Source organism: Vibrio mytili, assembly GCF_000830505.1.
Lineage (GTDB): Bacteria > Pseudomonadota > Gammaproteobacteria > Enterobacterales > Vibrionaceae > Vibrio > Vibrio mytili.
Genome location: NZ_JXOK01000037.1, coordinates 1 through 57,671 on the forward strand (window position 1 = coordinate 1; position 57,671 = coordinate 57,671).

Genomic DNA, 57,671 nt, shown 5'->3' on the forward strand with positions numbered 1-57,671 from the left:
CATTCTATAAATCCCTGACTCGTCAGGGGTTTTTCTTTATCTGGCATTAGGTAATAGAGCAGTGTAGGTCACACAAAAGGTCACACATGCTCAGTTCACAGCGATTAGCTAAACAAGATTCGCTTTACCTCCACAAGAACAGCAAATGGTGTTTGTTTCTTCCATTGGTCTATCCGTATTGACGGTAAGCACCACCAGCCTAGCCTAAAGACTCGTAGTTATCATGAAGCTGTTAAATCAGCACTTGAGTTGTTAAAGCAGTCCAATATCTAACTAGAAGATGTCTACAAGTCGGTAGCTATTTAAAACTCATTTGTCTTTATGTTGCTGTCGAGGTTTTATAGTAGTATCGATAGTATCCAACCAAGTTACTTGAAATAAACAGCACCTCCATCAAAACGGCCGTCGGTGAACCCACAACATAATTGTGTATCAACCATAAAGTAGTACCAACAATCATTAACTCTCTTAAACGGCGATCGTCCTTATTAAACGCCGCAGCCGTTTGAAAAAGAGAAGCAAAACAACTGAGAATACTGACTAATCCGGCATAGGTAACGACGGTCGAAAGCACCGAAGCTGAATAGAATAGATACTTAAGCTTTGATGATGTAGAAAATACGCTGGTTAAATATCGAATGGTAGCGATAATCATCAAACTTGCAGCTGTCCATTTTTCTAGCAAAATAAAATGACTGGAAATCAGCGTTCCTGCACAGAAAAGAGAAGCAACAATTTTTCGCCTATCTTTGAACTGAAAAGACATCAGGTCAAACCCAATGGCTATAGCAACAAGAACCTGAGATAAAACAAATGGTGTCATGAAAACCTCTTTTTATACCGCAGTGTTAAGTGGTTAATAACACGACGATTAAACCTATGCCATTGTTTTTTTGGAAGTTCTGCATATTTCATGTCAAACGACCCTAGTGATAGTAAAAAATATGGAATCATCCTTTGCTGCCATAGGCACCGTGCCGCTACGGTTATATTAGTTAGCTAGACTGGAAAACCGTTTACTCTTGATTGCTCAGCTCAGCTCAGCTCAGCTCAGCTCAGCTCAGGGCCAATGCCCGATGTGTCACCTAGTACGACATAAATTGTTTTTTCTGTTTTCATCATCTGTTTTCCTAATCTCGTTGCAATGGGGTCAGTATATTGATTGGGAAAGATTTGATAATTAAGGAATAATTGAATTAACCATTCAGGTTAGTCGAATAATTAAATTTGAGAAGAGTGTAGGAAAGTCTTCGGATATCACGCTATTTATTAGCATTGCGAAGAGTTCAGGGCAGGTTGCCGCTGTTAGATAGCTACATTTAGCACCAACACTGCGAACGGCAAGGTTGTCGTCGCTTGAAAGATCGTTATCGGTTAAAGCTGCTCAATCGCAATACGATGCTCATTTCGTTGTCGAACCGGGCACGCTGAAATGACCTTGGACAAAGCCTTGTCAACGAATTTTCTGAATTATCGTTCACAACCCTAATCATAACAGGGTGTTATCATTTAAATAAATAATGATAATTTTATTCACTTTCTCTATGCCATATACTCCTTCCGATCAAAACAAAGCTGAAACGTTAAAGGTATTGGGAGCAAATTATGAAAATGAACCACGTAGGTATCATGGTTGGTGATATGGACAAAGCGGTTGAGTTCTATACTAAAGCGCTAGGTCTGCGTGTTGTAATGAATAACACCAAAGTGATTGAAGAACGAGAGTCAGCGATTGGACGTATGTGCATTGCCGTATTTGGGGAAGGTTTTAAAGGCTTTAACATCGCTCATCTGGTAACAACAGATGGTATCGGTGTTGAACTGTTTGAGATGAAAGGGCGTCAAGAACGTCATGAAGTAAACTTCTCTCGCCTGGGTATCTTCCACTTCTGCTTACAGCTACCCAAAGAGCAGTTTGATGCAGCAATCAAGCGTGTTGAAGAGTATGGCGGTAAAGTTCGTATGGACATCATGCGTTATCATCCAGAAGACGAGCTAAAACAAGCACAAATGGTATATCTAGAAGACCCGTTTGGTAACCTGTTTGAGTTCTACTCACATTCTTACGAAGACACTTACGCTTCAGACTATGAATAAGTAAATACATAAAGCAAAAGGTTGGCTCTGATGCCAACCTTTTTATATTAATTCCTAGATCAGAGATAAGACCCAAAAGCCAATATCTTCTGAATAGTGGTTCTTAGCTTATATCAACCTGCATCAAAAGAGCTTTCGATAACTTTAATGATTTGTTCATAACGCTTAGCTAGTGGTGAATTCAGTTTACTAACCAAGTACACAGGCTCTTGTATCTCTGCGGTAATATTGAATATTTTTAGCTGTTCTTTGTCCGCGAACAAGTTGACGCACCATCGAGGAACGACCGTAAAACCGATCCCCTTGGCTATCGGAACCAATATTTGATGCACTTGATTAATGTAGCTTTGTGTCGAAACCTCCTCCAAATCGACCAAACGAAGCAAATCATTGTTCGCTTGATTAACATAAGTTTGGAAATAATGAGCTAAATCAGGATGACGCACGACACCCAACGCCATTAACAATTCATTTATAGGCAAACTTTCGTCAGCGGAAAGCGGTAGTACAAGCGCCAGACACTCAGCTCCAATAGTACAGCTAGCAAAATATTTAGGATTGGGTTCTTTTGTTACTAAACCAATATCCAATTTTCCCTGCAGTATCTGCTCAAATATACGTTGGTTTGGTGTTGCTTCTAACTCAATAGATAAGCCTGGATAACTCGCTTGCAACGAAAGTAATTCTGAATATATTAACCAAGCGAAAGTCCCCGAACAGCCAATAGTACAGCGACCTCGGAAAGGCTCGTCGTGGGCCAAATTCTGTAATAACTCAAACTCATCTTCAAAGTGTTTGACAGCATAGTCGTAAACTTTCTGCCCATAGATTGTTAACTCAAACTTCTTGTTGAACCTCTTTATCAGAGGATAACCGCAAGCCGCTTCTAGTTTATTTATGTGCTGGCTTACCCCAGGCTGCGTCATATGGAGTAATTCGGCCGTTTTAGTAAAGTGTCCGACATCGATCAATGTTTTAAAAGTGTTGAGCCAAATAGGATTGAGCATGATTAGAAACCAAAAATTATTAATAAATATATTTTCGATAATCGTAAATTATACTGAAAGCCGACCTTTTTGTCGCTATCGTTCAGAGATAACGACTGGTTCATGACGACCTTCAATCAGCTTACGTTGGACTGCTCTGGTCTCCAATGATGAGCTCTGGAAATACCAACCTTAATTATGGCTAGTCATCGTTGTTTAAAATACTCTCACTTTTACTCCCGAATCACCTTTTTCAAACGTGCAAATGTTTTCATTGATTCATTCGCGGGGATGGTTTGATAATCAGGGTTGTTCGCTTTCAACCAATATTGGCCTAGATCATCCTTTTGAACCACGCGTAAGAGATATTGATCATCGCCGGATTCATCTTGTATTTCGATAGCCATCGTAAGACCAGTAATGGAACCTGCCGATGTTGGCGTGACAAATTCGAGTAGCAGTAAATCACCGTCATAAATTGGCGATTTTCCTCCGTTCATGGAGTTGCCAGAAGCTCTCGCCAAAAAGTGCGTTTCAGCGCTAACGTTGTGCATATCGATTGGCATGAACTCAACATCATTACTTGAGCCAGTCTTAAAGTGACCACAGGCAATTTTTAGGTTGGGATAATAGGGCAGTAGAGTCTCATCATTGACGGCTTTCTGTATTGGTAGAGGCGTGGTTTTCTTTTGCTCCCTGTCTGTATATCTTGCGAGCTGTAAATCAACTAGCTCTTTCACGAAATCGTGAAAGAATGGAATCAGGGCAGGCGCAACCGTAAAGCTCGCTTCTAGCTTGCCATCTGTATTGTTAAACCAAGCATTCCCTTGCTTGGTATTACCACCGACAAAAGCATTAATTGGGTTGTTTAGCCAATATTTAAGCCAAGCGGAAGAATCTGCTGCTAAACGTTGATTCTGTTCTGAAAGATCAGCAGTTTTGAGCTGAGGGTACCGTGAGAGCACATGCCAACTTTTAGCTGATAATGCTTCAACTGTCGGTGGATGATTAAAACCATCAAGCTCTAAGTAGGCTTCTAGAAGGATGGCTTTGAAGCATTTGGTCATGCTCATTTTCTGGATAGCATTCAAAAAGAACGTTTTGTGCTCGTCGGCGAGTTGTTGGAAGTCTGCGTCGTTGCTCATTGTCGCAACCAGCTCTAACCAGCTACCGTGTTGTTTATTGACTTTGTTAAAGTCGTGTCCTGCTCGGTAAAATTCTACGGCTCTTGGTCGGTGTCCTAAGTGATTGGTAAGGTTTTCAAACTCTTCTTTGGCAGAGTAACGCAGTTGCTTACTGAGCTCTTGCCAAAAGCTGACGATTTGAGGATCGATATTGATAAAACAACCTTCGCCTAACTCAGGACTCGCGACCAGAGTGCCGTTATGTTTGGATAAAACGGCTGTCGATTTAATACCAAGCACTTCCTGCTTGTTTAAAAATGAACGATGATTCCCGATGAAATCCAATACGACCAAATGGGTTTTGTTTGTATGTCGTCGAAGACCGCGGCCCAACTGCTGGATAAAGATTATGTTGGACTCTGTTGGGCGCAGCATCAGTACAGTATCAATAGATGGTAAATCCGTGCCTTCGTTAAACAGATCAACTGAGAAAAGGACTTGAACTTCACCTTTGTCTAGCATGGTCAACGCTTCGTTGCGACGAACTGAGGACTCACTATGAACAGACAGTGCTTTTAAGCCTAGTGCTGCGTATGCGGTATTGAACTGTTGCGCCATAAAGTCGGCATGCTTTTTAGATACGCAAAATGCCAAAGTGCGAGATTGTTGATTGGCTTCCCAGTGCTTAAATATATGCTTCGCTCTTCGAGTCGTCGCAAACTGGGCATCAAGAGCCGCTGGATCGAACTTACCATTTCTCCAAGGAATTTCTTGGTAGTCAACCGAGTCATCCCAAATGCCATAGTAGTGGAATGGCACTAGAATCTCACTGTCAATGCCATGCACTAAGTTACGCTCAAAAACTAAATTATCGTGGCACAGTGATAGAATGTTGGCTTGATCAGTTCGTTCTGGTGTTGCGGTTAACCCTAATAAAAACGCCGGCTCAAAGTAATTGAGGATATTGAGATACGTTTTTGCGCTGGCATGGTGAAATTCATCCACCACAATGTAGTCGAAGTAATCCGCTGCAAAATGCTTGAGGTTTTCTTCTTTGCCCAAGCTTTGTACCGAGGCAAATAACATCTCTTTTTGCTTGTCTTTGGTCTTACCGTGATAGTAACCAGCTGACTTTTCCGGCCATAATTTGGCAAAGGTATTGAATGCTTGGGTTAAGATCTCTTCTCGATGAGCAACAAAAAGAACGCGTTTTGCTTGGAGTTGCTTGGCATCAAACGCAGACAACCATGTTTTCCCCATGCCAGTACCCATTACAACCAATCCACGGACGTTACCTTTATCTCGAGTATCATTGAGCGCTTCTAGAGCTTCCTGCTGTGCAGAGTTTGGTGTATACGCCTCATCATCGAGCAAGGTGGAATCACCAACAACAGAGAGCTTTGGTGGATTTCTCCGTTTGATATAGGCATCGATCCACTCATCTGTGAGTGGTGTAGCAGAGGGGTGAGAAAATAACTTGTTGAACTGCTCGCGAATATTGTGGAACTGCTTTGCTTGCTCTGAGTCGTCAGGTTGCTGATAGTCGAATCGAAGGCACCATTCGTGTGCGTCAGTCAGTGCCGTTTTACTTATGTTATTCGAGCCAACAAAGGCTGTGCCATTGAAGAAGGACTGTTCTTCATCGGTGCGTACAAAGATGTAGGATTTTAAGTGAAAACTACGACTTTGTGTTTCAAAGATCTTCACTTCGACGTCATCACCGTCTAGTTCCAGCAATGAACGCAGAGCAATGGGGTGAGTGATGTGAAGATAATCAGAGGTTAAAATTCTCAGTTTAAGTTGGCGATTGTGGCTAACCTTACGTTCGATCGCCTCATGAATGCTAGGTAGGAGTAAATCGAGCCCTGATGGTTGAATAAACGAAACCGCAATCTCAATCTCTGTCGCATGATTGATAGCATGGATGAGCTGAGGTAAAAGTGGGTCATCATCGCCCGTCGTCAGCAGGTTGTCTCGAATGGTTAACGATTGAGTCGGCATCTGTGTTCTTCCCTTACGCTCTTACCAAGATTGCATTTAACCATTGCTCGGTTTCTCGCCCAGGCCTTGCATCCGAACTCATCCAAGTTTCTACAACTTTGAGTTGGGTCGATGAAAGTGCGTCGCGAAGGGTTTGCTCATTCATGTCAGCAAAGAAACGACCGTTGCGTATTTGCTCTGTATTACCATATTTAAATGAGCAGTAGAAAACCCCCTTGGGCTTGAGTAACTCACTCAGACGCGAGAACGTTCGCGGAAGCTCTTTATTAGGAACATGAAGAAGTGAGGCGCATGCCCAAATAGCATCAAAGCTGTCTGGCTTTGCTTCAAAAGACTCAAACGTTGCGTGTGTGACGTGTTGACTTAAATACTCAGTCGCCAATTCAACAAGTGATTCGTTCGCATCAAATGCCACCACTTTGTAGCCTAAGTTTAGAAAGTTCTTACTATCTCGACCAGACCCACATCCAGCATCCAATATTTTTCCGTGATTTTCGATTCGAGGAAGAAAACGGTCGTAAAGTTTCTGAACATCAACGTTTACGGTTGTATCAAAAAAGCTTTGTGCGTTTTCATTATAATATCGGTTGGTAATGCTCATGATGCGGTTCTTTTAAGTCGAAAGGTCTAGTTTGCATCATCTTTTATTTGGCGTCTAGGAAGGAGCTAACTTGCTCTAGTACAAGATTCTCAAAATGAACAATACCTTACCGAGCGTTAGCTTACTTTCTTCTAAACAACATCATCCCCTTCCAACACACATCAACTTCTTATGAATTTGTCTTGTAGACATGTCTAGGTTTAAACGGTCTGACGGAAGGTAAAGTCTAATAAAATTAATGGATTAAACCTGTCTATATAAGTTGAGCCTGCTGCTCGATTGTGACAACACTGCAAACAAACCGACACATAATCTTCATCTTTACCCTGCAAAGTACCTTCTAACCAAACAAGACATGGCGAGCATAGAGGAGAGTTGCTTTTCGATTCCTCACGACATGTCTAGACATGTGTTCATTCGAGGGTTCGTGATGCCAGTTTACTTAGATATTGCTTCGGAATTAGAGCAAGAAGTTCGAGAACGCTACCTGCCTGGTGATTACTTACCGCCAGAGGGAAAGTTAGCGGAACGATTTGATGTTAACCGACATACCTTGCGCCGTGCCATTGATGAGTTGGTGAGTGGCGGCATGGTCCAGCGCCATCAAGGCAAAGGCAATATGGTGGTGCGTCAGCCGAGTGAGTATCACGTCCATTCTGGTGCTCACTTCACCAAAAACCTTTTGGAGCAAGGCGCACAGCCTCGTTGCGAAGTGATTCAACGTCGCTTGTTCGTTGCGCCGGCAGAAATCGCTACCCATGTTGGCGTGGAAGAGGGCGAAAAAGTCATTCACATCCGCACATTAAGAAAAACCGAAGAGTGTCCACAGACGATTATCGACCACTATTTCCCAAATACCGGCTGGTGGAACATTTTAAAGAATTTTCAAAATGGCTCTCTGCATGGGTTTATCAAACGAGGGTTAGATATCGAACTGGAGCGCAAAGAAACCAAAGTCGGCGCGAAGACACCCACGAGCGAGCAGTGCCGATTGCTGCACATCACGAACAACACCCCAATTCTAAGAGTTAGAACCAAGAACGTTATCAAAGGGACCAATATTGTGGCCGAGTTTTCCTGCTCCAATAGTCGTTCCGATGTCATTGAAATAGTAATGGAGCATTAAATGAGTGCTGTGACCGAAAGATCAAGCTGGATGTCGATATTGGCACAAAGTCAGCAGAGTGAATTAGAGCGCCTTTGGAGCGAAACCAAAATCGAGCAGAGTTATCAAGTCGTTCGCCAACCGGAGATTGGTTTGGCTCAAGTGCGTGCACGTATGGGCGGCACAGGGCGCGAATTTAATATGGGCGACGCAACCATCACGCGCGCGGTGATCAAACTAGACAGCGGAGAGATGGGGTTTAGCTACTTACGCGGTAGAAACAAGGCCCAAGCTGAATTATCGGCGGTCATTGACGCCTTACTGCAAACTCAAGTGCATCATGAGTTGTTGATGCGCAAGGTCATTGAGCCTTTAGCTGCGCTTAAGCAAGAGCAGCAACATCAGCGCGCCAAAGAAATCGCGACCAGTAAGGTAGACTTTTTCACTTTAGTTCGTGGGGAGGATTAGGTTCGTGGGGAAGATTAGGTTCGCGGGGAAGACTAGGTTCGGAGAGGATTAGAACACCATGACTACTATTACCACTGCATTTCAAGACGCTGTTCATGACAGTCAACACTGTTTTAGGCGATTACTTAAGGCGATGTCAGAACCCGGCCATATGGTCACATTACAAAGAAGTGAAGGCTTTGGGTCATTGCACAAAGCGACAACTCAGATTCTGCTCAGCATGAGCGACAATGCGACGCCGATTTGGCTGTCTCATACGCATCAACATGATGAGGTGATCAGCGACAATATTCGTTTTCACTGCGGTAGTGCGATTGCAGCAAATCAAAATGACGCGAGTTTTGCTGTCATTGCGAAGCAGGATCTCGCCACGTTCGATTGGGATGCGGCTGCATTTAACCTCGGCACAGACGAGTACCCAGACCAATCGGCCACCGTCATTGTTGAGCTAAGCGAGCTAAATGATGGCGAGCTAAGTGTCAGCAAGGCACGCGGCGGCGAACTGGGAAATGAAGGATTACGTGACGTTGTCTCGTCACAGAAATCAAATGACACCGTTACATTAACGCTCTCTGGCCCGGGGATTGAAACGCAATCGACGCTGACTTTGGGTCAACTGCCCGTCGGTTTTCAAGCATTTTTACAAACAAGGCAAGAGCAAGTGGCGTTCCCGAAAGGCCTTGATTTGATTTTAGTGAGCGATGACAAAATCGCTTGTCTACCACGCACAACTCATATCGAGGTGAATTCATGTACGTCGCAGTAAAAGGTGGTGAAAAAGCCATTCATAACGCGCATCAGTTGCAAGCGAAAAAGCGTCGTGGCGATACCACACTCGCTGAGCTCACGGTTGCGCAAATCAGCGAACAGTTAGCGGGTAGTGTTGACCGAGTGATGACTGAGGGCGGTATTTACGATCGCGAGTTAGCGGCATTAGCGGTGAAACAAGCCAATGGCGATTTGGTTGAAGCCATATTCTTGCTGCGTGCTTATCGGACGACATTGCCTCGTTTGTCCGTGTCTGAGCCGGTGAATACCAGCGAGATGAGAATTGAACGACGTATTTCTGCAACCTACAAAGATCTGCCGGGTGGGCAAGTGTTGGGTCCAACGTATGACTATACCCATCGATTGCTGGATTTTAGTTTGCTTGCCGAAGGTGAAACGCCGCAAGTGGAAACCACTGACACGGCAGAGATGGAAGCGTGTCCTCAAGTCATGGGTATCTTAGAGAGGTTGGATCTCGCCCAAGTCGAAGCGGATGATCAAAAAGTGCCAGAGGACATCACCATGAACCCGGTGAATTATCCCTGTGACCGCAGTGCCCGCCTGCAAAACTTAGTGCGTGGAGATGAAGGGTTTCTGCTTGCTTTGGGTTACTCAACACAGCGTGGCTATGGTCGCAATCACCCATTTGCGGGTGAAATTCGCATTGGCTTCTGTGATTTGAGCATTGTTCCGGAGGAGCTCGGCTTCTCAATTGATATTGGCGACATTGAATTGACCGAATGTCAGATGGTGAACGGATTTGTTGGTAGCAAAACGGAAAAAGCCAAACTGACGCGCGGTTATGGATTGACGTTTGGTTCCACCGAGCGCAAGGCGATGTCGATGGCGTTGGTTGACCGATCACTGCAAGCAGCAGAATACGATGAGGCGATTGATGGCCCGGCCCAAGACGAAGAGTTTGTGTTGTCGCACTCCGACAACGTCGAGGCTGCGGGTTTTGTTTCTCATTTGAAACTGCCTCACTACGTTGACTTCCAAGCAGAGCTAGAGCTGCTCCGCAAAATGCAAAAAGAATACGAAGAACTTGTTCAATCGCAAGGTGAACAACATCAGGAGAGCCAGTTATGAGTCAAACACAAACCATGCCTCATGCTCAAGGGGTGAGTGGCTATAACTACGGCTACTTGGATGAGCAAACCAAGCGAATGATCCGCCGAGCGCTGTTAAAAGCCGTGGCGATTCCTGGTTATCAGGTTCCATTTGGTGGCCGTGAAATGCCAATGCCGTACGGCTGGGGCACGGGTGGAGTACAGATCACCGCCGCGATCATCGGTGAAACCGACACGCTCAAAGTGATTGACCAAGGTGCGGATGACACCACCAATGCGGTGTCGATTCGTGAGTTCTTTAAGTCGGTTGCGAATGCGACAACGACTGAGAAAACCGTTGAAGCATCGATTATTCAGACGCGTCACCGTATCCCTGAGAATACGCTAGAGAAAGATCAAATCTTGGTGTATCAGGTGCCAATTCCGGAACCGCTGCGCTTTATCGAACCTCGTGAGTCTGAAACACGCAAAATGCATGCGCTAGAAGAGTACGGGATCATGCACGTCAAATTATATGAAGATATCGCGCGCTACGGTCATATTGCGACGGCGTACGCTTACCCTGTGCGTGTAAATAGTCGCTACATCATGGACCCTTCTCCAATTCCAAAATTCGACAACCCGAAAATGGACAATATGGCGGCACTACAACTGTTTGGGGCGGGGCGAGAAAAACGCATTTATGCCGTACCGCCGTACACTCGCGTTGAGAGCTTGGACTTTGAAGATCACCCGTTCGAGATTCAAAAGTGGGATGAGCCGTGTTCGATTTGTGGTTCGACCGACACCTTCCTCGATGAGGTCGTGATGGACGATGAAGGAAACCGTATGTTCGTCTGCTCTGATACTGATTACTGCGCTGAACAAGTGGCGAAAATGGAGGCAAACGCATGAGTATCATTACGTCAGATAATTACATTGCGTTAGACAATCAACAATTTTTAGACGGCAGTGAAGAACAACCACTGCTCTCCGTGCGAGGATTAACCAAACTGTATGCACCGGGCAAGGGGTTTTGCAATGTGTCGTTTGATCTTTTCCCTGGTGAGGTGTTGGGTATTGTCGGTGAATCTGGCTCAGGTAAGAGCACGTTACTTAAGTCGTTGTCTGGTCGACAAACACCGGATAGCGGTGAAGTGTTGTATGTGCGGGGGCGCGGCCAAGACCAAATCACTCAATTAGAAGACTTATACCAGATGGCGGAAAGCAGCGTCGTCAGCTACTTCGCACAGAGTGGGGTGTTGTGCACCAACACCCGATGGACGGATTACGAGCTCGGGTTTCTGCAGGGGGCAACATCGGCGAACGTTTGATGGCGGTAGGCGAGCGAAACTACGCCGCTATTCGCGAAAAATCAACCGAGTGGCTGACGGATGTGGAAATTCCGCAAGACCGTATTGACGACATGCCCACCACTTTTTCCGGCGGTATGCAACAGCGTCTCCAGATTGCTCGTAATCTAGTTACGCATCCAAAACTGATTTTTATGGATGAGCCAACAGGTGGTTTGGACGTGTCGGTACAGGCGAAATTACTCGACCTATTACGCCGACTTGTCACCGAGCTAGAGCTTGCTGTCGTAATCGTCACGCATGATTTGGCGGTCGCACGTTTGCTGGCACACCGACTGATGGTGATGCGCCGCAGTGAAGTGGTGGAAACGGGGCTAACGGATCAGGTACTTGATGATCCTCAGCACCCATATACCCAATTGCTGGTCTCTTCTGTTCTTCAGAACTGATGGCTCAATCTAGGAATTTTATCATGACATGTCATAACAACACTGACGTTTCCGAAACAAAAATTAACGTTTCAAACGTGAGCAAAACCTTTGTCCTGCATAACCAAAACGGCATTGAACTGGAGGTACTAAAGCAGGCAGATTTTACCGTCGCGAGCGGTGAGTGTGTGGTTTTAAATGGCCGTTCGGGGTCCGGTAAATCAACGTTACTGCGTGCACTGTATGCCAACTACACCGTCGATACAGGTGATATAGAAGTGGTGCACCAAGGCCGCTGGGTCAATATTGCTAAAGCGCAGCCTCGAGAAATCATCAACGTACGTAAACACACCATCGGTTGGGTAAGTCAGTTTCTGCGTGTGATTCCTCGCATTAGTGCGTTAGAAGTGGTGATGCAGCCGATGCTAGAAATGGGGGGCTGCCGCCGCGAAGCGGAACAAAAAGCGAAATCGCTACTGACTCGTCTTAATGTCCCAGAACACTTGTGGGATCTTGCGCCTGCCACCTTTTCTGGTGGTGAGCAGCAACGCGTTAATATCGCGCGCGGCTTTATTGTGGATTACCCCATTTTGCTGTTGGATGAGCCTACCGCTTCGCTTGATGCAACCAACAGTGGCGTTGTGGTCAGCCTTATTCAAGAAGCCAAACAGCGAGGTGCCGCGATAGTGGGTATTTTCCACGATGAGGCAACTCGCGATCAGGTCGCTGACCGATTGTACGACGTGAAAAAGAAGACCGAGCAAGCGAGTGCTCAGTCCGATTCAATTTCAGCATGCGCATAACGGGAGAACGCAGCATGATTATCACCAATGTTAATTTGGTTCTAGACAACGAAGTGGTAAAAGGCTCATTAGAGTTACGTGATGGCAAAATCGTGAGCATGTCAGATTCGCAAAGTCAGGTCGCAGGGGCTTATGATGGTGAAGGTGATTACCTCATGCCCGGGTTTATTGAACTGCATACCGATAATCTGGAGCAGTACTTCACCCCACGACCAAAAGTGGATTGGCCACCGTTTTCAGCTATGAGCGCGCACGATACTCAGTTAATCGGCTCGGGCATTACGACGGTGTTGGATGCGGTTTCGCTGGGGGACTTTCGCGACGAGAAACGTCATACCAACCTTGATCTGTTTATTAACACCGTTACAGATAGCCAAAAGCGAAATCTCACCCGTGCTCAGCATTTATTGCATCTGCGTTGTGAAGTACCACATGAAAGTACGGTCAGTATTTTTGAGCGATATGTCAATCGACCAGAAGTGAAGCTGGTGTCTTTGATGGATCATGCCCCAGGTCAACGCCAGTTTGTCGATCTAGAAAAGTACCGTACTTACTATCAAGGCAAACATAACTTATCAGACAGTGAGATGGCCGCTTATGAGAAGAAGCAAGTCGAGTTGTCTCTGCGTTGGTCAACGCAAAATCGCAATGAGATCTGTCGCCAATGTCGGGAGCATGGCATTCCCACCGCTAGCATGATGATGCGACTGCAGCTCACGTCGAAGAGTCGAAATCGCTTGGTATGGTTATCGCGGAGTTCCCTACCACGGTTGAAGCGGCCAGAAAGTCTCATGAAATCGGGCTTAAAGTATTGATGGGTGCGCCAAATGTGGTTCGTGGTGGTTCGCATTCAGGTAATGTCGCGGCACACGAGCTCGCTTCTCTCGGTGTGTTGGATATTCTCTCTTCTGACTATTACCCAATGAGCTTACTTGAGGGGATTTACACGCTCGCTTCGGATGAAAGAAACCGTCTCACGTTACCTCAGGCGGTTCAACTGGTCACTAAAAACCCAGCGGAAGCACTTAACTTGCAGGATCGAGGCACTATTGCAGAGGGCAAGCGAGCAGACCTTGTTTTGGCGAAGCAAGTCGATGGTCACCCTTTGGTGGCTCGTGTTTGGCGAGAAGGCAAAAAGGTGTTTTAGCCAATGATAAGCGATTCAACATTAGAAGCATCTTCGGATGCTTCTTTTTCATCGGTCCTTGATGGGCATCCTGAACCCAGCGCATGCAGCGACCTTAACCAATGCCACCATCGAATCAGTAACAATCGAATGGCGAAAATATATTATGTTATCGGTCCCTCCGGTGCGGGCAAAGATACCTTGCTAGATGCGATACGTTCGGCATATCCACAAGACATCATCGTGGCCCACCGTTACATCACGCGTCCTTTTGGAGCGGGTGGAGAAAACCACGTAGCGGTGAGTGAGTCGGAATACCTATCACGGCAACAAAAAGGCCTGTTCGCCATGAGTTGGCAAGCCCATGGTCTTTATTATGGGATAGGGGTTGAAGTGAACACATGGCTAGACAAAGGATTTTCGGTATTACTCAATGGTTCACGGGCAGAGCTCGCACAAGCGCAGCGATGCTTTGGGGAGAGCCTTGTCCCTGTGGTAGTGAATGTCAGGCTTGAGGTATTGCGCGCTCGCTTGCAGCAGCGTGGGCGTGAATCTGCGCAAGAGATCGAACGCCGGTTAAGAAGAGCAGTCGAGTATTCGTTAAGTGGTGATCCGTCCTACCATCAAATTGATAACAGCGGAGACATAAACAGCAGTGTCGCGCAATTTAGCCAGATACGATGTCAGGTTGAAGGAGTCCAACCATGAAACTAGTTATGCTCGGCACAGGCAATAGCGCGATGGTGCCAGTTTGGGGCTGTGAGTGTGAGATCTGCTCAGCGGCTCGATTGGATAAGCGTCTTCGCCGTGAAAAAAGCTCTGCTTATGTGGAGCATAATGGGCGCAAACTATTACTTGATGCGAATGCGCCTGATCTCCTTGCGCGGTTTCCTGCAGGTTCCTTCGATAGAATTTTATTAACCCATTACCACATGGATCATGTGCACAGTTTATTCGATCTTCGATGGGGCAAGGGGGAGCCCATCCCTGTCCATTCTCCTGAAGACGAACAAGGTTGTGATGATTTGTATAAATATCCGGGAGTGCTGGATTTTTCTTATCGTGCTCATGCGTTTGAGCCGTTCGAATGGCAAGGGATTACGATCACGCCTTTGCCTCTCAATCACTCCCGACCTTGCTTGGGCTATGCCTTTGAACTGGATGGTAAGTGTATCGCGTACCTCACCGACACCAATGGTCTCCCCGATCTAACCACACAATGGCTTGTGCAACGTGATGTGAACTGGGTAGTGACGGACTGCAGTTTTCCACCCATTGAATGTGAGCAAGCAAGACTGAGTAAGAATCACAATGATATTCACCAAGTGGTCAAAATCGCCAAAGAAAGCCAAGTCGCAAACATCGGCATGATGCATTTGGGACATGATGTGTTGCTGTGGGCGAAGCAGAATCCACACTGCTTTTCTCCAAGTTTTCAGCTTCTATATGATGGACAAGAGATTGAGCTTTAAGTGAGTCTCTATTTTCACTGACGTTTCAGATGGTCGGTTTCTATTTGTGTCTTTAAGCTTGAAACAAAACTGCCAAGCCAGTGTAAAAACGCAACCGTATTGTCACAATTGCCTGTATCAAGTCGAGATAATAACTGATTGAAAGTTAATTCTATTTTTAAGGTGTGTTTAATTGTTGTACAGGTGGTCTGTTCATGAATTCGTCATAAAAATATACAAAAGACGTAAAGAATTAACGTTCTAATAGGCAACATATAAATACCAAGATGGAAATGAAAACTATGGTCTCGACCATGCCAGAATTGTCGGTTGTCTCTGATGTGAGTGAAATGAATTCGCCGCAATTAGGACGAAAAGTTCTTGAAACCCGATCGCTAACCAAGTCATATCAAGAAGGAAAAGTGGTACTCGATGGCATTAGTGTCGAGCTACACGCTGGAGAGTTTGTTGCGGTTGTTGGCCGTTCCGGTGCTGGCAAGTCAACGTTCCTTCATACGTTAAATGGAACGATTCCCGCCACCAGCGGTGAGATCCTAAACGTTCATAAAGATCTGTCTACTGATAACGTACTGTCGATGTCGCGCAAGGAGCTTCGTGAATGGCGTAGCCACTGCGGCATGATTTTCCAAGATTTTTGTTTGGTACCACGATTGGATGTCATTTCAAATGTATTGCTTGGCAGATTGAGCCATACCTCGACACTGAAATCATTGCTCAAAGTATTCAATGATGAAGACAAAGCGCAGGCCATCCAACTTCTCAAGTGGTTGAATATGTTGCCGCACGCTCTCCAACGAGCAGAAAACTTGTCTGGTGGTCAGCAGCAACGCGTTGCGATTTGTCGCGCAATGATGCAGAACCCGAAAATACTGTTGGCGGACGAACCCGTCGCGTCACTTGACCCGAAAAATACCGTTCGAATCATGGAAGCACTGCAAAAAGTGAGTCGTGATGGGGTAGCGGTGATGGTCAACCTTCACTCTATCGAATTGGTTCAGGAATACTGTTCTCGTGTCATTGGCCTAGCAAAAGGCAAAGTGATTTACGACGGGCATCCTTCTGGCTCGATGAACATGTTTTGCATCGCCTTTATGGTGATGAGATAGACCAAATCAATTAATTCCAATCTTAATCATACAACTGAAGTTAAACATTTAAGGACTCGTGATGAACAAGCTTTTATACGTTGGTATGGCAGTGGCAGCTGCAATCACTTTTAACGCGAATGCAGCAGCACCAAAAGAAATCAACCTAGGCATTTTGGGTGGTCAAAATGCGGCCGATCAAATTGGTGACAACCAGTGTGTTTCTGATTTCCTTAACGCTGAACTCGGCGTAGAAACTAAGATTCGTAACTCCAGTGATTACAACGCGGTTATCCAAGGTTTGCTTGGTGAGAAAATTGATCTTGTTGTGAATATGTCTCCAAAGTCTTATGCAGAGGTTTACCTCAACGACCCTAAAGCGGTGGATATTGTTGGTATCACGGTGGATAACACCGACAATTCTCGCGGGTATCACTCGGTCATCTTGGTTAAAGAAGATAGCCCATATCAATCCATCGAAGATTTGAAAGGCAAAGTCTTTTCGTTTGCCGATCCTAACTCAACATCAGGCTTTCTTATTCCAAACAACCAGTTGACGAAAAAACTAGGCGGCAATATGGACAACCAATTTGATGGCTTCTTTAAGTCGGTTGGTTTCTCTGGTGGTCATGAACAAGATATCGTTGGTGTGCTTAACGGTCAGTTTGATGCGGCCGTCACTTGGTCTTCAATGGTGGGCGACGCAGACAAGGGTTACACTGCGGGTGCATTGACTCGTTACATCGAGCAAGATCCAGAGCTGATGAACAAAGTTCGCATTATTTGGAAATCACCATTGATCGCTAACGGTCCTACCATCGTGAGCAATCGCCTTGATCCTGATTTCAAAAATGACTTGGTCACAGCGGTTAAGAAACTTGCTAAAGAAGAGAACGAGTGTTTTAGCAAAGCTGCGGGTGGCTCACTTCATCTAGAAGACACTACGGTTGCCGAATACCAGTCAATCATCGATTTGGTAAAAGCGACGAAATTCGCTCAACGTTAATCTCTCCTAAATCAAGCTAGTGGGAAACCACTAGCTTGACAATTCTACGGTCAATTTCATGCAGTTCGAACAATACTACCAACAAGCTCGTCGTAAGCAGAAGATGGATGCACTGATGTGGTCCTCTGTATTTATGATGCTTTACTTACTGTCTGGGCACTATGCCGAATTCAGTCTCACGACCATCCTTCGCAATGCGCCAGCGCTGCTCGACTACATTCGTGAGACGATCCCGAATTTGTCATGGGATGTGCTATTTGCTAGCCGAGATGAGGCTGGCAGAGCCGTACCCGGTTCATTGATTTATTGGGGCTACCGTTTACATATTCAGATTCCACTTCTTTGGGAAACCATCAATGTTGCCATTGCGGCAACGTTAGTTTCTTCGGCGATTGCTATTGTATTGGCGTTCTTAGCGCGAGTAACGGTTATGCACCTGCACCAGTACGCTTAGCTGTTCGATCATTCGTAGCCTTTTTACGTACCATGCCAGAGCTTGCGTGGGCGGTGATGTTTGTTATGGCCTATGGTGTGGGAACTTTCCCCGGCTTTGTCGCACTGACTTTGCACACCATTGGCAGTTTGACCAAGTTATATTACGAATCTATCGAAACGATTTCTGATAAACCCGTAAGAGGATTAAGCTCCTGCGGTGCAACGCCGATACAGCGATTGCGCTTTGCGTTTTGGCCGCAAATCAAGCCTTCCGTGCTGTCTTTCATGTTTCTTCGCTTTGAAATTAACTTCCGTTCATCGACCATTCTTGGCCTGGTTGGGGCGGGAGGTATTGGGCAAGAGCTGATGACCAACATTAGTTGGGTAGACACGACCAAGTGAGTATTACGCTGCTTCTGATCATTATTGTGGTCGGGTTGATCGATACCGCTTCGGGTGTATTGAGAAGGAAAGTCATTACGGGAGACGCAAAATGACCGAGATTCAAGGCATGACGTTAGAGCAAATAAAACAGCAAAACAGTGAAATATTCTCGCGTCAGAAACGTTACTTAACCATGGTCGGAGTGCTCACGGCGAGTGTGCTTATCTATTATCTTCTGTTCTTTTATTTTTTTAGTGTTTCATTTGAACAGTTCAAAATGGGTAATAGTAAAATCCTGAGCTATTTTACACACATGTTTATCTGGCGAGACTTTTGGGACTGGCCATTTGCTTACTACTTTAAACAAATTGCCATTACTTTAGCCATTGTCTTTGGTGGTACGCTGACCGCGTCACTCGTCGCACTGCCTTTATCCTTTTTAGCAGCGCGTAATGTGATGACGGGACCATTGAGTTTTATCGTAACGATCATGCGCCGTATCTTTGATGTGATGCGTGGCATCGACATGGCGATCTGGGGGATGATCTTTGTCCGAGCAGTAGGGCTTGGTCCGTTAGCGGGTGTGATGGCCGTGTTTATTCAAGATCTAGGGTTGTTTGGTAAGTTGTATGCTGAAAGCCATGAGGCCGCTGACAAGAGGCCATCACGTGGACTAGCGGCACTGGGTGCCAATAATCTGCAAAAGCATCGGTTTGGCATCTTCACCCAGTCGTTCCCAACTTTCCTTGCGTTAACCCTGTATCAACTTGAGTCCAATACGCGATCCGCAGCCGTACTAGGCTTTGTGGGCGCGGGCGGTATCGGTTTGGTGTACGCAGAAAATATGCGGTTATGGAACTGGGATGTGGTGACGTTTATCACGCTGGTATTGGTTGTCATTATTATGGGATTAGACAAGGTATCGAGCATCCTGAGACAAAAATACATTGTGGGAGAGGAAATCTCTCTTTACGAAGCGCGTTAATACCAAAATTACTCCCTAAAAAGTTAGCCTGAGATATGGCTAGCTTTTTGTCACTTTTCTTCATATTTTTATGTTTTTTCTCATATTTCTTTTCTTTTTCCCCTCATATACTTCTCTAAACTGTTTAAAACTGGAACCTCGTCCAAATTCTAGAAAATACCACATAAAAGTGGATTGATGTCCTGAATAGATAATGCTTTCGTTTGATATAATCGGTCGATACAACAATCCTAATAGAGAGTCTATTCATGTTGCAGAACTTTACTATCAAGCAGAAGGTCGTCATCCCGCTGTGTTTGATCATCGGATTATTTGCCGTGAGCTCCGTGCTTAACGTGATGACGTCATGGAGACAGGCCAAACTTAGCGACACGCTGAATGAGCAAATTGTGCCAAGCTTGTTTTCTTTGGAAGATGCCTATCGCGATCTCTATCAGGCCACCTCAGCAGTGCAAGGTGTTGCACTGTCAGAGGAACAAAAAGACATAGATCACCACCTTGCTGAATATAAAGATAATGCTTACAAAGCGATACCACGCATGGAGTATGTCTTGAAGCTATCCGAGGCGGGGGTATTGCCATCGACTCATGCAAATGAGGTACAAAAGTTACTGAGTCTAGCGAATGTGTGGCTACAAAGTTATGAAAGTATGCTTAAAAAGCCTCAGGCGCAATGGATCACCTATTATCACGAGCACAAAAATACGTTCGAAAGCCAGTTTGTTGATGTCCGTGCGCAACTGAATGTGGTGAAAGAGGAGATAGAAGAGAAGCAGATTGAGTTAGAGCGTGATATCTCGGCCGCGACCACTCGAGGTCAACTGATTCTCGAAGCTGGCATTGTTGTTGTGGTTCTTGCCGCGCTTGGTATGGCGTACTTACTTCTACAGACGGTGGTGAAACCAATCAATGGCATCAAAGATGCGATGGCTCAAATCGCTTCTGGAGATGGGGATTTAAGCCAGCGAATTGACATCAAAACTCAAGATGAAATCGGTCAACTAGCAAATGCGTTTAATCTGTTTGTTTCTAAAATCCAGGCGACAGTCACTCAGGTGATTGATAGCTCGAATACCTTGCGCCAGGAGATGGCGAATTTGACGGCGCTCACCACAACCATTGCAGACTCAACCGAATACCAGCAAAAAGACAGTGAGGCGGTTGCTGCGGCAGTTCATGAAATGCAGGTAACCAGTCGCAATGTCAGTGACAGTGCAAATGAAGCGGCAATGGCGAGTCAAACGGCCAATGATGAACTTACCAATACCAACGTTATTTTGGAGCAAACAGTCGGATCGATTCGTAGGCTGGCAGGTGAAATCGACAGTGCAGGGCAAGTGGTTAATACTCTGGATACCGACGTGAGCAACATTGCTTCGGTACTTGATGTGATTCGTGGCATTGCGGAGCAAACCAATTTGTTGGCGCTGAATGCGGCGATTGAAGCGGCACGCGCTGGTGAACAAGGGCGAGGTTTTGCCGTTGTGGCCGATGAGGTTCGCTCTTTGGCGAGTCGCACGCAACAAAGCACGGGTGAAATCCAAGAGATGATTGAAAAGCTACAGTCTGGTGCAGGTCAGGCTGTCGAGGTGATGCGCAATAGTCAAAATAGCAGCGATGAAACCATCACTACCGCAGGAAGAGCCAGTGAGTCACTCTCTGAGATTCTTAATGCGATTGCTCGCATGAATGAAATGAACACCCACATAGCGACCGCGGCAAGTCAGCAGAGTACGGTAAGTGATGAGGTCAATACTAATGTGCAAGGGATTGCGGATAGTAGTACGGCGATTGTCGATGTGGTAACCAAAGCCCAACAATCATTAGCGTTACTTTCTGATCAAACTCAGCGTTTGGATCAACAGGTGAGTCAATTCAGAGTATAAACGTCCTGAAGATGGCAACCCTAGGGTTGCCTCTTTAGTATTGGTCGCTTGTTAATCACTCGTTATTAATAGTGAGTTGTTATTTATGGTTTGAGTCTTATTAACGTGTTGTTACACACCGTGCGAGATCAAAAGGTAGACATTTTCTTCGTTTTTTGTACAGCTTTTCATGTATTTTCCCACTGTTTTCCACTCTTATCGTCAAAATAGTTGCTCACAATAAACTGTGATTTCCAACGCAAAAATAACCAAAATGGGATCTAGATAACACCTTTGCTACGAACGCATTTTAGGCACTGATCGAAAAGTAAATTTTGTTGTATACACAACACTAGGTAATTATCATCCTAATTAATTGATATCGATCCATTTTGTTAACATAACTAAGTTATGCTCAAGTCTATGCATCGTTTGGAATATTTGTAGAGTGAAGAAGAGAGAGTTTCATGAGACGTAGAACCACGCTATCGCTGCTTATTGCGTCGAGCCTGCTTTTGGCTGGATGTCAACCGAGCCAAGAGGGAACTGAGCAAGGCGGTGGTCCCGCGCAAACGACAGAAGTCGAAGTGATGACTGTCGAACCAGTTCGACAAATGCTAACTGTAGAATTACCGGGGCGCAGCCGCGCATTTAAAGAAGCGGAAGTAAGACCTCAGGTTTCAGGTATTGTTTCTGAACGCAACTTTGTTGAAGGAAGCACAGTTAAACAAGGCCAGTCCCTTTATCAAATTGATGACTCCACCTATCAAGCGGCTTTGTTAAGTGCAGAAGCTCAATTGACACGTGCAATGGCGTCAGAAGACTCCACGTTTTCTACCGTTAAGCGTTATCGAGCGCTAATAAAGAAAAAGTCAATCAGTCAACAAGATTTGGATGAAGCGGAAGCGGCATATAAAGAAGCCAAAGCGCAAGTATTGGTAGCAAAAGCCGCAATCAATACGGCAAAAATCAACTTATCTTACACTCAGGTGAAAGCACCAATTAGTGGTGTGATCGGCAAATCTAGTGTGACGGCGGGTGCTTGGTGACAGCAAACCAAGCGAATAAGCTGGCGATCATCCAGCAACTTGACCCGATCAATATTGATATCGTTCAATCCTCTGCTCAGTTGCTACGTTTGAAATCTGCGCTATCTCAAGGTCACTTACAACAGGATGAATCAGCGGAGGTGACGTTGCAGTTGGAAGACGGCTCGACGTATAAGCACAAAGGCACGATGAAATTCGTCGAGGTCAATGTAGACGAAAGCACTGGCAGTGTCACCCTACGTGCTGAATTCCCGAACCCTGACGGTATCTTGTTACCTGGTATGTTTGTTCGTGCCACCGTTATCACTGGTGTCGACCCTGAAGCGATCTTGATCCCGCAAAATACCGTGACTCGAGATGCCACAGGTAAAGCCACAGTCATGGTGGTTGGAGAAGACAGTAAAGTAGTCGCGACGCATGTCAAAACCGCCGAGGCGATTGACAATCAATGGCGTATACTGGACGGGCTGAAGCCTGGAGATAAAGTCATTACGGCTGGTCTGCAAAAAGTAGGACCAGGTAGCGCGGTAAGTATTCAAACAGGTGAACAGGAGTAATCATGGCACGATTCTTTATCGATCGTCCGGTCTTTGCTTGGGTACTGGCCATCTTAACGATGTTGGCAGGCGTAATGTCACTGTTTAACTTACCCGTCTCGCAATACCCGACGATCTCACCGCCTACCGTCACGATCAGTGCGCGTTATCCTGGGGCCTCCGCCAAAACGGTTGAAGACTCAGTGACTCAGGTGATTGAGCAGAACATGACCGGTCTAGATTACTTACGTTACCTATCATCCAGTAGTGATGCGTTTGGTAATGCAACCGTGACGTTAACCTTCGACAGTGAAGCGGACGCGGATATCGCCCAGGTTCAGGTTCAGAACAAACTTCAATTGGCACTGACGTCACTTCCTAGCGAGGTTCAGAGCCAAGGGATTGTAGTAGAGAAGTCCAACACGTCCTTCTTGTTGGTTGTTGCGCTTTATTCAGAAGACCCTAACTTTACACAGAACGATATTGCAGACTATGTGGTTTCCAATATTCAAGATCCAATCAGTCGTGTATCCGGTGTGGGTAAAGTCCAAGCCTTTGGCGCTCAGTATGCGATGCGTGTTTGGCTTGATCCGTTTAAGCTTGCACAATTTAATCTGACTGCGATTGATGTGGCTGGGGCGATCAGAGAGCAAAATGCGCAAGTTTCTTCTGGTCAACTTGGTGCCGCACCTTCGCAAAAAGGTCAACTGCTGAACGCGACGATATCTTCGGCAAGTCGTTTAAGTAGTGTAGAAGAGTTCCAAGACATCATTCTTAAATCAGACACCAGCGGCGCGAATGTATACTTAAAAGACGTAGCACGTGTAGAGCGCGGCGCAGAAAGTTATGACATTAAAGGACACTTCAATGGCTTCCCTGCGTCAGGGTTGGGACTTTCTTTGGGGACAGGAGCTAACGCGTTAGAAACCGCTACGGCAGTAAAGGAACGTTTAGCTGAATTGCAGGAAAACTTCCCAGCGGGCTTAAAGGTCTCATACCCATTTGAAACAACGCCATTTGTACAAGCGTCTATCAAAGAGGTGGTGAAAACATTACTTGAAGCGATTGTTCTCGTATTTTTGATTATGTATCTCTTCTTGCAGAACTTACGTGCGACCTTGATACCAACGATTGCTGTGCCTGTTGTTCTGCTTGGCACTTTTGCGGTGCTCTATACGACCGGCTTCAGTGTAAATACTCTGACCATGTTTGCTATGGTGCTCGCCATCGGTTTGCTGGTGGATGACGCTATCGTTGTGGTGGAAAACGTTGAGCGCGTTATGCACGAAGATGGTTTAGAGCCGAAAGAAGCCACGAAGAAATCGATGGGGCAGATCACGGGTGCGCTGGTTGGGGTGGGTTTAACACTGTCTGCGGTATTCGTGCCAATGGCATTTATGTCTGGCTCTACCGGGGTTATTTACCGTCAGTTCTCGATTACCATTGTTTCTGCGATGACGTTATCAGTGTTAGTCGCAATTATCTTGACTCCTGCGTTGTGTGCCACTTTGTTGAAGAAAGGCGATGCAGAGCTTTCTGAGAAAAAAGGGTTCTTTGGTTGGTTCAACCGTAAGTTCGATAAGATGACGGAAGGTTATGAGTCTGGTGTGGCGAAAATGCTTAAGCGCACTGGTCGAATGATGCTGCTGTTTGTCGCTTTGTCGGCAGGTGCCGGTTGGCTCTTTAGCAACTTACCTACTTCATTCTTACCTGATGAAGACCAAGGTACGGTCTTCTCTATGGCGATTTTACCGCCAAATTCGACTCAGGAGCAGACAGAAAAAACACTTGAGAAGGTAGAACATTACTTCCTAGAAGACGAAAAAGATGTCGTCAACTCATTGTTTACCGTAGCGGGCTTTAGTTTTGCCGGTCAAGGGCAAAACATGGGTATGGCATTCGTTAACTTGAAAGATTGGTCAGAGCGTGAAGGCCCAGGAATGGACGCTGCATCACTGACTGGACGGGCAATGGGGTATTTCTCAAGCATCAAAGAAGCAATGGTGTTTGCTTTTGCTCCTCCTGCTATTCAAGAACTGGGTAATGCGACTGGCTTTGACTTCTATTTGCAGGACTCTTTAAACAAAGGACATGAAGCTTTAGTGGCGGCTCAAGGACAGTTGCTTGGCATGGCGGCGCAAAACCCTAAGTTGGTTGGTGTGCGACCTAATGGACAAGCTGATGCACCGATGTACCAAGTACATGTCGACCATGTGAAGCTACGAGCACTGAATGTCAGTATAGATGATGTCAATCAAATCCTGTCTTCTGCATGGGGTGGGGCTTACATTAATGACTACATTGATCGTGGCCGAGTGAAAAAAGTCATGCTGCAAAGTGACGCCCAATACCGGATGCAACCAAAAGACTTTGACTCTTGGTATGTACGCAATGCAAATGGTGACATGGTGCCGTTCTCTGCGTTTGCTCACGGTGAATGGACGTACGGCTCACCACAGTTACAACGTTTCGATGGCCTACCAGCGATGAACATCCAGGGCGGTGCCGCTCCAGGCGTGAGTACGGGTGAAGCGATGGCTGAAATCGAAGCGTTGGTACAGAAACTGCCAGAAGGCTTTACTGTCAAATGGACTGGTATCTCGTATGAAGAGCGTTTGTCTGGCAACCAAGCGCCAATGCTTTACGCGCTATCAATACTGGTTGTCTTCCTAGTGCTTGCTGCCCTTTATGAAAGTTGGTCAGTGCCATTTGCTGTTGTGCTTGTCGTGCCTCTTGGGGTACTTGGCGCCGTATTGGCAGTCATGGGGCGCGGTTTGGAGAATGACGTATTTTTCCAAGTAAGTCTTTTGACGACGGTTGGTCTCGCAACCAAAAACGCAATTCTTATTGTCGAATTTGCCAAAGACTATTACCAAAAAGGCGCAGGTCTGTTAGAAGCAACGCTGCATGCGGTTCGTGTGCGTTTGCGTCCAATCATTATGACCTCGTTGGCGTTTGGTCTGGGTGTTATCCCACTGGCGATAAGTTCTGGTGTGGGCTCGGCGGGACAAAATGCAGTCGGTACAGGCGTACTTGGCGGCATGGTGAGTGCGACATTGCTAGGTATCTTCTTTGTTCCAGTGTTTTTCGTGGTCGTCGAGCGGTTGTTTGACCGACGAGCCAAAAAAGAAGAGCGTAACGAAGCACTCGAAGAAGCACATCAAGAGCCTAAACATTAAACTCGGATTTGTTGAAAAACAGTTGCGAGAAGAAATTACCTGACGCAACAAAAAACACCTAACACGAAAGGGCGCCTCGGCGCTCTTTTTTTTAAATTTTTTTCGAAAGAGATCATATTTAATACAACACGTTACGTTCCGAGGTTAAGAAAAACCCCTAAAGTTAGACGATTTGTTACTTAAGATATGATTGGTATTGCCGATGAATTAAGTACGGTTATGCACTAACCAATAAGTAGGCACACTGATATAACGGCACATCGGAAGTGTATATAAATGAAATACTGGATAAGTTTTTCGTGAGGAAAGTATGAATATCAATAACTTAAGTGTTGTTAAGAAAATATCGTTAAGCTATTTAACGGTATTTTTGGTTTTTGCGATAGTGTCAATTATGTTGATGCTAAGTTTATCGGGGTTAAATAAAAATATTCAAACACTCTCGAACAAAAGCTTACCGTCGGTAGCGCTTTTGAAGGGGATCCAAGTTGATATTACTAAAATACGTAAGGATGAATTCTCTTTATTGCCGAACAGTGATAATCCTAAAATTGGTGAGTGGCTAAGAGATCTTGACCAGTGGCGTAAGGACGTTCAATCAGGCATTGCCGCTTATGAAGCATTAGACTTGAATGAACAAGAAACGGCATCGTTTAAAGTGTTTAAAGATACTTGGAATCAGTATATAAAAGAGACCAACCCTTACAATGCTTTATTAAAGCAAGGTGATGCTGCGGGGGCGAATGAGCTTATTTTGTCGAGCTTTCCCACTTATTCCAAAGCATTACAGAGCTTAGACAATTCGTTAACTTTGAATGATAAAGTGGTGGCGCAAATTGGACAAAATGTCCAAAAAGAAGCATCGTCAACGCAGGTGAGTGCTGCCATTGGGGCCTTAAGTATTATCGTGGTGATGGTACTGTCGGCGTTGTTACTGTCTCGAGCGATTTGTCGACCAATTGATCGTGCGCTTAAATTTGCCGCGAACATTGCAAAAGGCCAATTGAACAATGAGATAAATGAAAGTGAGTTGACGAAAGATGAACTTGGTAACTTACTCAAGTCACTGGGAACAATGCAATCCAATTTGCACTCATTAGTGTCAGAAATCAACGACTCGACCATTCAGCTCACTGCTGCGGTAGAGGAGGTTAGTGCGATTTCTTCTCAAACGGCATCTGGCATGCAGAATCAGCAACTTGAGCTCAGTTCGGTGGCATCTGCGATGACCGAAATGCAGGCAGCTGTGAGTGAGGTGGCACAAAATACTGAGGTTGGTGCAACGTCTGCGTATTCTGCATCGGAAGTGGCGAAACAAGGCACAGAAACACTACAACAAACGATAGCGGTGATAGAAAGGGTCTCTGCATCAATCCAAAATTCAGATGATTTAGCTCACGAACTGGAATCTAGTTCAAACAACATCAATGTTGTCGTAGATGTTATTCGTGGTATTGCTGAGCAAACAAACTTATTGGCGCTCAATGCGGCAATTGAAGCGGCAAGGGCTGGCGAGCAAGGACGTGGTTTCGCCGTGGTTGCGGATGAAGTGCGTTCATTAGCACAGCGTACGCAAGATTCGACGTCTCAAATCATTGACATAGTGAGTCAACTGCAACAAAACACCAGTAAAATTGGACAATCGAGCAAAGAGTGTCAAGAAGGGATCGCGTTGTGTGTTGGCCAGGTGAATGAAGCGGGTAGTCAAATTAATAACATTGAACACTCAGTAGACAATATTGCGCAAATGAGTACGCACATTGCGACCGCATGTAGTGAGCAGAACTCTGTTTCAGAAGAGTTAAACCGAAGTGTTGAGCATATTAATAGTGCGTCGACAGAAATGGCGGAAGGGGCTTCTCAAACGGCAGTTGCATGTCAGCAAATTAGCAGTCTTGCTCATAGTTTAAAAGAACGTATGGGCGTATTTAGATTATGATATGGGGGTTGATACTTTGATTAGCCCCGAATTCAACTTCGAAGCGTCATCACTCGCTTTTCGATAACCATCAAAAAGGCAGCCTCTGGCTGCCTTTGCTTTTCTCTAATGAACCGTTGCACGAATACCTAGCGCTTTTATTGCCTAGCGTTTTGGCTGTGCATCAATGCACTGACCGTTCACCTCGGTCACGCTTGGGTCCATGAGATGCAGGTACAGTGGCATTATGTCCTGCGGTGTTTTTAGCGTGTTTGCGTCTTCGCCTGGATAGGCTTTTTCACGCATGCGAGTACGGGTTGCACCAGGGTTTATAGCGTTCACGCGTATTGGTGTATCGCTTAATTCATCCGCGAGCACTTGCATCATTCCTTCCACGGCAAATTTTGAAATAGCGTATGGGCCCCAAAAGGCACGACCAGAGTGGCCCACGGTAGAAGAGGTAAAGACAATACGCCCCGCTTCTGACTTACGAAGGCTCGGCAACAGCGCTTGTGTCATCAAAACTTCCGCTTTTACGTTGATTTGCATGAGGTCGTCAAAATCTTCTTCATTGATTTGTTCAAACGGACACAACGTACTCAGGACCCCAGCGTTATGCAGTAGTCCATCAAGCGTCCAAATTGGCTTTCAATGGTCTCGGCCATATCGATGTAGTGTTGTTTGGTTGCCCCTTTTAAATCAAGAGGGATGATCGCAGGCAGTGGGTAGCCAGCGGACTCGATCTCATCGTAGATGGATTCGAGGTTTGCAACGTTTCTGCCTAATAGAATGACGGTTGCACCGTGTTTGGCGTACGAAAGTGCAGCTTGACGACCGATGCCATTGCCTGCACCAGTAACGAGAATGACTTTATCTTTTAAGGCATCTGCGGAAACGGAGTAGTTCACGGTGTTAAATCCTTATTATTATCTGAGGGCCCACGTAGTTGACGCTAAAAAACGTCCTTTTCTCAATGGTAAATTTTGGTAATCGCGACAAGATGGTTACAATACACCAATTCATGTGTTATACCAATGCCAGAACTTTCGTTAGTTATGTTATTCGAACGCTATCAATCAGAACAAGTGGTTACAATACTTGTTGCCTTCTCGGTGGTATTTCTGCGTAACATATTGGCGTAAATCCTGATCTGGAATATAGGAGCTTTCGTTGGAATTTTTATTAGATTACGGTCTTTTCTTGGCCAAAATTATCACTTTTGTTGCCGCGATCATTGTGTTGTTGATTATTGCTAAATCGGCAGGTGGAAAATCAGGCACGGCGAAAGGCGAGCTCGAAATCATGAACTTGTCTGAACAACACAAACAATCCGTTGAGCAACTCGAACATCATTTACATGATGATGCGTTTATCAAAGCACGTGATAAAGCGGTAAAGAAAGAAGAAAAAGAAAAAAGCAAAGCTCGCGAAAAAGAAATCAAACAAGCGAACAAAGAAGGGACGCTAGACAGCAAGCGTGAACCGCATTTATTCGTTCTAGACTTCAAAGGCAGCATTGACGCGAAAGAAGTGAACTCTCTACGAGAAGAAATCACCGCTATTTTAGCTGTCGCTCGAGAAGGGGACGAAGTCTTACTTCGCTTAGAATCTGGCGGAGGCATGGTTCACGGTTACGGATTGGCTTCTTCACAATTGGATCGCATTAAAGCCGCGGGTTTACCACTCACCATCGCCGTGGACAAAGTGGCAGCGAGTGGCGGTTACATGATGGCTTGTGTGGCGGATAAAGTGGTATCTGCACCATTTGCGATTGTCGGTTCTATTGGTGTTATTGCCCAAATTCCTAACTTCAACAAGTTATTGAAGAAGCATGATATCGAATATGAACAAATGACCGCTGGTGAATACAAGCGCACCTTAACTATGTTTGGCGAAAACACCGATAAAGCCCGTGACAAGTTCAAACAAGAGTTAGAAGAAACACATGGTTTATTTAAAGATTTTATTCGTGAACGCCGTCCAACCTTAGACCTGGATAAAGTCGCGACAGGAGAGCACTGGTTTGGTACTCAAGCTAAAGAACTCGGTTTGGTGGATGAAATCAGTACTTCCGACGATCTTGTCGTCGCAGCATGCAAAGATAAAACAGTGTTAGCGGTGCATTATGTCCAGAAGAAAAAACTGGCAGACAAACTTACAGGCGTGGCAGGTAAAGTCGTAGATGGCGTTATTCTAAAATTGGCAGAGCGTGGCCAAAAGCCGATTGTCTAAAAAGTCTAACCACATGCTGCAATAAACAAAACGCGATAACGCACTTGTTTGTAACACACTTGTTTGTTGCATAGAACGTCAATGAAGAAAGCGGTGATAGTGACAACTCTCACCGTTTTTTTATTCTTGAAGCAAAATCGTTTGTGAATTGAGTTGCTTATCTTTATGTAATGGATTGCATTATATTTTCCCTCGCTCCAAAAGCCAAATATGCGTATAATGCGCGCCTCGAAAACCGAATAAATTGCTAAAAAATAGGTGGAGAAGAACATGTCCTCTCAAACTCCGGTGGTAACCGTAGATGGACCTAGTGGTGCAGGTAAAGGCACACTGTGTATGCTGTTGGCGAAGAAGCTGGGTTTCCATCTTCTTGATTCCGGTGCAATTTATCGTGTACTTGCATTGGCGGCGATTCACCATGGCGTTGATACAGAGTCTGAAGATGCACTTGTCCCACTGGCAACTCACCTAGATGTACAGTTTGTCGCTGAAGGCGACTTGGTGAAGGTGATTCTAGAAGGCGAAGATGTTTCGGGTGAGCTTCGTAAAGAAGAAACAGGGATGGCGGCCTCAAAAGTTGCTGCTTTACCGCGTGTTCGTGAAGCATTATTGCGTCGTCAGCGTGCATTCGAAAGTGCTCCTGGCTTGGTGGCTGATGGGCGTGATATGGGCACTGTCGTTTTCACTCATGCACAAGCAAAAATCTTCCTCGATGCAAGTGCGGAAGAGCGGGCAAATAGACGCCTGAAACAGTTGCAAAATAAAGGCTTAAATGTTAGATTTGCGGACCTTTTAAGCGAGATCCAAGAGCGTGACGATCGAGATCGTAACCGCCCAGTGGCGCCATTACGCCCTGCTGAGGATGCGCTCGTGCTTGATTCTACGTCGATGACTATCGACGAAGTGGTCGAAAAGGCACTACAATATATTGAATCGAAGCTGGCTGAGTAATTTACTGGGCTAAGCTAAGAGCGTCGGTCGCAAGGATGATGACTGGCGAATTTAATAACCCCATGCGGTAGGATACCCGTGGACGTTTAATTTATTGAAGATTAAATAAATGACTGAATCTTTTGCTCAACTCTTTGAAGAGTTTCTAAACGAAACTGAATTCCAACAAGGCAGCATCGTTAAAGGTACTGTAGTAGCTATCGAGAACGGTTTTGTTCTTGTTGATGCTGGTCTTAAGTCTGAATCTGCTATCCCTGCTGAACAGTTCAAGAACGCTGCTGGCGAACTTGAAATTGAAGTAGGTGCTGAAGTAGACGTAGCTCTAGACGCTGTTGAAGATGGTTTCGGTGAAACTCAACTTTCTCGTGAGAAAGCTAAGCGTCACGAAGCTTGGATCGTTCTTGAGAAAGCTTACGAAGAAGCTGAAACTGTTGTTGGTATCATCAACGGTAAAGTTAAAGGCGGTTTCACTGTTGAACTAAACGGTATCCGTGCTTTCCTTCCTGGCTCTCTAGTAGACGTTCGTCCAATCCGTGACACTGCTCACCTAGAAAACAAAGAGCTAGAGTTCAAAGTTATCAAACTTGACCAAAAGCGTAACAACGTAGTTGTTTCACGTCGTGCTGTTATCGAATCTGAAAACAGTGTTGAGCGTGACGAGCTTCTAGAAACTCTACAAGAAGGTTCTGAAGTTAAAGGTATCGTTAAGAACCTTACTGACTACGGTGCGTTCGTTGACCTAGGTGGCGTTGACGGTCTTCTACATATCACAGATATGGCTTGGAAGCGCGTTAAGCACCCATCTGAAATCGTTAACGTTGGTGACGAGATCCAAGTTAAAGTTCTTAAGTTCGACCGTGAGCGTACTCGCGTATCACTAGGTCTTAAGCAACTAGGCGAAGATCCATGGGTAGCAATCGCTAAGCGTTACCCAGAAGGTCACAAACTAACTGGTCGCGTAACAAACCTAACTGACTACGGCTGCTTCGTTGAAATCGAAGAAGGCGTTGAAGGTCTAGTTCACGTTTCAGAAATGGATTGGACTAACAAGAACATCCACCCATCTAAAGTTGTTAATGTTGGCGACGAAGTTGAGGTTATGGTTCTTGAAATCGACGAAGAGCGTCGTCGTATCTCTCTAGGTCTGAAACAGTGTAAAGCTAACCCATGGCAGTCATTCGCTGAAGCACAAGCTAAAGGCGACAAAGTTACTGGTAAGATCAAGTCTATCACTGACTTCGGTATCTTTATCGGTCTAGAAGGCGGCATCGACGGTCTAGTTCACCTATCTGACATTTCTTGGAATGTTGCTGGCGAAGAAGCTGTACGTGAGTACAAGAAAGGCGACGAGATCTCTGCAGTTGTTCTAGCAGTAGACGCAGAGCGTGAGCGTATCTCTCTAGGCGTTAAGCAAATGGAAAACGACCCATTCAATGCTTACGTTGCTGACAACAAGAAAGGTACTCTAGTTAACGCTACTGTAACTGCTGTTGACGCTAAAGGTGCTACTGTTGAAATCGCAGAAGGCGTTGAAGGTTACATCCGTGCTTCTGAAGTATCTCGCGACCGCGTAGAAGATGCTTCTCTAATCGTAAGCGCTGGTGATGTTGTTGAAGCTAAGTTCACAGGTGTAGACCGTAAGAACCGCGTAATCAACCTATCTATCAAAGCTAAAGACGAAGCTGAAGAGCAAGAAGCAATGGCATCTATCAACAAGCAAGATGACAATGCATTCGGTAACGCAATGGCTGACGCTTTCAAAGCAGCTAAAGGCGAATAATATACTCGCTTAAGCAAAAAAGGAGCCGCAAGGCTCCTTTTTTATGTTTAAACCTAATAAAAGTAGTAATACTAATTCTTCTAAAAAGACATTTCTGAATTGCACATTTTGTGTAAAACTTGTCTAGAATAGATAGCAAGTGTTTGTTGGAATTAGTATTACTTACTATAATGGGTAATAAAGATACTCAAAGAGGGCAACTATGACTAAGTCTGAACTGATTGAAAGACTCTGCGCTGAGCAAACACATTTATCAGCGAAAGAGGTGGAAGATGCTGTAAAGGATATTTTAGAGCATATGGCTTCTACGCTAGAAAGCGGAGACCGTATTGAAATCCGTGGCTTTGGTAGTTTTTCTCTTCATTACCGTGAGCCTCGCGTGGGTCGTAACCCTAAAACAGGCGATAAAGTGGAGCTAGAAGGCAAATACGTTCCTCATTTCAAACCAGGTAAAGAGCTTCGTGAACGTGTAAATTTAGGCTAGCGTGCTCTCACTTACTTTAAAAGCGGCATACTTTAAGTGTGCCGCTTTTTTGTAGGTACTCTCCAGTTATTTACTCGATTTGAATTAACCTAAAGCTTTGTACTAAACCTAACTTACGCATATTCAGTATGGCAAAGACGTCTAGACATACAAAAGCATCGACGAGGCGTAAATCACAACGACAAACTGAACGCCTAAAGGTTACTTAAGTATCGATTATTGTTAATATACATGGTCTGAAGAAACGTTTTCCTGCATAATCTGACCGACTTACTCCTAAAAGGGTGATGTAAAATGAAAATTATAAAAATCGTTGTTATTTTAGCTCTCTTCTTAATTGCGCTGGCTTTAGGTTCACAAAACCAAGAAGTTGTCGTCTTCAACTATCTTCTTGCTAAAGGTGAATTCCATCTATCGACTTTGCTTGGCGTAGTCTTCGTATTGGGCTTTGGTCTTGCATGGGCAATTTTTGCCAGTGTGCATTTAAAAACCCAACTGCAAGTTCGACGCTTGAAAAAGAAGCTAAAAAAATATGAGCCTACGACAGAGAAAGCTGACACGCCTACCGTCGAGAAAAAGGCATAAGGGAAAGGCTTAAATTTAATGCTTGAATTACTCTTCTTGTTGTTACCTATAGCTGCCGCATACGGTTGGTATATGGGACATCGTAGTGCGCAACAAGACAAGCAGAAACAATCTCATCAAATATCTCGTCAATATATGACGGGTCTTAATCTGCTGCTCTCCGACCAGTCAGATAAAGCCGTTGACCATTTTATTGAGTTGCTCCAAGTTGACAACGAAACGATAGACACCCACTTAGCCTTGGGTAATCTGTTTCGTTCGAGAGGAGAGGTGGATCGTGCCATTCGGATTCACCAAAACCTCATTTCCCGTTCCGGTTTGACGCTCGACCAGAAAAACCTCGCACTGCAGCAATTAGCGAAAGACTATATGGTCTCAGGTTTCTTGGACCGTGCGGAGAAAATCTTTGAACAACTTGTAGAAGAGCCGGACCACAAAGAAAGTGCCCTCCAACAGCTAGTGACGATATACCAGCAAACGCGCGAATGGGAAAACGCCATTCACTATGCATCGGAGCTAGCGAAGTTGGGTCACAAACGTAAAAGAATGCATGCTAATATTGCCCACTTTTGGTGTGAAATTGCGATGCTGGACCAAGCTGAAGGACAGACAAACAAAGCGATTCAGCACTTTAAAAAAGCATTGTCGGAAGATCCTAAGTGTGTCAGGGCAAGTATCTCTCTTGGGCGTATGTATTTGGAGTCTGAGGACTATAAACAGACTATTAAGTATCTGACAGGTGTACTAGAGCAAGACAAAGACTTTGTGAGCGATGTACTGCCTACGATTGCCGAGTGTTACCATCACCTTGGCCAAGAAGAAGAGCTGGTCGAATTTTTACGCGCATGTATCGATAAGAAAGCAGGGGTTTCCGCAGAATTGATGTTGGCACAATTAGTTGCTCATCATGAAAGCGTTGGGGCCGCACAAGAACTGTTGACCAAACAGCTACTGAAAAATCCAACTATGAAGGGTTTTTATCGCTTGATTGATTACCATATCGCTGAAGCAGAAGATGGTCGTGCGAAGGACAGTCTGTCTACGTTGCAAGCGATGGTTGGTGAACAGCTAAAGGTAAAACCACACTATCGATGCAGAAAATGTGGTTTTTCGACCCATTCCCTTTATTGGCATTGCCCTTCCTGCAAAGGGTGGGGAACCATCAAACCAATCCGCGGATTGATGGTGAATGATTTTTATGCAGCTGGCAGTTTTTTGTCCGCTGCATTTTTTTAGCTCTTTATTTAGCTAGAACTAATTATTTAACTAGAACCGATGACTGAACAAGAATCGAAATATTTAGGAGATGAAATGATCGACCAAAAAGTTATTGTCGCACTGGATTATGATAACCAAGCAGACGCACTTGCGTTTGTAGATCGAATTGATCCTGCGTCATGCCGTTTAAAAGTCGGCAAAGAGATGTTTACGCTATTTGGTCCTGATTTCGTACGTGAACTTCACAAACGTGGTTTTTCTGTATTTTTGGATTTGAAATTTCACGACATTCCAAATACATGTTCAAAAGCAGTTCGTGCTGCCGCTGAACTTGGCGTATGGATGGTCAACGTTCATGCCAGCGGTGGCGAGCGCATGATGACTGCGTCTCGTGAGATTCTCGAACCATATGGTAAAGATCGTCCTTTACTGATTGCCGTTACAGTTCTGACCAGCATGGAACAAAGTGACCTAGCAGGAATTGGGTTGAATGTAGCGCCTCAAGAGCAGGTGATTCGCCTAGCGACGTTAACTAAAAACGCTGGTCTTGATGGTGTCGTATGCTCAGCACAAGAGTCTTCGTTATTAAAGGGAGAGCTTGGTAACGAATTTAAGTTGATTACACCAGGGATTCGTCCCGTTGGCGCAGAACAAGGTGATCAACGTCGTATAATGACTCCGGTAGAGGCGATTCAATCGGGTTCCGATTACCTTGTTATTGGCCGTCCTATCACTCAAGCCAGCGACCCTGCTGCTGTATTAACGTCAATCAACGAGAGCCTAGCGAATCTATAAGCTACGATAAGCTTACCGTTGAAGAATATTGGGAAAGGTGGAGTATTCGTGCTTCACCTTTTTTTATATCAAATTCTGTTTCTTACTTTGAATTAACTGTAGCCATTGAATAGATGGAGGAAGTGCTCTACGGAAAATAGATCAAAGTGCAGTATATAGAACTGTTTAGATCACATTTAAGTAACATAATTCGCTATGTATCGAGTAAATTGCAACCGTGTGTTATCGATGCCTTGTGCTAAAAATCGCAAGATAATACTATGAAGTTGATGCATTCACAGCGCTCTAAGGTCTAGGATGATCTGGTGAAAATCACTGACATTGATATAAAAGTTGGCAGGAAGTCACTTTATATTAAGTCTCAACTACTTTTGGTCGGCGTACCTTTTTTGTCGACTTCACACCAGTTTCCTTGCTTCGATCTTAGATCGCAAAAATAACAAGGAAGAAACATGACGAAAACTTTGCCATTCTCAGTGCTTGCTGCACTGGTCTCTGCGAGCTTTAACTTAAGTGCGGCAGAATTACCTGCTGACATCGAATGGATTTCGAATAACAACGAACCGCTGTTTGCTTCTGAAGAAGCGGTGCGTGGCGGCACATTCCGTACCTATATACAAAGCTTTCCACAAACATTGCGCAGCGTTGGGCCTGATGCGAACTCGGGCTTAAGACAATACTTAATGGATGGCGCACCCAAAATGGCTCAACGTCATCCAAATACAGGGAAGTGGATTCCTCAGCTTGCTAAGTCATGGGCATTTGGTGACGATCACAAAACGGTTTACTTCAAACTTGATGACACGGCCAAATGGTCGGATGGTGAGGCAATTACTGCCGATGACTATGTCTTTATGATGAAGTATTACACCTCAAAAGACATCATCGACCCGTGGTACAACGACTTTTTCACTAGCAGTATCGTAAGCGTAGAAAAGATCGATGACTACACAATTCGAGTCAACCTAGCTGTCGAGCAAAGTAATGACTCACTTATGGTTATGATCAATATGCCGAGCAATGGCTTTCAGCCACGTCCCGAACACTTTTTTGAAGGTGAGAAAGATGAAAACAATGATGGCATGCCAGATAATTTCGTTCGCAAATTCAACTTTAAAGCCGAACCAACAGCAGCTCCCTACTTTTTAGATAAAATCAAAAAAGGCAAAAGCGTCACGTTTAAGCACGTTGGTGAAGATTGGTGGGGATATAATAACCGTTATTACAAAAATCGTTACAACGTCGACAAAGTACGCATTACGGTGATTCGTGACCCTGATATTGCGATGAAACACTTCGAAAAAGGTAACCTAGACTACTTCGAAATGGTGTTGCCGCATTTCTGGCATGATAAGACCAATAGTGATGCCTATAAAAAGGGTTATATCCAGAAGTATTGGGGTTACAACCAAGCCGCTCAAGGTGCTGGCGGTTTATGGATGAATACCGCTATGCCAATGTTGGACAACCTTGAAGTGCGTAAAGGCATTATGCTTGCCACTGATTTTGACGGCATGATTGAAAATATCATGCGTGGAGACTACTCGCGCAAGCCGCATGGACTCGGCTTTGGGCACGGCGAATATGATGACCCCAATAATACACCACCGAAATTTGATGCTGCTGAGGCAGTAAAGCATTTCGAAAAAGCGGGGTTTGATAAAGTTGGTCCGGACGGTATTCGTGTCAATGATAAAGGGCAACGGTTAAGTTTTGCTATTACTTATGCATACAACTCTTGGACTCCCCGTATCGCTTATTTAAAAGAGCAGGCTAAATTAGCAGGGTTAGAGTTTACGCTTAACTTGGTAGATGGCTCTTCGGCATTTAAGTACATACTCGAAAAGAAACACCAGCTTGCTTTCTTGAATATGGGATCAGGAGAAATTCCTTCCTATTGGGAATATTTCCATTCGGATAACGCAAACAAGCCTCAAACGAACGCACATACTAACTACAGCAGCCCAGAGCTCGACAAGTTGATTGAAGCGTATGATTCTGAATTTGATCAGCAAAAGCGTTACGAATTATCTCATCAAATCCAACACTACGTGGCGGAAGCAAATCTCATCGTCCCGGGTTATATGGTTCCGTACTCACGAGTCGCTTACTGGCGCTGGGTAAAAATACCTAAAGATGGAATGACAAAAGCGACCGAGTGGATACTTCACCCAATGGATATTGGTAACTTCTGGATAGATACAGAAGTAAAGAAGGAAACAGAAAAAGCAATGAAAAATGGCGAGAGTTTTCCGGAAGTGACGATCGTTGATGATCGCTTTAAACTGTAATTCGATTTTTTAACGATAGCTAAAAGCCTTAGCCTTAAAGTTAAATGCTCCCTCAATAGTTAGACAATTAATTATTGGGGGGCTTTTTTGACTCGACACTCATGTTTCGCCTATACGCGATCAAATTAATTCATTTATTATATGAATGAGTCGTTAACCCTGCGTGACATAGTTTTACGCATTACTTTTTAGCAATAAAATCACTGCTATTCTGAGCTCGTATCACCCCTGACTCCAACCGTAAAATGCTTATTGTTAGTTCCTATGTTACAGTAGAATTATGTTCATTTTCGTGCTGGAAATTATTTTAAATTGGGCGTAAAGTTAATGAGTTATACGTTCTAATTGATTCTTTATAATATTGCATGATTACCACGGATAGGTTTTATGAAGTATTTGGTAACAGGTGCTGCTGGGTTTATAGGTAGCGCAACGGTTAAAAAGCTCACTGCACTAGGGCATGAGGTGGTTGGTGTAGATAACCTCAACGATTACTATGATGTTGAATTAAAAAAGGCGAGATTAGAAACCATACAACATCCATTATTTCGCTTTGTTTACCTAGATATTTCAAATCAGGATGCAATGTCATCGTTGTTTGAAAAAGAAAAATTTGAACGAGTTATCCACCTTGCTGCACAAGCTGGCGTCAGATATTCAATAGAAAACCCGCATAGTTACGTTGAGTCGAATGTCGTCGGTTACTTAAATGTATTGGAAGGCTGTCGAAATAACCAAGTCCAGCACCTCGTTTACGCCTCATCAAGCTCAATTTATGGATTAAATAATAAAGTACCTTTCTCAACATTGGAAAGTGCTGATCACCCAATTTCTTTGTATGCTGCGACAAAAAAATCGAATGAGTTAATGGCTCATTGTTACTCTCATTTGTATCAAATTCCGACAACTGGACTACGATTTTTCACTGTCTATGGTGCTTGGGGGCGCCCCGATATGGCACCGTTTATCTTCACCAAAAAGATTCTGGAAGGGCAAACAGTAGATATCAACAACCATGGTGATATGTGGCGGGACTTTACACACATTACCGACGTTGTTGAAGGTATCATCCGTGTCGCCAATGTTATTCCTGTACGTAATGGTCAATGGCTGGCGGACCAAGGTTCACCGGCAAACAGTTCTGCGCCGTTTGCTGTTTATAACCTCGGTCATGGGGAGCCTATTCATCTACTGGATTTTATCGGCGGGATAGAAAAGGAACTCGATATCAAAGCGAAAAAAAATTTCAGAGAGATGCAGCCAGGAGATGTGTATCGAACGTGTGCCGATACCGAGGATTTTTATGCGATCACTGGGTATCGGCCAACGGTATCAATACAAGAGGGTATTGCTGAGCTTGTCACTTGGTATAAAGAATTTTATATGCTCAATTAACCACGTAAAGCAATGTGATTAGGGATTATTATCTATCGTATGTCAGTTCTAGAAGGTTAGAGGCCATGTTACCGAGTATATCAGTCGTTATTCCTGCTAAAAATGAACAGGGTAATATAGGGAAATTGGTTCAAGAAATTCATGATAGCTTGAAGGCATATACAGATGTTGACATCGTGATTACTGATGATGGCAGCACGGACAATACCGTACAAGAAGCTCTTAAAGCAGGGCATAAGTGTGGGTGTGACTTACAAGTTGTGAGCCACGAGAAAAGCTGCGGACAAAGCACTGCGGTTTTAACCGCAGTCAGACACGCAAAAGGGGAATGGATTATCACTTCGGATGCTGACGGACAGAACGATCCCTCTGATATGCCGAGTATGATTGAACTTGCAGCCCAAGTCCACAATCCACATTTCTGCATCGCGGGTTATAGAGCGAAAAGGCTTGATACGTCTTGGGTACGTTTTCAGTCAAAAGTTGCCAATAAAATTCGGCATGCTCTCCTAGGAGATGGCGTGCCAGATTCTGGATGTGGTTTAAAAATCATTCCTAAAGCTACGTATTTGCGTTTGCCATATTTTGATCATATGCATCGTTTTCTACCCGCGTTGATCAAGGCGCTTGATGGTGAAATTGTGGTTCATCAAGTTGCTCATCGGGATAGAGAAGCCGGTACCTCTAATTACAACGCTTGGAACCGAGCATGGGTCGGAATGGTGGACTTATTTGGTGTGATTTGGTTGCAAAAACGCACCAAAAAACCGATGGTAAAATCAGTGAATTGTACGTATCAAGAACAATGAAGTGGATAAAACTTTTTTTATTGATTTCTGTAGGTGTTGTGCTTGCGTATCAAATTGACAATCCAGTTTTAGTCCATTTGACGGATAAAAACTGGTTAGTCAGTTATATTCAACAGAAAGGTATGACAGGTGAAATCGTTATATTCATTTTCAGTGTCATATTTTTATCTTTTAGTGGTCCGAAGCAAGCCATCGCTTTAATATTTGGCTATCTCTATAGCATTCATTTTGGTGTTGTTTTAACCTTGCTTGCATGTGTTTTTAGTGCCACTTTTAATTACTATTGTGCTCAGTTTTTACTCACGAATTGGTTGTATCAACACTTTCCTAATAAAATGATGAAATTTAATTCATTTGCTAGCCGAAAGCCGTTTTATAAAATCTTATTATTACGCTTATTTCCGATTGGAAATAATGTAGTAACTAACGTTTTATCAGGTAGCGTCCGTGTACCTTTTCTCGCATTTCTTTCCGCAAGTTTACTCGGATACCTTCCACAAGTTGTCATCTTTGCACTAATGGGGGCTGGAATTCAGTCGTCTAGCAACTCCATGATATATCTCAGTATTTTCTTTGGTGTTGTTAGCGCCGTACTCACCACATTTCTTTATAGAGATCACATCAAAAGCCGTGTTGAATTACTAAATATGGAAGAAGAACTATGAACCCATTTATAGCGAAAGGCAGACAAATCTGGCAAGACGAAGACTATTATCAAACCTTATGTTTTTTGTTGGTCCTAGCTATACTCATTATTTTTTCCGGAATCGGCTTAAGGGACCCATGGCCTGCTGATGAACCCCGCTTTGTCGAAGTCGCGCGTGAAATGGTTCAATCCGGGAATTGGTTTTTCCCAACCAGAGGTGGAGAACTCTATCCTGACAAACCCCCCGTATTTATGTGGACGATGGCTGCATTTTACTGGTTAACAGGAAGTATCAAAGCGACTTTTATGCTTCCCAATGCGATCGTCAGCGTAATTGCAATTATTTGTTGTTATGACATTTCGGCAAAACTGTGGAATGTGAAAACAGCGCGTAATGTTGGGTTCTTTTTATTGCTTGCCCCACAATTTATTATTCAGGCTAAAGCAGCGCAAATAGATGCAATGGTTGCCGCTTGGATCACCATCGCCATGTACGGTTTGGTCAGGCATTTTTTTATTAAAACCTGCTGGGTTTGGTACTACGTTGCTTGGGTTTTCATGGGGCTTGGGGTCATCACCAAAGGCGTTGGCTTTCTTCCTGCTTTATTTTTAATACCCATTTTAATTTTACACTTCACTGGGAAGCATAGATTCGAGAGCGCGGTATCATGGAAGTTGTTGCTCGGTCCAATTTTCATGTTAGCCACAATCGCATGTTGGTTATTGCCGATGATATCGTTGGTTGAGGCAAGTAATAACCCTGATTATGTGGCTTATAAAAATAATATCTTGTTTAAGCAGACTGGTGAGCGATACGCGAACTCATGGGGACACATTAAACCATGGTATTACTTTATTGTCAGTGTCATACCAGTCTTATGGTTTCCACTTTATTTTGTATTTTTTAATAAAAGCTTCTGGAAGCAAGTACGACTTTCTCCTGCACTGACCAGCTTGTTAGCGTGGGTCGTTCTCGTCGTCGTTTTCTTTAGCATTAGTCCCGGGAAACGAGGTGTTTACGTATTGCCTGCATTGCCCATGATGGCGATATTAGCGGGGTATGCATGGAGTCACCATTCATGGCCTTCTTGGACGAATAAAGTCCTCAAAGCGTTAATGCTAGTGCTAAGTTTGGTTTTATTATCTGCCTCAGTGATGGTGGCATTAGAAGTTGAATCTATTGTTAAGCACTTAGACGATTATCGATCTGCTCTGCCTTATGCCCTGTTCTTTTTAGTTTCGGCGTTAATATGGGGAGGGGGATTTTTTAAATCTCGTACGAAACCTATTATTGGCGTCTTTTGGTTGGCACTGTCGCTGACATGGGTCTGGTACAGTACTGTGGGCTATATGCTCATCAACCCTATTCGTACGCAAGCAAAAGACATCATGGCTGAAGTCCAAACAATTATTGGTGATGATGGAGAATTAGGACTGACAAAGTTCAAAGAGCAGTTCTTGTTGTATTCACCGATTCCTCTAACCCATTTTAGCTATTTATCTGATGGTGAAGAGCAAGAGCGGAATGCTTGGCTGTGGATTAAAGAAAAACCAAAACGTTATATCCTAACAAATGGTGATACGTTTGGCTGTTTTGCACCTGAGAAAGGAAAAGTTATTGGCACGGCGCATCGAAAAGAATGGGTGCTCTATGATGAAGACAGTGCACTTGATACTTGCCAGGCACCGAAGAGAATCAAGCGATACGAGTTAAATGCTACCGAGCCCTATAAGTGACAATTAAAAAGCTAACTGGAACTCAAGTAAGGTGATATTAAGATAAAGGGAAGCAAAAATGTTTCCCTTTGTATTGTTAGCCAGTAATTTATAGCTGCTGGGCTATGTCATCGGTCAGAGTCTCAAGACCATTGGACAATGCTTCTACTAATGCATCGTATCCTTCATCCTGCAGTGGCATCGAGAGCTGGACGTCTGCGCGCTTCTTAACGTTGCCGTTAGGTCGATAAGTTGCCACTCGCCCGAGATTTCAGCATTTCCTCGATAACTTCCATTAAAGTGATCTAACGTTAGTTGCAGTTTACTCTGGTTACTTTGATCGAGTAGGTTATTCACTTCTACTGGCCAATAGCGTGCTTGAGATTGACGCAAATTGGCCACCACACGTTGTGTTATTTGGTCTGATAGGTTTTCTGCCCACTGATTGTGCTTTGCCTGAATAATTTGGGTTTCTGATGTGCGGTATACAATGCCGTTATTACTCAAGTAACTGGCAAGTTCAACAGGTCGCACGACCAACAAAGGGCGCTCAGTCATGCTTGAGTCAGTCACCTGCGATGCTTGAATTTTTAGCTGTGGTAGCAGGTACTGTGAAACCACCGGTTCTGGAGCGCTGCTGCACCCTGCTAAAAGTAACGTGGCTAACACAAATATACGCTTCATTATTGTTGACCTCTTACAGGAATAGGATCGCTAACGTCATCTTCTCCGAACACCAATGAGTTTGGTTTCTCATTCAACTGTTTAAGTACAGGTTTGAATTCCGTCAATACTTTTTCTAGTTCTTTCATTGTGTCGTTCATATCGTTATACATGGTTGAGTTTGGCCCGTAACCATCCAGTGTTTTTTGTAGTTGACGCAAACTTTCTCTAATATCAGCTGGAATCGCTTGAGTGTCCTTTTGACTTAGCAACTTATCAACTTTACTTGCGACACGCTCTGCTGAAGCTAAGGTCCGCTCAGACGTTTTTAACGTGGCATTTAGTGATGTTAATGTTTGTTCCATCGGTAAATTGTTAATTTTGTTAAGGAACTCATTGACTTGTCGCTGTACTTGAGCAAAACCACCTCGCTTAGTCGGAAACTCTTCGATCCCTTCGAAGTTGCTTGGCACGTACTTATCATCGTCAGGGTAGAAATCGGTATCAATGTACAGTGCCCCCGTCAGTAAGTTACCCGTTTTTAAGGTAGCACGTAGTCCTTTTGCAAATTCTTCTTTTAACTTTTGTTTGAATTTAGGCATCGCCGCCGATTGAAAATCACCGTAAACCCGACCGAGCTCAATACGAACCAATACCGGTATTTTTTGAGCTGAAAAGTTTTCGTCTGGTGTAGGTAAACGCATAGGTACGCGCATCACTGTACCGATACGAAGCCCACGATATTCTACCGGTGCTTGACGTTTAAGGCCGCGGACGGATTCATCGAAAAACATAACAAACTCGATGTAGTCGTCATACATGCCTTCACGAAGCTGTTTAACGTCATCATACAATCGGAAGTTAGTGAGATCTTCCGTTAGTGGTTTTCCTGGTTCCAACCCTGGGCCGGTATCAAAGGTGACGCCGCCTGTAATTAGGCTTTCCAGCGATCCAAACTTAACTTCAAAACCTTCCGCGTTGAGCTGGAGGTCAACGCCAGAGTCCATCCAAAACTTGGTACGCTCATGAACAAGACTATCGTACGGTTTAAAAATGAAAAGTTGGTAAAGAGCGTGGCGTGTATCGACATCAAAACGGGTTTTTTCTACTCGGCCGACGGTAAAGCCTTTGTAAATCACCGGATCACCGACACTGAGCTTCCCTGCCTCTCGGTGTGTTAACACTACCCGTAGACCTTTTGCATCCGGAGAGGCCACAGGAGGCACGTCTAAGACAGTAAACTGCGTTTTTTCCTCTTTGGCTTTGCCCGGTTGAAGTTGAATGTAGGCGCCAGAAAGCAAGGTTTCCAACCCAGAGACGCCTTCTCTTCCGATTCGTGGTTTCACCACCCAAAACATGGAGTCTTCACGTAGCATACGTGCCGCATCTTTGGTCATTTCTGCTTTGGCAATAATATGATCGTAGTCTTCACTGAGTGTCACTTCAGTGATGAGGCCAACCTTTACATTGAGCGCTCTAATTTCTGTTTTTCCTACTTCAATCCCGTCTGCCGTTGGCAGTTTTAATGTGATCTCTGGTCCGGTGCTATTGATGTATTGGAACAGCATCCACACACCCATGGCTAGCGCTAGTATAGGGATAATCCAAATAGTAGAAATCTGCTTTTGCGGTTTGATTTGAGCGGTTACGTTGTTCTCATCACTCATAGTTCGCTTTCTCTTTTAAGTTATCAGATATCGGCTCCTGCACTTCGTTTTTTGGCGCCTGCCAAAGTAAACGAGAGTCAAAAATCATTGCAGAAAGCATGGTGAAAATGACGACAGCAGCGAAAGATAACGCCGCCGGTCCGGGGTATATTGCCATTAGATTTTGCAATTGAACTAATGCAACTAAAATAGCGACAACGAAAATATCGATCATTGACCAGCGACCAATAAACTCGGTTAGACGATAGATTTTTAGCCGCGAAATACTCTCTTCATAAGGAAGGTGACGGCTTTTTTGAGCATGATAATACAGCCAAGCTAGGGCCAGCATTTTTGCCAAGGGGATAAACACACTGGCGAAAAAAATCACCATAGCCACAGGGTAGGAGCCCATTTTCCAAAGTAAAATAACCCCTTGCATAATGGTAGAGCCTTCTGAGTGACCAAGGCTAACGGTGTACATCATGGGATAAAGGTTCGCTGGGATATAAAAAATGATAGAAGCGAATAATAACGCCCATGCTTTTTGTAAATTATCCGCTGGATTGTATTGGTGAATAACACTGTTGCAGCGAATACAACGTTGATGTTTTTTGTCTTCGAGTGGATTGATCTGATGGCACGTATGACAGCCGACATGATTGTGACTATGGTGTGTGTCGCCTTCACGGACATTGGGGAGCGCAACTGCTGGGACAAAATGACCCCAAAGCCAACTTTTATCCACCATGGAAATACACTTTACGACCAGAATCGTATAAACGCAGAAGGCCCAAAATGAACTTCCCATTTCGATATCTGCAAGAGAGGCAATCTTAATCAAGCTGACCAACACCCCAATTAAAAACACATCCACCATCAACCAAGGTTCGACACGGAACAACAAGCGGCACAATACCGTCGCGCGGCGTTGCTGTTTTGTTGACGGTTTTTGTGTTGCTGAATGTCTTCGTGATTTCAACGCTTCGAAATACAAGTAGAGTATTAAGCCAATATAAATGCTCGGCAGAACAACAACCGTCGCCAATAAAAGTATCCCAAGCAGAACATTATGGAATTCTGCAAGCATCTTCGCTGCGTGGAGAAGGGTGATCTCTTGCGATAGTCCTTTCACACTGAATGACATAAACGGAAAAGACAAGCTGAGCACCAGCATGATCAAGCAGGCTATCGCAACAGCAATAACACTTTGATAAGGCTTAGTGTTAATTTTAGTGAGAGCGTGAGAGCATCTTGGACATTGCGCTGTTTGCCCTTGGTCGATGTCAGGGACGTGCACAACAAGGCCACACTCTTCGCATGAAATTAACTGATGTGAGTTAGGTTGACTATTCATAAAGGGCATTTTAATGCATTTGGCGTAAGAATACCCTGTTTTTCCCAGGCTTGCTTGTGTTGATTCAGGAGTTTACAGGCTTCTTACGTAAATGAGCGATAAGCCGTTTACGGATTACTGCCATTCTAGTATTTGATACGATTTGCTTATGGGCGCGCCATTTGACTAATAGGCAGTGTATACCAATGTTTAACTCTGGCGGCTAGCTCTCATCTTTAGCATGGTCGGGTTTGTTATATTATTGGTATTCATGTAGTTGACTTATTAGTCGTATAAACATCAAGGATATGGTGATGCTCTCAAAAGAAAAAACCGGGTTGATCGTTGTCGATGTGCAGGGCAAGCTTGCGACATTGATGCATGAAAGTGATGCTTTAGTAGAGAACATCACTAAGCTGTCTCAAGGTGCGAAAGTGTTAGGCTTGCCGATTTTATGGCTAGAGCAGAACCCAACAAGGTTAGGGCAGACGGCGGAGCGATCCGTAATGTGTTACAAGACAACCTATTACCCATCGCGAAATACACCTTCGATGCATGTAAAAATGAGACCTTTCAACTTGCATTGCAAAATGCCAACGTCGATACCTGGTTGATCTGTGGCATAGAAGCACATATCTGCGTTTACCAAACCGCGGTTTCATTAAGGCAGCTCAGCTATCGTGTTGAATTAGTAACGGATTGTGTTTCTTCTCGTACAGCGGCAAATAAAGCGCTGGCGTTAGCAAAATTGACAGCACATGGTGTGACGTTGACAGGGGTTGAGATGTGCTTGTATGAAATGCTAGAAGACTGCCGAACGCCAGAGTTTAAAGACGTTCTAGCACTCATTAAGTAACGCGCTTTACTCAAATTCTCGCTGATACCTTGGCAGCATCGATTCGTTGCCAAGTAGCCCACCTTGATGAATGTAGATCAAGGTTTTATCACTGTTTTCTTCTAACCAAGGCGCTAAGCATTGCCACATGTAAGGATCATAGAGAAGATCAAACTCAATGTTGGTTTGCTCATCGAGTGCTTTCCAAATCGCGTAATCTTCAGCTATAAGCGACCAAAATGGTGTTTAGGACGTGCTGTTAATATGGTTGGGTGACTGCTTTCACCAAGCTGGTTGAACTGCTCGGTTAAATAGCTCGCATCTCCGACACATGGACAAGTTAACACTTCGATGCCGTGCGGACTTAAATGCTTGTGAAGATACAAAGCCGTTGTGCCTGTTCCTGATGGCAATGCAAGTGTAAACTGCTCTTTGCTGCGAAAGCGTGTCCAATCGAGAATTTCGCGGGCTAACTGTTTAATACCCGTTTCAGCCAGTTGACTGCGTCCTCCTTCTGGGACGATCAGAGCGCTATTATCTGATTCATACTGGCACGAAATGTATTCATTAGGATGAAGGTCAGATCCAAGATCCTGCATGGCGGTAATCTGCATTCCCAAATCAAGCGCACCGCGATAATTGCCAATCGGCGCTTTTTTTAACCAGTCCGGTATGTGACTAACGTAAAAGTGAAATGCCCAGCCTTTAATTTTTGCTAACGCAGCCAATGAGTACATGGCATTGGATTGCGCGGAACCAAAACTCACTAAGGTAGTAATGTCAGGGTTTTGAGTTTCCATGAGTGCCATGAACTTTCTAGCTTTATTACCTGAAAAGTGAGAATGCAACATGTCATCTCGCTTTAAAAAGAACGTGCGACCATTAAAACTGTGTTGGGTGATTGGGCTTTCTGAAAGTTTCATCTTGTCTCTAACGGCGTTGCTGGCGTCAACTGAATCTTGTGCAAAAGACGCACAGTGTACCGCCATCCTGTTCATAACAACAACCAGTTAATAACAAAAGGGCTTCAGAATTGCTTCTGAAGCCCTTTGATTTGTTCGTGTTTATCGACGTTTCGGTTTACGCTGACCCGCGGGTTTACCCTGATTTTGGGGGCGTCCATTACCTTGTGGTTTGCCATTGTTGGTCGCGTTTCCACGTGGGTTGTTTTTATGTCCATGTGGGTTAGGTCCACGGACTTGACTATTACCCGAGCCATTCTTGCTAGCAGAACCATTTCGGTTACCCGAAGGATCACCATCACGCGAGCCGTTTTCTGGCTTTTTGTTTAGGTGGCCACCAAAACCAGGTTGGTTCTTGGTGTGTTTAGTGGCAAAGCGATTCGCACCGTGACGACCCGATTTACGGCGTTGAGCTGGTGTGAGCGTATCCGTATCTTCAGCTGGAACCAAACAAGTTGGTTTATCGCCGATTAAGTGTTTTTTACCCATATTGATCAGCGCTTCACGGATCATTGGCCAGTTTGCTGGATCGTGGTAACGCAGCAGCGCTTTATGCAGACGACGCTGACGCTCTCCCTTAGCCACCGGGATCTCTTCACGCTGTTTGTATTTCACACGTTTAAGAGGGTTTGTTTCTGAATAATACATCGACGTTGCGTTACACATCGGCGATGGATAGAAGTTCTGAACTTGGTCACACTCGAAGTTGTTTTTCTTTAACCAGAGTGCAAGATTCAACATATCTTCGTCTTCGGTCCCTGGGTGCGCAGAAATAAAGTAAGGGATCAGGTACTGCTTCTTGCCAGCTTCAGCGCTGTACTTCTCGAACATCTCTTTAAAGCGATCGTATGTTCCCATACCAGGTTTCATCATCAGATCCAGCGGACCTTTTTCAGTATGTTCAGGAGCAATTTTTAAGTAGCCGCCCACGTGATGAGTCACCAGCTCTTTGACGTATTCTGGTGATTCGATAGCAAGATCGTAGCGTACGCCAGAAGCAACCATTACCTTCTTTACGCCTTCGACTTTACGCGCTGCGCGGTATAAATCGATGGTGTGCTTGTGGTCGGTATTGAGTTTGTTACAGATACCTGGGAACACACAAGAGGGACGACGACAGTTTGCTTCTGCTTTTGGATCCTTACAGCCCAATCGGTACATATTGGCTGTCGGGCCGCCAAGATCGGAAATTGTACCAGTGAAGCCCGGCACTTTGTCGCGAATTTCTTCGATCTCGTTGATGATTGATTCTTGTGAACGGTTTTGGATAATTCGTCCTTCATGTTCCGTAATCGAACAGAATGAACAACCACCAAAACAGCCGCGCATGATGTTCACCGACGTTTTGATCATGTCATATGCTGGGATTTTCGCTTTGCCATACATCGGGTGAGGCACACGCGCGTATGGCAAGTCAAATACGAAATCCATCTCTTCTGTAGTGAGTGGGATAGCGCTTGGTTTACCCAAAGTTCGCGATCACCATGACGCTGGATCAAGGCGCGACCGGAATACGGGTTGGTCTCTAAATGCATGATACGGCTTGCGTGCGCGTATAAAATGCGGTCGTTATTTAGTTTCTCAAAATGAGGCAGGCGCACAGCGGTGGTTTTGGCATCATGACGTGATGGACGAATCGTAATCGGCTGAGCTGCGGGTGGTTCATCTTTCTTTGTTTCGCACTGCGTTTCTACCTCATAAGGGTTTTTAGGAACAAACGCTTCTTTACGAGGTTTCTCAATGCGAGAAGAATCGATAATTGTATAACCTTCTGGTGCGACTGGCAGATTGACGGCAGTTCCACGAATATTCGTCATCATCGAAATATCTTCACCGTCAGCTAGTCGGTGCGCAACTTCGACCAGTGCACGTTCTGCGTTACCAAACAGAAGAATGTCGGCCTTAGCATCAAACAGCACTGAACGACGTACTTTATCGGACCAATAATCATAGTGAGCAACACGACGTAAACTCGCTTCGATCCCACCTAAGACAATAGGCACCCCTTTAAACGCTTCACGACAACGCTGAGAGTAGACCAAAGTCGCACGATCGGGCCGTTTGCCGCCTTCGTTGTTTGGTGTATAGGCATCATCGTGACGAAGCTTTTTATCCGCAGTGTAACGGTTTATCATCGAGTCCATGTTGCCTGCAGTGATCCCGAAGAACAGATTTGGCTTACCAAGCTGCATAAAGGCATCTTTATTGTGCCATTCTGGTTGAGCAATGATGCCAACACGGAAGCCTTGAGCTTCGAGAAGGCGCCCGATGATAGCCATACCAAAGCTTGGGTGATCCACATAGGCATCACCTGTTACGATAATAATGTCACAGCTATCCCACCCTAGAGCATCCATTTCTTTCCGGCTTGTCGGTAAGAAAGGTGCGGTGCCAAAGCACTCGGCCCAGTATTTTTTGTGCTCGTGAATAGGGGTGATGGTATTGGTCATATTTTGCTCTCTGTTCCGGGGAGCGCGAATTATAGCGATTTGACGATCAGGTATCTACACCCAATTTATCCTTAGTTTTTCGAGGTTATTATTGGTTTTTCTGTTGGCTGTTCACATGATCACATGATCACATGAGTCAGAGATACCGTGAGAAAAAGCCCAACCCTTTCAGTTTAGTTCAGAAGTACAGGCTACGGCTCATAAAACCCTTAAGGTGTTTAGGTGGTTTGCCTTTAAGCGATTTGCTATTATCGCCACCCCAAACGACTTTTGAGCTTGCTTGTCACATGATTCAACAACTGCTGGTTACTTTTTCACCTATGCTATTTGGCGCACAGGCGCTGTTAACGTTACTTCTGATAAAAGGCGATATTTGTCCTGGTCAGCGAGGCCGTCTTCATAAAATGTTGCCTGCGATAGGGGTCATGTGGTTGGCTGTCGCCTCAATTCGTATTGAAGCGTTTATGGTCGTGTTTGCGATTTTTTATTTTTATTCTCAAGTTCAAACTAAGAAAACACGCGAGAAAGGACCGCTGTGGGTATTGCACCTAGCTAACGGTTTAGCGTTTGCGTATGTCGTTATTCAAGTTTTTGAGCAGGCGAGTTGGCCAGCTTCAGCGGCGATAGCTTTGATGGTTTTCTTTTTGGGGGCGTCATTTTCTCAATTGCTTCTTACGATTGCTCGTAGTCGCTTGCAAGCGTTTCATCGCATTTTGCCTGTTACTGGCATTTTGTCTGGAATGTTAATCGCGATAGCGATGTTGTTTTCGTCATATCAATTGGATGAAACATTGCTCAACGAGGCAACTCAGCCAATATTATTATCTCTAGCCATGCTTATTGCGTCTATCGTGGTATGGTGCTGGCATATTTTTACCCAAAAAGCGCCTGAGAAAGTGCAACTGACGGTGGCGTTGATACTCGCAATGGCTTCGATGACAAGCGTGCAGAATCTTTTTATGTTGAGCGCTTAAGTTTCTATCTTGCTTTCGTTTTTGTTTTGAGTGCTCAAGCCATGTCACGCTTTACATTCGTGAGACTTTAAAATCTCTAAATTAACGCTAAGCTTTTATTAGATGTTGTCGAAAAGGAGTGTCGCGATGGATTTAAGCAATGTGAATAACCTCGATAGTATTATTTTGTTAGGTATCGTCAACGAGAAGCTTCGCTTAGAGTGTGACAGTTTTGACGAAATGGTCTCCATGTACGAAATGGATGTGGAATCTGTGGTCGGTAAGCTCGACACACTGGGTTATCAATACGATCCACTTACCAACCAGTTTAAAGCGTATCAGCGCTAACTAAATTCACGTCTTTTATGTCGTTCATCTTTTTCAACGGACGTTAAGCCATCTTGATCCCATCAAGGTGGCTTTTACATTGTTGCCTTGCCGTAGCAAAGAATGCTTGTAAATAACGTTTGTCCTTTTCTGAATTTCGCGTTGCAGCAAACAAACGACGCCACAATCCATCTCCAAACGGTTTACTGGTAATTAATCCCTGACGAGAGAACTCAGAAATCGCCCAGTTTGGTAACGCAGCAACGCCCAATCCAGCTGAAACCATTTGAACAAGCATTAATGTGTTATCCGCCTGTTTCCATTTTGCTGGCTCGACGCCTGCTGGTTGGAGGAAATGCTTAACGACGTCTAATCTTTGTTTTTGCACCGGATAAGACAGCATGGTTTGATCGGCCAGATCTTTCGGCTCGATAACCGCTTTTTCAGCCAGTGGGTGGTTGGTTGCCGTGATTAGGCGCATCTCAAAATCAAATAAAGGCTCGTAATGGACTTCAGAACGAGGCTGAATATCAGAAGTGATGACTAAATCAAGCTCACCGGCAAGGAGGGCGGGTAAGGGTTCAAATCCGAAACCAGATGAAAAATCGAGCGTCACACTTGGCCAAGCAAGTTGATATTCTTTTAGTGCAGGCATTAACCATTGGAAGCATGAATGGCACTCAATCGCCATATGCAAACGCCCATTCACGTCTTCTTTCAAGCTGGCGAGTTCATTTTCTGCACGTGCTAGCTTGGGCAATATATCGTCCGCGAGGCGTAGCAAAATTTCACCTTCTGATGTGAACTTTACTGGGCGCGTTTTTCTAAGGAACAGGTGACCACCAATCCTGGATTCTAAGTCCTTGATTTGGTGAGAGAGTGCGGATTGAGTAAGGTGTAGGGCTGTTGCCGTTGCTGTAAGTGAGCCCGTATCGCGCAGCGAAGTCAGTGTTCGCAAATGTTTTAACTCTATCATGAATCCCTTTCATCCTATGCTGTTCACCATGAACATAGCTAACTTAGCGCTAAACATTGGAAATGTAAACGTCTAGATGGCTATTTAAATAAAATAGCCGAGTTTAGAGGAAAGAATGATGAATTTTTTTAATAAACAAGTTGAATAATCGGATGTTGTACGTTTCGACGAGTAGAGAGATAGTTTAGCCATCCAGACATCTTTGGTTTAAGTCGGAGGTGCTCTGCCCATACTCATAGAATAAGGAATAGGGACATGGCGACAACAACACACATACTTGGTTATCCACGTATTGGAGAAAAACGAGAACTGAAACGTGCATTAGAAAAATATTGGAAAGGAGAGATTGACCAAGACGCGTTAAAGAGAGTTGGCAGCGACCTGCGCACCAAAAACTGGGCGACGCAAAAAGAAGCGGGTTTAAGCTATATCACCGCAGGTGATTTTGCTTGGTATGATCATGTTCTCACGACCACTTTGCTTTTGGGTCACGTGCCAAAGCGTCACTCGGATGATGGTGCGCCTAATCTCGATACGTTATTCAAGGTTGGGCGTGGGCAGTCTCAGGTGAATTGTGGTTGTAAAGGAGCAGCCGCATCCGACATGACCAAATGGTTTAACACCAACTACCATTACATCGTACCAGAGTTCAGCAAAGACGATACGTTTAAGGTTAGCTGGCCACAGCTATTTGAAGAAGTGAGTGAAGCAGTAAGAACCGGACACAATGTTAAACCAGTTTTACTCGGACCATTGACGTATTTATACCTTGGAAAAGAAGTTGAACAAGATTTTAATAGGCTTACGCTGTTACCAAAATTGCTTACGGCTTACCAAGAGGTTCTGGCAAAACTGGCTAACTCAGGCGTGCAATGGGTTCAAATTGATGAGCCAATTTTGTCGCTAGAGCTGGAAAATGACTGGCTCGAAGCATTTAAGCGGGCTTATCAAGTGCTGCGTTGTGATATCAAAGTACTATTAACGACTTACTTTGATTCTGTAGTGGATACGCTAGATAACATTGTCCAGTTACCCGTCGACGGTTTACATGTCGACCTTTCTGCGGCTCCTGAGCAGTTGGATGAAGTTCTCGACAAGTTGCCTCGCGACTGGATACTGTCTGTCGGTGTCGTTAATGGTCGAAATGTGTGGCGCTCTGATTTGAGTGCACTTCTTGAACGTTTGTTGCCAGTAAAAGAAAAACTCGGCGATCAACTCTGGTTGGCGAGCTCGTGTTCACTATTGCACAGTCCGGTGGATCTAGACCTAGAGTCGGATCTGAATAAAGAAGTAAAAAGCTGGTTTGCATTTGCCAAGCAAAAAGTATCGGAAGTCGCGTTATTAGCCAAAGCCTTAGACGGCGATAAAGAGGCCATCTTAGCGTGTGATGATTACAGTCAGCCAATCAAAGCTCGGTTAACCTCTACACAGGTGAATAAGCCGCAGGTGCAAGCCCGCTTAAACAGCATCACCGCCACCTTGTGTGAGCGAAGCGCCCCGTATGCAGAGCGAGCGGCTCATCAAGCGGAAGTGTTAGGTTTGCCATTACTGCCGACAACTACAATAGGGTCATTCCCGCAAACGGGTGAGATTCGTGTGCAACGTAGCGCGTACCGCAATGGTCAGTTATCTGAAGAGGGCTATGTTCAAGCATTGAAAAGGCACATTGCAGATGCTGTGAAACGCCAAGAAGCGCTGGATCTTGATGTGCTTGTTCATGGAGAGGCAGAGCGAAATGACATGGTTGAGTACTTTGCCGAAAACTTAAGTGGATTTCAAACGACTCAATTTGGTTGGGTGCAGAGTTATGGCTCTCGCTGCGTAAAACCGGCCATTGTTGTAGCAGACATTGAACGGGAGACGCCCATCACTGTCGATTGGTCTGCATACGCGCAGTCATTAACGAGCAAGCAAATGAAAGGTATGCTTACAGGGCCTGTGACCATACTGTGTTGGACATTTCCACGTGAGGATATTACCCGCGAACAAATTGCGCAGCAGTTGGCGTTGGCGCTACGAGATGAAGTCTCTGATCTACAAGACGCAGGAATCAATATTATCCAAATTGATGAGCCAGCGATTCGTGAAGGCCTGCCACTCAAACAGAGAGATCATCAAGCTTATCTTCAATGGGCTGTGAATGCCTTTAAGCTCACAGCGGCGATCGCGAAGCCAGAAACACAAATTCACACACATATGTGTTATAGCGAATTTAATGAAATCATTGACTCAGTCGCGGCGCTTGATGCTGATGTAATTACCATCGAAACTTCACGCTCTAATATGGAGTTGTTAAAGGCTTTTGAAGAGTTTAACTATCCAAATGAGATTGGGCCGGGTGTTTACGACATTCACTCCCCAAATATTCCAGAGAAAGAGTGGATAGAAGATCTAATCAAGAAAGCGGCGCAAAGGATTCCAGTGCAACGTTTGTGGGTAAACCCTGATTGTGGTTTAAAAACACGAAACTGGGCAGAAACGGAAGCGGCATTAGCAAACCTTGTTGCGGCAGCGAAGACGCTACGTTCTGAATTAGCATAATCCGCAGGAAAACAAACACAAACGGAGACCTCAGGCCTCCGTTTTTCTTGCTTTGTTACGCTGAATATCGCGTTGTTTCTTTAGGTTACTGCGTTTTTTGTTGTCCACTGCAACGCTGAGCCGAAATAAGCTCGTCGGCCATGAGTTGTCCACGCGAATTGCGGATTTTCAGCCGATACATCAACCCCATGTCGATCTGCTGACGAATGGCTGGTGTGTTGCAGTAGGTGTAAATACCGGTATTGATCACTTGTGCTAGTGGTTTGGCACCCGTTGCACCATCGTTATATATCATCATCATTTCGACCACGTTTTTATTGGACGAAACTCGCATGATTTGCAAAGGTCCATACTCAATCGGCAACCCAGCAGATAGCACACCAGCACGATTCGAGGCCATTAGTTCAAGTTGACGTTCTTTGTCACCGCTAGACGAACAACCCGCCAGTGCACCAAGGACGAGGAAAATACACAGTAACTTTTTCATAATTTAAAACACTTTTTTGAATGGTTTTACGATCACATTTTCGTAAACGCCTGCCGCCACATAAGGGTCGGCATCTGCCCATGCTTGTGCGTCTTCCAATGATGAAAACTCAGCAATGACCGTAGAACCAGTAAAACCTGCTTCTCCTGGATTATCTGAGTCAATCGCTGGCATTGGGCCCGCAGTAAGAAGACGGCCTTCATCCTGAAGGTTTTGCAAACGCTCAAGGTGCTGAGGGCGCACACTCATGCGCTTTTCTAGTGAATTCTCGACATCCTGAGAAAAGATTACGTACCACATAGCATAGTTCCTTAATTAGACGGGTGAAGCGTTAATTTAACGACTTTTTCGCGTAACTCACAAGTTAACTATAAAAAATGTGAGATTATTCCTAACAATTAGAGTGAGTTAATTTCAACGTGTGCCAATCCGTTCTAATTGACGATTGGACGAGGTTTGCCTTCTGTATCAATAGCCACATAGTTGAAGGTCGCGTCACACACCATAAAGCGATCACCAACGCCTTGTTCTTTAACTGGTTTGACCCAAACCTCCAGATCAATACTCATAGAAGTACGGCCGATTTTTGTGCATTCGCCATAGCAGCAAACAACATCACCGACACGTACTGGTTTTTTAAAAGTGATGCTAGAGACGGAAACCGTAACGATGCGACCTGAGGAAATTTCTTTTGCGAGAATGCCGCCAGCAAGGTCAAGCTGCGACATGATCCACCCACCAAATATATCACCATTGGCATTGGTGTCTGCTGGCATTGCTAGGGTACGCAGTAGTAGTTGACCCTTAGGGGAGTATTGTTCCTGACTCATTTTTATATCCGTAAACAGTAGTCAATGTTCTGAGTGGTCCACAAAAAGTGTCTCCAATAACTCAGAAAGTACAAACAAAACAGCGACCCGTAGGTCGCTGTTTAATATTTGATCGTAGAATCAAATTGGTCGGATTATAGCGAAAGATGACGTCTTATTCATCTATTGAAACGTCAGAAGATGACGTCTTATTCATCTATTGAAACGTCAGAAGATCCGTCTTTCTGTTCTTTTGGCATGTGTCTGTAGATATAGAAGCCAGTTGCAATCATATAGGCGAATGTCGCTATCAATAAGCCAAACACTTTAAAGTTTACCCAAACGTCTAGAGGAAGTTTGTAAGCAACATAGATGTTTAAGCCCGCACAGAAAGAGAAAAATGCAACCCACGCCCAGTTGATTCGAGTCCAAACCTGTTCTGGTAAGGTAATCTCCTTCCCTAACATGCCTTTAATCGCTGATTTGCCCATGGCATGACTCACTGCAAGTCCAACAGCGAACACGACATAAACAATGGTGACTTTCCATTTTATGAAGTTGTCGTCGTGAAGGAAAATCGTCATACCACCAAATATAGCGACCATCGCAAAAGTGATTAACTGCATCTTTTCGACTTTTTTGTACAACGCGAAGGTAACGACGATTTGAATTGCCGTTGCAATGATCAGTGCGCCTGTCGCTACATAGATATCGTACATTTTGTATAAAGCGAAGAAGACAATGAGTGGGATAAAATCAAGGATTTGCTTCATATTGCAAAAAACTACCTATTTATTGAATTGCCCACAGTCTAACGCAATCTCACACAATGTGAATAGCGGGAGACAATTGGATACAAAAAAGCCGCTCGTGTGAGCGGCTTTGGACAAGAAAAATAAGGCTTAAGCGTCTTGTTTATTTAGCTCAAGTTCTTTTTCTGCTTCTGCGAGTTCTTCTTCTACTAGCGCATCAACAATCACAGCACATGCCGCGTCACCAGT

At 44.6% G+C, this 57,671-nt stretch carries 43 protein-coding genes and 8 pseudogenes; 36 read left to right on the forward strand and 15 right to left on the reverse strand.

The window, feature by feature from the left end:
* Positions 1-319: 319 nt before the first annotated feature.
* Entirely contained in the window at positions 320-823 is a 504-nt protein-coding gene (locus tag SU60_RS10095) for a YgjV family protein (protein WP_041155404.1), read from the reverse strand.
* Between the two features lie 782 nt (positions 824-1,605).
* Between SU60_RS10095 and SU60_RS10100 the strand changes: the two genes are divergently transcribed.
* Complete coding sequence (locus SU60_RS10100) at positions 1,606-2,097, forward strand: VOC family protein (protein ID WP_041155405.1); 492 nt, start codon at positions 1,606-1,608, stop codon at positions 2,095-2,097.
* Positions 2,098-2,210: 113 nt separating this feature from the next.
* Here the strand turns inward: SU60_RS10100 and SU60_RS10105 are convergent, their stop codons facing one another.
* The 3 genes from SU60_RS10105 to SU60_RS10115 all read right to left on the reverse strand — a co-directional run bounded on the left by SU60_RS10105 (position 2,211) and on the right by SU60_RS10115 (position 6,803).
* Positions 2,211-3,104: a LysR family transcriptional regulator gene (locus SU60_RS10105; protein WP_041155406.1), complete on the reverse strand. Its 894-nt coding sequence runs from the start codon at positions 3,102-3,104 to the stop codon at positions 2,211-2,213.
* A gap of 212 nt (positions 3,105-3,316) precedes the next feature.
* On the reverse strand, positions 3,317-6,208 hold the full coding sequence (locus SU60_RS10110; RefSeq protein ID WP_041155407.1) for a DEAD/DEAH box helicase family protein: 2,892 nt from the start codon (positions 6,206-6,208) through the stop codon (positions 3,317-3,319).
* A 13-nt stretch (positions 6,209-6,221) separates the two neighbouring features.
* Positions 6,222-6,803, reverse strand: a complete 582-nt coding sequence (locus SU60_RS10115; protein WP_415679346.1) for a class I SAM-dependent methyltransferase — start codon at positions 6,801-6,803, stop codon at positions 6,222-6,224.
* Between the two features lie 436 nt (positions 6,804-7,239).
* On the opposite strand from SU60_RS10115, the gene phnF reads away from it, so the two are divergent.
* From phnF to SU60_RS10205, 19 genes and pseudogenes are all read left to right on the forward strand, one after another.
* On the forward strand, positions 7,240-7,935 hold the full coding sequence (phnF, locus tag SU60_RS10120; protein ID WP_041155409.1) for a phosphonate metabolism transcriptional regulator PhnF: 696 nt from the start codon (positions 7,240-7,242) through the stop codon (positions 7,933-7,935).
* Positions 7,936-8,382 carry a phosphonate C-P lyase system protein PhnG gene (gene phnG / locus SU60_RS10125; RefSeq protein ID WP_041155410.1) on the forward strand — a complete coding sequence of 149 codons (447 nt, stop codon included), beginning with the start codon at positions 7,936-7,938 and terminating at the stop codon, positions 8,380-8,382.
* A 58-nt stretch (positions 8,383-8,440) separates the two neighbouring features.
* The gene (phnH, locus tag SU60_RS10130; RefSeq protein ID WP_041155411.1) at positions 8,441-9,148 is read left to right on the forward strand and encodes a phosphonate C-P lyase system protein PhnH; all 708 of its coding nucleotides are present in this window, start codon (positions 8,441-8,443) and stop codon (positions 9,146-9,148) included.
* The gene (locus SU60_RS10135) at positions 9,133-10,239 is read left to right on the forward strand and encodes a carbon-phosphorus lyase complex subunit (protein ID WP_041155412.1); all 1,107 of its coding nucleotides are present in this window, start codon (positions 9,133-9,135) and stop codon (positions 10,237-10,239) included. Before phnH ends, SU60_RS10135 begins: the two co-directional genes overlap by 16 nt.
* Entirely contained in the window at positions 10,236-11,114 is an 879-nt protein-coding gene (locus SU60_RS10140) for an alpha-D-ribose 1-methylphosphonate 5-phosphate C-P-lyase PhnJ (RefSeq protein ID WP_041155413.1), read from the forward strand. The genes SU60_RS10135 and SU60_RS10140 overlap by 4 nt, the downstream gene beginning before the upstream one ends.
* Positions 11,111-11,961 (forward strand): annotated as a pseudogene (phnK, locus tag SU60_RS10145) (phosphonate C-P lyase system protein PhnK). The gene SU60_RS10140 and the pseudogene phnK overlap by 4 nt, the downstream one beginning before the upstream one ends.
* Before the next feature lie 23 nt (positions 11,962-11,984).
* Complete coding sequence (gene phnL / locus SU60_RS10150; RefSeq protein ID WP_041155414.1) at positions 11,985-12,743, forward strand: phosphonate C-P lyase system protein PhnL; 759 nt, start codon at positions 11,985-11,987, stop codon at positions 12,741-12,743.
* A 14-nt stretch (positions 12,744-12,757) separates the two neighbouring features.
* Positions 12,758-13,890: pseudogene (gene phnM / locus SU60_RS10155) on the forward strand (alpha-D-ribose 1-methylphosphonate 5-triphosphate diphosphatase).
* 3 nt (positions 13,891-13,893) lie between these two features.
* The gene (gene phnN, locus SU60_RS10160) at positions 13,894-14,577 is read left to right on the forward strand and encodes a ribose 1,5-bisphosphokinase (RefSeq protein WP_084735747.1); all 684 of its coding nucleotides are present in this window, start codon (positions 13,894-13,896) and stop codon (positions 14,575-14,577) included.
* The gene (gene phnP, locus SU60_RS10165) at positions 14,574-15,341 is read left to right on the forward strand and encodes a phosphonate metabolism protein PhnP (RefSeq protein ID WP_041155415.1); all 768 of its coding nucleotides are present in this window, start codon (positions 14,574-14,576) and stop codon (positions 15,339-15,341) included. The genes phnN and phnP overlap by 4 nt, the downstream gene beginning before the upstream one ends.
* A gap of 272 nt (positions 15,342-15,613) precedes the next feature.
* Entirely contained in the window at positions 15,614-16,447 is an 834-nt protein-coding gene (phnC, locus tag SU60_RS10170; protein ID WP_245228391.1) for a phosphonate ABC transporter ATP-binding protein, read from the forward strand.
* A 61-nt stretch (positions 16,448-16,508) separates the two neighbouring features.
* Positions 16,509-17,432, forward strand: a complete 924-nt coding sequence (gene phnD / locus SU60_RS10175; RefSeq protein WP_041155416.1) for a phosphonate ABC transporter substrate-binding protein — start codon at positions 16,509-16,511, stop codon at positions 17,430-17,432.
* A 58-nt stretch (positions 17,433-17,490) separates the two neighbouring features.
* Positions 17,491-17,886 (forward strand): ABC transporter permease family protein, encoded by a 396-nt coding sequence (locus tag SU60_RS22355; protein ID WP_245228392.1) that lies wholly within the window; start codon positions 17,491-17,493, stop codon positions 17,884-17,886.
* A complete protein-coding gene (locus tag SU60_RS22360) occupies positions 17,775-18,269 on the forward strand; it encodes a PhnE/PtxC family ABC transporter permease (protein ID WP_245228393.1) in 495 nt (164 codons plus the stop codon). The genes SU60_RS22355 and SU60_RS22360 overlap by 112 nt, the downstream gene beginning before the upstream one ends.
* Positions 18,270-18,360: 91 nt before the next feature.
* Entirely contained in the window at positions 18,361-19,236 is an 876-nt protein-coding gene (phnE, locus tag SU60_RS10185; protein ID WP_041155417.1) for a phosphonate ABC transporter, permease protein PhnE, read from the forward strand.
* Between the two features lie 248 nt (positions 19,237-19,484).
* Positions 19,485-21,122 (forward strand): methyl-accepting chemotaxis protein, encoded by a 1,638-nt coding sequence (locus SU60_RS10190; protein ID WP_041155418.1) that lies wholly within the window; start codon positions 19,485-19,487, stop codon positions 21,120-21,122.
* A gap of 446 nt (positions 21,123-21,568) precedes the next feature.
* Positions 21,569-22,707 (forward strand): annotated as a pseudogene (locus SU60_RS10195) (efflux RND transporter periplasmic adaptor subunit).
* A gap of 2 nt (positions 22,708-22,709) precedes the next feature.
* Positions 22,710-25,865: an efflux RND transporter permease subunit gene (locus tag SU60_RS10200; RefSeq protein ID WP_041155419.1), complete on the forward strand. Its 3,156-nt coding sequence runs from the start codon at positions 22,710-22,712 to the stop codon at positions 25,863-25,865.
* Positions 25,866-26,175: 310 nt separating this feature from the next.
* Complete coding sequence (locus SU60_RS10205) at positions 26,176-27,804, forward strand: methyl-accepting chemotaxis protein (RefSeq protein WP_041155420.1); 1,629 nt, start codon at positions 26,176-26,178, stop codon at positions 27,802-27,804.
* 144 nt (positions 27,805-27,948) lie between these two features.
* On the opposite strand, the pseudogene SU60_RS10210 reads toward SU60_RS10205, so the two are convergent.
* Positions 27,949-28,691: pseudogene (locus tag SU60_RS10210) on the reverse strand (YciK family oxidoreductase).
* A gap of 262 nt (positions 28,692-28,953) precedes the next feature.
* On the opposite strand from SU60_RS10210, the gene sohB reads away from it, so the two are divergent.
* The 12 genes from sohB (at position 28,954) to SU60_RS10275 (ending at position 42,706) form a co-directional block, all read left to right on the forward strand.
* Positions 28,954-30,015: a protease SohB gene (sohB, locus tag SU60_RS10215; RefSeq protein ID WP_041155421.1), complete on the forward strand. Its 1,062-nt coding sequence runs from the start codon at positions 28,954-28,956 to the stop codon at positions 30,013-30,015.
* A 270-nt stretch (positions 30,016-30,285) separates the two neighbouring features.
* Positions 30,286-30,966: a (d)CMP kinase gene (gene cmk, locus SU60_RS10225; RefSeq protein WP_041155423.1), complete on the forward strand. Its 681-nt coding sequence runs from the start codon at positions 30,286-30,288 to the stop codon at positions 30,964-30,966.
* A gap of 109 nt (positions 30,967-31,075) precedes the next feature.
* On the forward strand, positions 31,076-32,746 hold the full coding sequence (gene rpsA / locus SU60_RS10230) for a 30S ribosomal protein S1 (protein ID WP_041155424.1): 1,671 nt from the start codon (positions 31,076-31,078) through the stop codon (positions 32,744-32,746).
* 202 nt (positions 32,747-32,948) lie between these two features.
* Entirely contained in the window at positions 32,949-33,230 is a 282-nt protein-coding gene (gene ihfB / locus SU60_RS10235; protein ID WP_005491075.1) for an integration host factor subunit beta, read from the forward strand.
* 294 nt (positions 33,231-33,524) lie between these two features.
* A complete protein-coding gene (locus SU60_RS10240; protein WP_041155425.1) occupies positions 33,525-33,815 on the forward strand; it encodes a LapA family protein in 291 nt (96 codons plus the stop codon).
* Between the two features lie 18 nt (positions 33,816-33,833).
* Entirely contained in the window at positions 33,834-35,051 is a 1,218-nt protein-coding gene (gene lapB, locus SU60_RS10245; RefSeq protein ID WP_052481522.1) for a lipopolysaccharide assembly protein LapB, read from the forward strand.
* Between the two features lie 75 nt (positions 35,052-35,126).
* Positions 35,127-35,828 carry an orotidine-5'-phosphate decarboxylase gene (gene pyrF, locus SU60_RS10250; protein WP_041155426.1) on the forward strand — a complete coding sequence of 234 codons (702 nt, stop codon included), beginning with the start codon at positions 35,127-35,129 and terminating at the stop codon, positions 35,826-35,828.
* Positions 35,829-36,280: 452 nt separating this feature from the next.
* Positions 36,281-38,119, forward strand: a complete 1,839-nt coding sequence (locus SU60_RS10255; protein WP_041155427.1) for an extracellular solute-binding protein — start codon at positions 36,281-36,283, stop codon at positions 38,117-38,119.
* A 387-nt stretch (positions 38,120-38,506) separates the two neighbouring features.
* Entirely contained in the window at positions 38,507-39,514 is a 1,008-nt protein-coding gene (locus SU60_RS10260) for an NAD-dependent epimerase (RefSeq protein ID WP_041155428.1), read from the forward strand.
* 65 nt (positions 39,515-39,579) lie between these two features.
* Positions 39,580-40,323, forward strand: a complete 744-nt coding sequence (locus SU60_RS10265; RefSeq protein WP_041155429.1) for a glycosyltransferase family 2 protein — start codon at positions 39,580-39,582, stop codon at positions 40,321-40,323.
* Positions 40,224-40,988 carry a TVP38/TMEM64 family protein gene (locus tag SU60_RS10270; RefSeq protein ID WP_245228394.1) on the forward strand — a complete coding sequence of 255 codons (765 nt, stop codon included), beginning with the start codon at positions 40,224-40,226 and terminating at the stop codon, positions 40,986-40,988. Before SU60_RS10265 ends, SU60_RS10270 begins: the two co-directional genes overlap by 100 nt.
* Positions 40,985-42,706 carry an ArnT family glycosyltransferase gene (locus SU60_RS10275; RefSeq protein ID WP_041155431.1) on the forward strand — a complete coding sequence of 574 codons (1,722 nt, stop codon included), beginning with the start codon at positions 40,985-40,987 and terminating at the stop codon, positions 42,704-42,706. Before SU60_RS10270 ends, SU60_RS10275 begins: the two co-directional genes overlap by 4 nt.
* 88 nt (positions 42,707-42,794) lie before the next feature.
* On the opposite strand, the pseudogene SU60_RS10280 reads toward SU60_RS10275, so the two are convergent.
* From SU60_RS10280 to SU60_RS10290, 3 genes and pseudogenes are all read right to left on the reverse strand, one after another.
* Positions 42,795-43,369: pseudogene (locus SU60_RS10280) on the reverse strand (PqiC family protein).
* Positions 43,369-45,015 carry an intermembrane transport protein PqiB gene (pqiB, locus tag SU60_RS10285; protein WP_041155432.1) on the reverse strand — a complete coding sequence of 549 codons (1,647 nt, stop codon included), beginning with the start codon at positions 45,013-45,015 and terminating at the stop codon, positions 43,369-43,371. The pseudogene SU60_RS10280 and the gene pqiB overlap by 1 nt, the downstream one beginning before the upstream one ends.
* Positions 45,008-46,351, reverse strand: a complete 1,344-nt coding sequence (locus tag SU60_RS10290; RefSeq protein WP_041155548.1) for a paraquat-inducible protein A — start codon at positions 46,349-46,351, stop codon at positions 45,008-45,010. The genes pqiB and SU60_RS10290 overlap by 8 nt, the downstream gene beginning before the upstream one ends.
* A 293-nt stretch (positions 46,352-46,644) precedes the next feature.
* Here SU60_RS10290 and SU60_RS10295 point away from each other — a divergent pair.
* A pseudogene (locus SU60_RS10295) lies at positions 46,645-47,186 on the forward strand (isochorismatase family protein).
* 6 nt (positions 47,187-47,192) lie between these two features.
* On the opposite strand, the pseudogene SU60_RS10300 reads toward SU60_RS10295, so the two are convergent.
* Positions 47,193-48,088: pseudogene (locus tag SU60_RS10300) on the reverse strand (1-aminocyclopropane-1-carboxylate deaminase/D-cysteine desulfhydrase).
* Between the two features lie 141 nt (positions 48,089-48,229).
* Positions 48,230-50,577: pseudogene (locus tag SU60_RS10305) on the reverse strand (YgiQ family radical SAM protein).
* Positions 50,578-50,864: 287 nt separating this feature from the next.
* Between SU60_RS10305 and SU60_RS10310 the strand changes: the two are divergent.
* Both SU60_RS10310 and SU60_RS10315 read left to right on the forward strand, forming a co-directional pair.
* Positions 50,865-51,551: a hypothetical protein gene (locus SU60_RS10310; RefSeq protein WP_041155549.1), complete on the forward strand. Its 687-nt coding sequence runs from the start codon at positions 50,865-50,867 to the stop codon at positions 51,549-51,551.
* Between the two features lie 126 nt (positions 51,552-51,677).
* The gene (locus SU60_RS10315; RefSeq protein ID WP_041155433.1) at positions 51,678-51,878 is read left to right on the forward strand and encodes a DUF4250 domain-containing protein; all 201 of its coding nucleotides are present in this window, start codon (positions 51,678-51,680) and stop codon (positions 51,876-51,878) included.
* A gap of 43 nt (positions 51,879-51,921) precedes the next feature.
* Here the strand turns inward: SU60_RS10315 and metR are convergent, their stop codons facing one another.
* Positions 51,922-52,833, reverse strand: a complete 912-nt coding sequence (gene metR / locus SU60_RS10320) for an HTH-type transcriptional regulator MetR (RefSeq protein WP_041155434.1) — start codon at positions 52,831-52,833, stop codon at positions 51,922-51,924.
* A 255-nt stretch (positions 52,834-53,088) separates the two neighbouring features.
* Here metR and metE point away from each other — a divergent pair, with 255 nt between their 5' ends.
* Entirely contained in the window at positions 53,089-55,374 is a 2,286-nt protein-coding gene (metE, locus tag SU60_RS10325) for a 5-methyltetrahydropteroyltriglutamate--homocysteine S-methyltransferase (RefSeq protein WP_041155435.1), read from the forward strand.
* A gap of 85 nt (positions 55,375-55,459) precedes the next feature.
* On the opposite strand, the gene SU60_RS10330 is transcribed toward metE, so the two are convergent.
* From SU60_RS10330 to SU60_RS10345, 4 genes are all read right to left on the reverse strand, one after another.
* Entirely contained in the window at positions 55,460-55,861 is a 402-nt protein-coding gene (locus SU60_RS10330) for a GspS/AspS pilotin family protein (RefSeq protein ID WP_041155436.1), read from the reverse strand.
* A gap of 3 nt (positions 55,862-55,864) precedes the next feature.
* On the reverse strand, positions 55,865-56,161 hold the full coding sequence (locus tag SU60_RS10335; protein ID WP_041155437.1) for a YciI family protein: 297 nt from the start codon (positions 56,159-56,161) through the stop codon (positions 55,865-55,867).
* 134 nt (positions 56,162-56,295) lie between these two features.
* The gene (gene yciA, locus SU60_RS10340) at positions 56,296-56,691 is read right to left on the reverse strand and encodes an acyl-CoA thioester hydrolase YciA (RefSeq protein WP_041155438.1); all 396 of its coding nucleotides are present in this window, start codon (positions 56,689-56,691) and stop codon (positions 56,296-56,298) included.
* A 188-nt stretch (positions 56,692-56,879) separates the two neighbouring features.
* Entirely contained in the window at positions 56,880-57,443 is a 564-nt protein-coding gene (locus SU60_RS10345; RefSeq protein WP_041155439.1) for a septation protein A, read from the reverse strand.
* Positions 57,444-57,671: the final 228 nt, after the last annotated feature.

Excerpts from the sequence above, each read along its gene's own strand:
- SU60_RS10095 (WP_041155404.1), bottom strand. The coding sequence starts at position 823 with ATGACACCATTTGTTTTATCTCAGGTTCTTGTTGCTATAGCCATTGGG.
- SU60_RS10100 (WP_041155405.1), top strand. The coding sequence starts at position 1,606 with ATGAAAATGAACCACGTAGGTATCATGGTTGGTGATATGGACAAAGCG.
- SU60_RS10105 (WP_041155406.1), bottom strand. The coding sequence starts at position 3,104 with ATGCTCAATCCTATTTGGCTCAACACTTTTAAAACATTGATCGATGTC.
- SU60_RS10110 (WP_041155407.1), bottom strand. The coding sequence starts at position 6,208 with ATGCCGACTCAATCGTTAACCATTCGAGACAACCTGCTGACGACGGGC.
- phnF (WP_041155409.1), top strand. The coding sequence starts at position 7,240 with ATGCCAGTTTACTTAGATATTGCTTCGGAATTAGAGCAAGAAGTTCGA.
- phnG (WP_041155410.1), top strand. The coding sequence starts at position 7,936 with ATGAGTGCTGTGACCGAAAGATCAAGCTGGATGTCGATATTGGCACAA.
- phnH (WP_041155411.1), top strand. The coding sequence starts at position 8,441 with ATGACTACTATTACCACTGCATTTCAAGACGCTGTTCATGACAGTCAA.
- SU60_RS10135 (WP_041155412.1), top strand. The coding sequence starts at position 9,133 with ATGTACGTCGCAGTAAAAGGTGGTGAAAAAGCCATTCATAACGCGCAT.
- SU60_RS10140 (WP_041155413.1), top strand. The coding sequence starts at position 10,236 with ATGAGTCAAACACAAACCATGCCTCATGCTCAAGGGGTGAGTGGCTAT.
- phnL (WP_041155414.1), top strand. The coding sequence starts at position 11,985 with ATGACATGTCATAACAACACTGACGTTTCCGAAACAAAAATTAACGTT.
- phnN (WP_084735747.1), top strand. The coding sequence starts at position 13,894 with ATGATAAGCGATTCAACATTAGAAGCATCTTCGGATGCTTCTTTTTCA.
- phnP (WP_041155415.1), top strand. The coding sequence starts at position 14,574 with ATGAAACTAGTTATGCTCGGCACAGGCAATAGCGCGATGGTGCCAGTT.
- phnC (WP_245228391.1), top strand. The coding sequence starts at position 15,614 with ATGAAAACTATGGTCTCGACCATGCCAGAATTGTCGGTTGTCTCTGAT.
- phnD (WP_041155416.1), top strand. The coding sequence starts at position 16,509 with ATGAACAAGCTTTTATACGTTGGTATGGCAGTGGCAGCTGCAATCACT.
- SU60_RS22355 (WP_245228392.1), top strand. The coding sequence starts at position 17,491 with ATGCAGTTCGAACAATACTACCAACAAGCTCGTCGTAAGCAGAAGATG.
- phnE (WP_041155417.1), top strand. The coding sequence starts at position 18,361 with ATGACCGAGATTCAAGGCATGACGTTAGAGCAAATAAAACAGCAAAAC.
- SU60_RS10190 (WP_041155418.1), top strand. The coding sequence starts at position 19,485 with ATGTTGCAGAACTTTACTATCAAGCAGAAGGTCGTCATCCCGCTGTGT.
- SU60_RS10200 (WP_041155419.1), top strand. The coding sequence starts at position 22,710 with ATGGCACGATTCTTTATCGATCGTCCGGTCTTTGCTTGGGTACTGGCC.
- SU60_RS10205 (WP_041155420.1), top strand. The coding sequence starts at position 26,176 with ATGAATATCAATAACTTAAGTGTTGTTAAGAAAATATCGTTAAGCTAT.
- cmk (WP_041155423.1), top strand. The coding sequence starts at position 30,286 with ATGTCCTCTCAAACTCCGGTGGTAACCGTAGATGGACCTAGTGGTGCA.
- rpsA (WP_041155424.1), top strand. The coding sequence starts at position 31,076 with ATGACTGAATCTTTTGCTCAACTCTTTGAAGAGTTTCTAAACGAAACT.
- ihfB (WP_005491075.1), top strand. The coding sequence starts at position 32,949 with ATGACTAAGTCTGAACTGATTGAAAGACTCTGCGCTGAGCAAACACAT.
- SU60_RS10240 (WP_041155425.1), top strand. The coding sequence starts at position 33,525 with ATGAAAATTATAAAAATCGTTGTTATTTTAGCTCTCTTCTTAATTGCG.
- lapB (WP_052481522.1), top strand. The coding sequence starts at position 33,834 with ATGCTTGAATTACTCTTCTTGTTGTTACCTATAGCTGCCGCATACGGT.
- pyrF (WP_041155426.1), top strand. The coding sequence starts at position 35,127 with ATGATCGACCAAAAAGTTATTGTCGCACTGGATTATGATAACCAAGCA.
- SU60_RS10255 (WP_041155427.1), top strand. The coding sequence starts at position 36,281 with ATGACGAAAACTTTGCCATTCTCAGTGCTTGCTGCACTGGTCTCTGCG.
- SU60_RS10260 (WP_041155428.1), top strand. The coding sequence starts at position 38,507 with ATGAAGTATTTGGTAACAGGTGCTGCTGGGTTTATAGGTAGCGCAACG.
- SU60_RS10265 (WP_041155429.1), top strand. The coding sequence starts at position 39,580 with ATGTTACCGAGTATATCAGTCGTTATTCCTGCTAAAAATGAACAGGGT.
- SU60_RS10270 (WP_245228394.1), top strand. The coding sequence starts at position 40,224 with ATGGGTCGGAATGGTGGACTTATTTGGTGTGATTTGGTTGCAAAAACG.
- SU60_RS10275 (WP_041155431.1), top strand. The coding sequence starts at position 40,985 with ATGAACCCATTTATAGCGAAAGGCAGACAAATCTGGCAAGACGAAGAC.
- pqiB (WP_041155432.1), bottom strand. The coding sequence starts at position 45,015 with ATGAGTGATGAGAACAACGTAACCGCTCAAATCAAACCGCAAAAGCAG.
- SU60_RS10290 (WP_041155548.1), bottom strand. The coding sequence starts at position 46,351 with ATGAATAGTCAACCTAACTCACATCAGTTAATTTCATGCGAAGAGTGT.
- SU60_RS10310 (WP_041155549.1), top strand. The coding sequence starts at position 50,865 with ATGATTCAACAACTGCTGGTTACTTTTTCACCTATGCTATTTGGCGCA.
- SU60_RS10315 (WP_041155433.1), top strand. The coding sequence starts at position 51,678 with ATGGATTTAAGCAATGTGAATAACCTCGATAGTATTATTTTGTTAGGT.
- metR (WP_041155434.1), bottom strand. The coding sequence starts at position 52,833 with ATGATAGAGTTAAAACATTTGCGAACACTGACTTCGCTGCGCGATACG.
- metE (WP_041155435.1), top strand. The coding sequence starts at position 53,089 with ATGGCGACAACAACACACATACTTGGTTATCCACGTATTGGAGAAAAA.
- SU60_RS10330 (WP_041155436.1), bottom strand. The coding sequence starts at position 55,861 with ATGAAAAAGTTACTGTGTATTTTCCTCGTCCTTGGTGCACTGGCGGGT.
- SU60_RS10335 (WP_041155437.1), bottom strand. The coding sequence starts at position 56,161 with ATGTGGTACGTAATCTTTTCTCAGGATGTCGAGAATTCACTAGAAAAG.
- yciA (WP_041155438.1), bottom strand. The coding sequence starts at position 56,691 with ATGAGTCAGGAACAATACTCCCCTAAGGGTCAACTACTACTGCGTACC.
- SU60_RS10345 (WP_041155439.1), bottom strand. The coding sequence starts at position 57,443 with ATGAAGCAAATCCTTGATTTTATCCCACTCATTGTCTTCTTCGCTTTA.